Annotated in this window: 60 protein-coding genes and 1 pseudogene (1 of these 61 only partly in view); 33 read left to right on the top strand and 28 right to left on the bottom strand. The window is 73.1% G+C overall.

What is annotated here, in order from left to right:
- Positions 1-224: the 5' end (the start) of a beta-phosphoglucomutase family hydrolase gene (locus tag Aru02nite_RS17795; protein ID WP_203658908.1), read on the bottom strand. 550 nt of this gene lie to the left of the window's left edge; only the first 224 of its 774 coding nucleotides appear in the window; its start codon is at positions 222-224; its stop codon lies beyond the left edge, outside the window.
- 865 nt (positions 225-1,089) lie between these two features.
- On the opposite strand from Aru02nite_RS17795, the gene Aru02nite_RS17790 reads away from it, so the two are divergent.
- The 6 genes from Aru02nite_RS17790 to Aru02nite_RS17765 are packed head-to-tail and all read left to right on the top strand — an operon-like array spanning position 1,090 to position 5,455.
- Entirely contained in the window at positions 1,090-1,587 is a 498-nt protein-coding gene (locus tag Aru02nite_RS17790) for a cupin domain-containing protein (protein WP_203658906.1), read from the top strand.
- 42 nt (positions 1,588-1,629) lie between these two features.
- The gene (locus Aru02nite_RS17785) at positions 1,630-2,463 is read left to right on the top strand and encodes a helix-turn-helix transcriptional regulator (RefSeq protein WP_203658904.1); all 834 of its coding nucleotides are present in this window, start codon (positions 1,630-1,632) and stop codon (positions 2,461-2,463) included.
- Between the two features lie 51 nt (positions 2,464-2,514).
- Positions 2,515-3,828: an FAD-binding oxidoreductase gene (locus Aru02nite_RS17780; RefSeq protein ID WP_203658902.1), complete on the top strand. Its 1,314-nt coding sequence runs from the start codon at positions 2,515-2,517 to the stop codon at positions 3,826-3,828.
- Between the two features lie 21 nt (positions 3,829-3,849).
- Positions 3,850-4,743, top strand: coding sequence for an NAD-dependent epimerase/dehydratase family protein (locus Aru02nite_RS17775; protein ID WP_203658900.1), 894 nt, complete (start codon positions 3,850-3,852; stop codon positions 4,741-4,743).
- Between the two features lie 13 nt (positions 4,744-4,756).
- Positions 4,757-5,140: a TIGR03618 family F420-dependent PPOX class oxidoreductase gene (locus tag Aru02nite_RS17770; protein ID WP_203658898.1), complete on the top strand. Its 384-nt coding sequence runs from the start codon at positions 4,757-4,759 to the stop codon at positions 5,138-5,140.
- Positions 5,141-5,143: 3 nt separating this feature from the next.
- Positions 5,144-5,455 (top strand): putative quinol monooxygenase, encoded by a 312-nt coding sequence (locus Aru02nite_RS17765; protein WP_203658896.1) that lies wholly within the window; start codon positions 5,144-5,146, stop codon positions 5,453-5,455.
- A 9-nt stretch (positions 5,456-5,464) separates the two neighbouring features.
- On the opposite strand, the gene Aru02nite_RS17760 is transcribed toward Aru02nite_RS17765, so the two are convergent.
- The 3 genes from Aru02nite_RS17760 to Aru02nite_RS17750 are packed head-to-tail and all read right to left on the bottom strand — an operon-like array spanning position 5,465 to position 8,533.
- Entirely contained in the window at positions 5,465-6,643 is a 1,179-nt protein-coding gene (locus Aru02nite_RS17760) for an acyl-CoA dehydrogenase family protein (protein WP_203658894.1), read from the bottom strand.
- A 39-nt stretch (positions 6,644-6,682) separates the two neighbouring features.
- Complete coding sequence (locus Aru02nite_RS17755) at positions 6,683-7,582, bottom strand: 5'-3' exonuclease (RefSeq protein ID WP_203658892.1); 900 nt, start codon at positions 7,580-7,582, stop codon at positions 6,683-6,685.
- A gap of 30 nt (positions 7,583-7,612) precedes the next feature.
- Positions 7,613-8,533 (bottom strand): NADP-dependent oxidoreductase, encoded by a 921-nt coding sequence (locus tag Aru02nite_RS17750; protein WP_203658890.1) that lies wholly within the window; start codon positions 8,531-8,533, stop codon positions 7,613-7,615.
- 130 nt (positions 8,534-8,663) lie between these two features.
- Between Aru02nite_RS17750 and Aru02nite_RS17745 the strand changes: the two genes are divergently transcribed.
- On the top strand, positions 8,664-9,128 hold the full coding sequence (locus tag Aru02nite_RS17745; protein WP_203658888.1) for a MarR family winged helix-turn-helix transcriptional regulator: 465 nt from the start codon (positions 8,664-8,666) through the stop codon (positions 9,126-9,128).
- 1 nt (position 9,129) lies between these two features.
- On the opposite strand, the gene Aru02nite_RS17740 is transcribed toward Aru02nite_RS17745, so the two are convergent.
- Both Aru02nite_RS17740 and Aru02nite_RS17735 read right to left on the bottom strand, forming a co-directional pair.
- Positions 9,130-10,215, bottom strand: coding sequence for an NAD(P)/FAD-dependent oxidoreductase (locus tag Aru02nite_RS17740; RefSeq protein WP_203658886.1), 1,086 nt, complete (start codon positions 10,213-10,215; stop codon positions 9,130-9,132).
- Between the two features lie 71 nt (positions 10,216-10,286).
- The gene (locus Aru02nite_RS17735; protein ID WP_203658884.1) at positions 10,287-11,108 is read right to left on the bottom strand and encodes a putative RNA methyltransferase; all 822 of its coding nucleotides are present in this window, start codon (positions 11,106-11,108) and stop codon (positions 10,287-10,289) included.
- A 165-nt stretch (positions 11,109-11,273) separates the two neighbouring features.
- Here Aru02nite_RS17735 and Aru02nite_RS17730 point away from each other — a divergent pair, with 165 nt between their 5' ends.
- From Aru02nite_RS17730 to Aru02nite_RS17720, 3 genes are read left to right on the top strand one after another with little or no spacing between them, the layout of a single operon-like run.
- Positions 11,274-12,455 carry an acyl-CoA dehydrogenase family protein gene (locus Aru02nite_RS17730; RefSeq protein WP_203658882.1) on the top strand — a complete coding sequence of 394 codons (1,182 nt, stop codon included), beginning with the start codon at positions 11,274-11,276 and terminating at the stop codon, positions 12,453-12,455.
- A 9-nt stretch (positions 12,456-12,464) separates the two neighbouring features.
- Positions 12,465-12,920, top strand: a complete 456-nt coding sequence (locus tag Aru02nite_RS17725; protein ID WP_203658880.1) for an Lrp/AsnC family transcriptional regulator — start codon at positions 12,465-12,467, stop codon at positions 12,918-12,920.
- Complete coding sequence (locus tag Aru02nite_RS17720) at positions 12,913-13,380, top strand: group II truncated hemoglobin (RefSeq protein WP_203658878.1); 468 nt, start codon at positions 12,913-12,915, stop codon at positions 13,378-13,380. The genes Aru02nite_RS17725 and Aru02nite_RS17720 overlap by 8 nt, the downstream gene beginning before the upstream one ends.
- Before the next feature lie 467 nt (positions 13,381-13,847).
- Here the strand turns inward: Aru02nite_RS17720 and Aru02nite_RS17715 are convergent, their stop codons facing one another.
- A complete protein-coding gene (locus Aru02nite_RS17715) occupies positions 13,848-14,417 on the bottom strand; it encodes a histidine phosphatase family protein (protein WP_203658876.1) in 570 nt (189 codons plus the stop codon).
- 195 nt (positions 14,418-14,612) lie between these two features.
- Between Aru02nite_RS17715 and Aru02nite_RS17710 the strand changes: the two genes are divergently transcribed.
- The 3 genes from Aru02nite_RS17710 to Aru02nite_RS17700 all read left to right on the top strand — a co-directional run bounded on the left by Aru02nite_RS17710 (position 14,613) and on the right by Aru02nite_RS17700 (position 16,744).
- Positions 14,613-15,113, top strand: a complete 501-nt coding sequence (locus Aru02nite_RS17710) for a pyridoxamine 5'-phosphate oxidase family protein (RefSeq protein ID WP_203658874.1) — start codon at positions 14,613-14,615, stop codon at positions 15,111-15,113.
- A gap of 78 nt (positions 15,114-15,191) precedes the next feature.
- On the top strand, positions 15,192-15,602 hold the full coding sequence (locus Aru02nite_RS17705; RefSeq protein ID WP_203658872.1) for a YciI family protein: 411 nt from the start codon (positions 15,192-15,194) through the stop codon (positions 15,600-15,602).
- A complete protein-coding gene (locus tag Aru02nite_RS17700; RefSeq protein ID WP_203658870.1) occupies positions 15,599-16,744 on the top strand; it encodes an RNA polymerase sigma factor in 1,146 nt (381 codons plus the stop codon). The genes Aru02nite_RS17705 and Aru02nite_RS17700 overlap by 4 nt, the downstream gene beginning before the upstream one ends.
- Positions 16,745-16,750: 6 nt before the next feature.
- Here the strand turns inward: Aru02nite_RS17700 and Aru02nite_RS17695 are convergent, their stop codons facing one another.
- Together Aru02nite_RS17695 and Aru02nite_RS17690 are read right to left on the bottom strand one after the other, a co-directional pair.
- Complete coding sequence (locus tag Aru02nite_RS17695) at positions 16,751-17,164, bottom strand: DUF4267 domain-containing protein (RefSeq protein WP_239076757.1); 414 nt, start codon at positions 17,162-17,164, stop codon at positions 16,751-16,753.
- A 48-nt stretch (positions 17,165-17,212) separates the two neighbouring features.
- Positions 17,213-18,052: a Rossmann-fold NAD(P)-binding domain-containing protein gene (locus Aru02nite_RS17690; protein ID WP_239076756.1), complete on the bottom strand. Its 840-nt coding sequence runs from the start codon at positions 18,050-18,052 to the stop codon at positions 17,213-17,215.
- A 136-nt stretch (positions 18,053-18,188) separates the two neighbouring features.
- Here Aru02nite_RS17690 and Aru02nite_RS17685 point away from each other — a divergent pair, with 136 nt between their 5' ends.
- A complete protein-coding gene (locus tag Aru02nite_RS17685) occupies positions 18,189-19,157 on the top strand; it encodes an AraC family transcriptional regulator (RefSeq protein WP_203658866.1) in 969 nt (322 codons plus the stop codon).
- A gap of 322 nt (positions 19,158-19,479) precedes the next feature.
- Here Aru02nite_RS17685 and Aru02nite_RS17680 read toward each other — a convergent pair whose 3' ends face one another.
- Positions 19,480-20,052: a TetR/AcrR family transcriptional regulator gene (locus Aru02nite_RS17680; RefSeq protein ID WP_203658864.1), complete on the bottom strand. Its 573-nt coding sequence runs from the start codon at positions 20,050-20,052 to the stop codon at positions 19,480-19,482.
- A gap of 65 nt (positions 20,053-20,117) precedes the next feature.
- Here Aru02nite_RS17680 and Aru02nite_RS17675 point away from each other — a divergent pair, with 65 nt between their 5' ends.
- Positions 20,118-20,501, top strand: a complete 384-nt coding sequence (locus tag Aru02nite_RS17675) for a nuclear transport factor 2 family protein (RefSeq protein WP_203658862.1) — start codon at positions 20,118-20,120, stop codon at positions 20,499-20,501.
- 203 nt (positions 20,502-20,704) lie between these two features.
- Here the strand turns inward: Aru02nite_RS17675 and Aru02nite_RS17670 are convergent, their stop codons facing one another.
- On the bottom strand, positions 20,705-21,577 hold the full coding sequence (locus Aru02nite_RS17670; RefSeq protein WP_203658860.1) for an SAM-dependent methyltransferase: 873 nt from the start codon (positions 21,575-21,577) through the stop codon (positions 20,705-20,707).
- 114 nt (positions 21,578-21,691) lie between these two features.
- On the bottom strand, positions 21,692-22,978 hold the full coding sequence (locus Aru02nite_RS17665) for a styrene monooxygenase/indole monooxygenase family protein (RefSeq protein ID WP_203658858.1): 1,287 nt from the start codon (positions 22,976-22,978) through the stop codon (positions 21,692-21,694).
- A gap of 346 nt (positions 22,979-23,324) precedes the next feature.
- Here Aru02nite_RS17665 and Aru02nite_RS17660 point away from each other — a divergent pair, with 346 nt between their 5' ends.
- Positions 23,325-24,764 (top strand): amino acid permease, encoded by a 1,440-nt coding sequence (locus tag Aru02nite_RS17660; RefSeq protein WP_203658856.1) that lies wholly within the window; start codon positions 23,325-23,327, stop codon positions 24,762-24,764.
- A gap of 235 nt (positions 24,765-24,999) precedes the next feature.
- Here Aru02nite_RS17660 and Aru02nite_RS17655 read toward each other — a convergent pair whose 3' ends face one another.
- Both Aru02nite_RS17655 and Aru02nite_RS17650 read right to left on the bottom strand, forming a co-directional pair.
- Positions 25,000-25,629, bottom strand: a complete 630-nt coding sequence (locus Aru02nite_RS17655) for a cation efflux transmembrane domain-containing protein (RefSeq protein ID WP_203658854.1) — start codon at positions 25,627-25,629, stop codon at positions 25,000-25,002.
- 82 nt (positions 25,630-25,711) lie between these two features.
- Positions 25,712-25,885 (bottom strand): hypothetical protein, encoded by a 174-nt coding sequence (locus Aru02nite_RS17650; RefSeq protein WP_203658852.1) that lies wholly within the window; start codon positions 25,883-25,885, stop codon positions 25,712-25,714.
- A 183-nt stretch (positions 25,886-26,068) separates the two neighbouring features.
- Between Aru02nite_RS17650 and Aru02nite_RS37600 the strand changes: the two are divergent.
- Positions 26,069-26,149, top strand: a pseudogene (locus Aru02nite_RS37600) (SDR family oxidoreductase); the annotation flags it as partial.
- 13 nt (positions 26,150-26,162) lie between these two features.
- Complete coding sequence (locus Aru02nite_RS37595) at positions 26,163-26,342, top strand: SDR family oxidoreductase (RefSeq protein ID WP_373324898.1); 180 nt, start codon at positions 26,163-26,165, stop codon at positions 26,340-26,342.
- A gap of 100 nt (positions 26,343-26,442) precedes the next feature.
- Here Aru02nite_RS37595 and Aru02nite_RS17640 read toward each other — a convergent pair whose 3' ends face one another.
- The gene (locus Aru02nite_RS17640; RefSeq protein ID WP_203658848.1) at positions 26,443-27,399 is read right to left on the bottom strand and encodes a helix-turn-helix transcriptional regulator; all 957 of its coding nucleotides are present in this window, start codon (positions 27,397-27,399) and stop codon (positions 26,443-26,445) included.
- A 93-nt stretch (positions 27,400-27,492) separates the two neighbouring features.
- Here Aru02nite_RS17640 and Aru02nite_RS17635 point away from each other — a divergent pair, with 93 nt between their 5' ends.
- Both Aru02nite_RS17635 and Aru02nite_RS17630 read left to right on the top strand, forming a co-directional pair.
- Positions 27,493-28,533: an MDR family NADP-dependent oxidoreductase gene (locus Aru02nite_RS17635; RefSeq protein ID WP_203658846.1), complete on the top strand. Its 1,041-nt coding sequence runs from the start codon at positions 27,493-27,495 to the stop codon at positions 28,531-28,533.
- Positions 28,530-29,618 carry a winged helix DNA-binding domain-containing protein gene (locus Aru02nite_RS17630; RefSeq protein WP_203658844.1) on the top strand — a complete coding sequence of 363 codons (1,089 nt, stop codon included), beginning with the start codon at positions 28,530-28,532 and terminating at the stop codon, positions 29,616-29,618. Before Aru02nite_RS17635 ends, Aru02nite_RS17630 begins: the two co-directional genes overlap by 4 nt.
- Positions 29,619-29,627: 9 nt before the next feature.
- Here the strand turns inward: Aru02nite_RS17630 and Aru02nite_RS17625 are convergent, their stop codons facing one another.
- Positions 29,628-31,100 carry a KamA family radical SAM protein gene (locus Aru02nite_RS17625; protein WP_239076755.1) on the bottom strand — a complete coding sequence of 491 codons (1,473 nt, stop codon included), beginning with the start codon at positions 31,098-31,100 and terminating at the stop codon, positions 29,628-29,630.
- Positions 31,101-31,229: 129 nt separating this feature from the next.
- Here Aru02nite_RS17625 and kdd point away from each other — a divergent pair, with 129 nt between their 5' ends.
- From kdd to Aru02nite_RS17590, 7 genes are all read left to right on the top strand, one after another.
- Positions 31,230-32,252, top strand: coding sequence for an L-erythro-3,5-diaminohexanoate dehydrogenase (kdd, locus tag Aru02nite_RS17620; RefSeq protein WP_203658841.1), 1,023 nt, complete (start codon positions 31,230-31,232; stop codon positions 32,250-32,252).
- A 71-nt stretch (positions 32,253-32,323) separates the two neighbouring features.
- A complete protein-coding gene (locus Aru02nite_RS17615) occupies positions 32,324-33,850 on the top strand; it encodes an amidohydrolase (RefSeq protein ID WP_203658839.1) in 1,527 nt (508 codons plus the stop codon).
- A gap of 13 nt (positions 33,851-33,863) precedes the next feature.
- A complete protein-coding gene (gene kamD / locus Aru02nite_RS17610) occupies positions 33,864-35,459 on the top strand; it encodes a lysine 5,6-aminomutase subunit alpha (protein ID WP_203658837.1) in 1,596 nt (531 codons plus the stop codon).
- Entirely contained in the window at positions 35,459-36,262 is an 804-nt protein-coding gene (kamE, locus tag Aru02nite_RS17605; RefSeq protein ID WP_203658835.1) for a lysine 5,6-aminomutase subunit beta, read from the top strand. Before kamD ends, kamE begins: the two co-directional genes overlap by 1 nt.
- On the top strand, positions 36,255-36,638 hold the full coding sequence (gene kal, locus Aru02nite_RS17600) for a 3-aminobutyryl-CoA ammonia lyase (protein ID WP_203658833.1): 384 nt from the start codon (positions 36,255-36,257) through the stop codon (positions 36,636-36,638). Before kamE ends, kal begins: the two co-directional genes overlap by 8 nt.
- On the top strand, positions 36,635-37,984 hold the full coding sequence (locus Aru02nite_RS17595) for a glutamate mutase L (RefSeq protein WP_203658831.1): 1,350 nt from the start codon (positions 36,635-36,637) through the stop codon (positions 37,982-37,984). The genes kal and Aru02nite_RS17595 overlap by 4 nt, the downstream gene beginning before the upstream one ends.
- Positions 37,985-38,016: 32 nt before the next feature.
- On the top strand, positions 38,017-38,514 hold the full coding sequence (locus tag Aru02nite_RS17590; protein WP_203658829.1) for a DinB family protein: 498 nt from the start codon (positions 38,017-38,019) through the stop codon (positions 38,512-38,514).
- A gap of 7 nt (positions 38,515-38,521) precedes the next feature.
- Here Aru02nite_RS17590 and Aru02nite_RS17585 read toward each other — a convergent pair whose 3' ends face one another.
- Positions 38,522-38,890 (bottom strand): YrdB family protein, encoded by a 369-nt coding sequence (locus Aru02nite_RS17585; protein WP_203658827.1) that lies wholly within the window; start codon positions 38,888-38,890, stop codon positions 38,522-38,524.
- A gap of 523 nt (positions 38,891-39,413) precedes the next feature.
- Here Aru02nite_RS17585 and lnt point away from each other — a divergent pair.
- Together lnt and Aru02nite_RS17575 are read left to right on the top strand one after the other, a co-directional pair.
- A complete protein-coding gene (lnt, locus tag Aru02nite_RS17580) occupies positions 39,414-41,072 on the top strand; it encodes an apolipoprotein N-acyltransferase (protein ID WP_203658825.1) in 1,659 nt (552 codons plus the stop codon).
- Positions 41,069-41,557 (top strand): FxsA family protein, encoded by a 489-nt coding sequence (locus tag Aru02nite_RS17575; protein WP_203658823.1) that lies wholly within the window; start codon positions 41,069-41,071, stop codon positions 41,555-41,557. The genes lnt and Aru02nite_RS17575 overlap by 4 nt, the downstream gene beginning before the upstream one ends.
- A gap of 78 nt (positions 41,558-41,635) precedes the next feature.
- Here Aru02nite_RS17575 and Aru02nite_RS17570 read toward each other — a convergent pair whose 3' ends face one another.
- The 3 genes from Aru02nite_RS17570 to Aru02nite_RS17560 form a co-directional block, all read right to left on the bottom strand.
- On the bottom strand, positions 41,636-41,980 hold the full coding sequence (locus Aru02nite_RS17570; protein WP_203658821.1) for an RNA polymerase-binding protein RbpA: 345 nt from the start codon (positions 41,978-41,980) through the stop codon (positions 41,636-41,638).
- Positions 41,981-42,269: 289 nt separating this feature from the next.
- Positions 42,270-43,238 carry a tyrosine-type recombinase/integrase gene (locus Aru02nite_RS17565; RefSeq protein WP_203658819.1) on the bottom strand — a complete coding sequence of 323 codons (969 nt, stop codon included), beginning with the start codon at positions 43,236-43,238 and terminating at the stop codon, positions 42,270-42,272.
- Between the two features lie 13 nt (positions 43,239-43,251).
- Entirely contained in the window at positions 43,252-43,884 is a 633-nt protein-coding gene (locus Aru02nite_RS17560; protein ID WP_203658817.1) for a phosphatase PAP2 family protein, read from the bottom strand.
- 358 nt (positions 43,885-44,242) lie between these two features.
- Here Aru02nite_RS17560 and Aru02nite_RS17555 point away from each other — a divergent pair, with 358 nt between their 5' ends.
- The 4 genes from Aru02nite_RS17555 (at position 44,243) to Aru02nite_RS17540 (ending at position 46,509) form a co-directional block, all read left to right on the top strand.
- Positions 44,243-44,698: a MerR family transcriptional regulator gene (locus Aru02nite_RS17555; RefSeq protein WP_203658815.1), complete on the top strand. Its 456-nt coding sequence runs from the start codon at positions 44,243-44,245 to the stop codon at positions 44,696-44,698.
- A 67-nt stretch (positions 44,699-44,765) separates the two neighbouring features.
- Positions 44,766-45,281, top strand: a complete 516-nt coding sequence (locus Aru02nite_RS17550) for a GNAT family N-acetyltransferase (RefSeq protein WP_203658813.1) — start codon at positions 44,766-44,768, stop codon at positions 45,279-45,281.
- An 11-nt stretch (positions 45,282-45,292) separates the two neighbouring features.
- A complete protein-coding gene (locus Aru02nite_RS37255) occupies positions 45,293-46,048 on the top strand; it encodes a class I SAM-dependent methyltransferase (RefSeq protein ID WP_203658811.1) in 756 nt (251 codons plus the stop codon).
- Entirely contained in the window at positions 46,045-46,509 is a 465-nt protein-coding gene (locus Aru02nite_RS17540) for a P-loop nucleotide/nucleoside kinase family protein (RefSeq protein WP_275408660.1), read from the top strand. The genes Aru02nite_RS37255 and Aru02nite_RS17540 overlap by 4 nt, the downstream gene beginning before the upstream one ends.
- 41 nt (positions 46,510-46,550) lie before the next feature.
- On the opposite strand, the gene Aru02nite_RS17535 is transcribed toward Aru02nite_RS17540, so the two are convergent.
- The 8 genes from Aru02nite_RS17535 to Aru02nite_RS36710 all read right to left on the bottom strand — a co-directional run.
- Entirely contained in the window at positions 46,551-47,294 is a 744-nt protein-coding gene (locus Aru02nite_RS17535; RefSeq protein ID WP_203658807.1) for a DinB family protein, read from the bottom strand.
- Between the two features lie 87 nt (positions 47,295-47,381).
- On the bottom strand, positions 47,382-47,723 hold the full coding sequence (locus tag Aru02nite_RS17530) for a hypothetical protein (RefSeq protein WP_203658805.1): 342 nt from the start codon (positions 47,721-47,723) through the stop codon (positions 47,382-47,384).
- The gene (gene cydC, locus Aru02nite_RS17525) at positions 47,720-49,417 is read right to left on the bottom strand and encodes a thiol reductant ABC exporter subunit CydC (protein ID WP_203658803.1); all 1,698 of its coding nucleotides are present in this window, start codon (positions 49,415-49,417) and stop codon (positions 47,720-47,722) included. Before cydC ends, Aru02nite_RS17530 begins: the two co-directional genes overlap by 4 nt.
- Complete coding sequence (cydD, locus tag Aru02nite_RS17520) at positions 49,414-51,036, bottom strand: thiol reductant ABC exporter subunit CydD (protein WP_203658801.1); 1,623 nt, start codon at positions 51,034-51,036, stop codon at positions 49,414-49,416. The genes cydC and cydD overlap by 4 nt, the downstream gene beginning before the upstream one ends.
- A complete protein-coding gene (gene cydB / locus Aru02nite_RS17515) occupies positions 51,033-52,037 on the bottom strand; it encodes a cytochrome d ubiquinol oxidase subunit II (RefSeq protein WP_203658799.1) in 1,005 nt (334 codons plus the stop codon). The genes cydD and cydB overlap by 4 nt, the downstream gene beginning before the upstream one ends.
- A gap of 10 nt (positions 52,038-52,047) precedes the next feature.
- On the bottom strand, positions 52,048-53,451 hold the full coding sequence (locus Aru02nite_RS17510) for a cytochrome ubiquinol oxidase subunit I (protein ID WP_203658797.1): 1,404 nt from the start codon (positions 53,449-53,451) through the stop codon (positions 52,048-52,050).
- Positions 53,452-53,608: 157 nt separating this feature from the next.
- Positions 53,609-54,175: a LuxR family transcriptional regulator gene (locus Aru02nite_RS17505; RefSeq protein WP_203658795.1), complete on the bottom strand. Its 567-nt coding sequence runs from the start codon at positions 54,173-54,175 to the stop codon at positions 53,609-53,611.
- A partial coding sequence (locus Aru02nite_RS36710) for a helix-turn-helix transcriptional regulator (protein WP_239076754.1) occupies positions 54,172-54,915 on the bottom strand: 744 nt, incomplete at its 5' end. The genes Aru02nite_RS36710 and Aru02nite_RS17505, both read right to left, overlap by 4 nt.

The raw sequence follows: 54,915 nt of genomic DNA, 5'->3' as shown, positions 1-54,915 counted from the left end.
GCGAGGAACGAGCGCGTCCCGTCCTGGCGGGACTTGCCGTCCACGTACCGGTCGTAGTCGCTCTGCGTGAACGGCTCGGCGGTCGTGTGCTCCCGCCGCGCACGCTCCGCAAGGTACGCGTCGAACATCTCCCGCCAGGCCGCGGCGTGCACGACGGCGGTACGGGTGAGAACGCCGTCCAGATCGAACAGGCAGGCGCGTACGCCGTTCGGAAGCCCCAACACGGCACCGATAGTAGCGGTGGAGTGGGTGAATACCAGGCTTCACGGGGGTGCGTTTCGGCGCTGTTACCGAACCGGCCCGGGACCGCCCGCCGTACGACGCGGCCCGGAGAGGCCGCGGGACCGTTCCACCAGCGCAACGGCGATCTTGCAGCGCTCCGTAACTATGACCAGCTACCTAGGAAGCGTTGCGGTGCGTGGCGTACGTCACCGCCCATAATGGGACACCGACTCCGGAGGTACGCCGCCGATCACGTGGTTTGTCCGACTCTGCGGAAACGGACCCCGACGGCCCGGTGACCACCGCCTTGCAGGTACTCGTACGCCGAGGGTGTCGCGGCCGGCAGGTGGAGCCCCATCGGTGCGTCGCGGGGCGACCCGCGCTCAGCGGCGATTCGGCGGGGGAGAGCCGGCGATCACCACCTGCCTGCCGCGCCGGGGGACCGCTGGCGCGAGTGGCCGGTCGCCCGTCACGCCGGGGGAATCCTGGCGCCAGTGGCACCCGCCCGTCACGCCGGGGATCGCTGGCGCCGGTGGCCCCTCGCCGGAACTGGCGCGTCGGCACGCTCGTCCATCGCCTGCGAATGGACCTTCAGTCGTAGGTGTTCTCGGGTGCGTCGAGAGCGGGCTGCGAGGTCCTGACGGTGCCACGGACGTTCGGCCGCAGGCGTTCTTGGGAGCGGCGGGAGCGGGCGGCGACGTTCTCGTCGGTGCCTGAGGTGGCGGCGGACTCGTGGCCGCGTCCGCCGGCCCGGCCCGCATCGTGGCGCCGATGTTCGGGCCGACGGCTGGCCCACGCCGTTCACTGTCTGATAGTTTGGCTGCGTACTATCAAGTCGCGGAACTACCCGACCCGTGGAGGTACGTCATGTCTTTCCTGCCGCCGAGCGAGACCGGCGCCGTGCACGTCCGCGCCGCCGACGCCGAGGTGATCGGCGCGCCGCCCACGACGATCCGGCTGCTGGTGGACGCGCACAGTGCCGACGGGGCGATGAGTACCCAGCGGGTGACGCTCGGGCCGGGTGCCGACGGCGCCACGCCCCACCACCACGCCGGGTCGGCGGAACTGTTCTACGTCCTCTCCGGCACCGTGCAGGTGCTGGCGGGTGAGCAGGTGCTCACGGCGACCGAGGGCGACGTGCTCGTCGTACCGGCGGGGCAGGTGCACGCGTTCGCGGCGGCGCCGGGGGAGTCGGCGGACCTGTTGATCGTGATCGCGCCGGGCGTGGAGCGTTTCGAGTACTTCCGGCTGTTGGCGCGGGTGTTGAGCGGGCAGGCGTCGCGGCAGGAGCTGCTGGACACGCAGGAGCGGTTCGACACGTGGTTCACCGACAGCGAGGCGTGGCGCGCGGCCCGCGCCGGCTGAGGTGGGCGGCGCGGTGGCCGGTCGGTGCGATGATGACGCGCGATGGAGTCGTACGTGGAGCGGCGGCCGCTGCCGGGGTTGGCGCGCGCGGTGCGGACGGTGTGGATCCAGCGCACCGGACCGGCGGCGTACGTGCAGCGGCACCTGCCGACGGGAGGGGTGGAGATCCACTTCCCGATCGGCGGGGTGCCCGCGCTGGTGGGGCCGCTGACCGGGGCGGTCGTCGAGGTGGTCCCGCCGGACACGACGATCGTGGGGGTGCGGTTCTTTCCGGGGGCCGCGCCGGCGCTGCCGACGGTGCTCGACGACCTGGTGGACCAGCGGATCGGGCTGCCGGACCTGTGGGGGAGCGTGGCGGACCGGCTGGCGGGGGAGATGGCCGGGGCCGGTACGGCCGAGCGGGCGCTGCACCTGCTGCAACGCCACCTGCTGCGCGAGTACCGGACCTCGGTGCGGGTGGATCCGCTGGTGGGGGAGGCGGTCCGGACGCTGATGCCGTGGCGGCCGGTGGCCATCGACCGGCTGGCCGGTCATCTGGCGCTGTCGGCGAGCCAGTTGCGCCGGCGGTGCCTGCACGCGGTGGGGTTGAGCCCGAAGGTGTTGCAACGGACGCTGCGGTTCCAGGGGTTCCTGGCGCTGGCGCAGGCGGGTGCCACGGCGACCGGACGGCCGGGCGCGGACGGCATCGCGGGGTTGGCGGTCGACCTCGGGTACGCCGACCAGGCGCATCTGAGCCGGGAGTGCCTGCGGCTGACCGGGCTGACGCCGCGGCAGCTCCTCGGCGGTGACGTCGACCGGTGCCTGTGCGGGCACGACCATTCCGCCTCGTACGGGCCGTTCCTGGCGCTGCGGGGACGACCGGCGCCGCGGCTCTGACTGCGCGTTTTCTTCAAGAACCGGGGCCGTCGACGCCCGTACGGTGGGGCGGTGTCCGACCTTGCCGCGTTCCGCGACTCGCTCGACGGCGTCCTGCTCGACCCCGGCTCACCCGGGTACGAGCGGGCCCGCCGTCCGGTGAACCCCGCGTACCGGCAGGTGCGTCCCCGGTACGTGGTGCGGTGCGGCTCGGCGGCGGACGTGGCGCGGGCGGTGACGTACGCGAGGGTGAGTGGGTGTCGGCTGGTGGCGCGTGGCGGCGGGCACTGCTTCGCGGGGCGCTCGTCCACGGACGGGATGGTGCTCGACATGTCGGGCCTCGCCGGCGTGTCGGTAGCCGCCGACGGGGTCGCGACGATCGGTGCCGGCGCCCGCCTGGGGCAGGTGTACGCGGAGCTGCACGCGCACGGTCGTACGGTGCCGGGCGGGTGCGGGGCGACGGTCGGCATCGCCGGCCTGACGCTGGGCGGCGGGATCGGCCTGCTGGGCCGGGAGTACGGGTTGACGTGCGACCGGCTGGTCGGTGCCCGGGTGGTACTGGCGGACGGCAGTGTGGTCGACTGCGATGCCGAGCGGGAACCGGAGCTGTTCTGGGCGTTGCGTGGCGCGGGCGGTGGGCAGTTCGGTGTGGTGACGTCGCTGCGGTTCGACACCGTCGCGGAGCCGGTGACCACGCGGATCGAGGCGCACTGGCCGCTCGCCGACACGGTCGCGGCGTGGCAGGCGTGGGCGCCGTACGCGCCGGAGGCGCTCACCGCGAACCTCACCGTCGTCGCCGATCCCGGTGTGCCGCCGCGGGCGGTGCTGTTCGGCGCGGCCACCCTGGACGAGGCCGCGACCCGCGAGGCGCTGCGCGGGTTCACCGACCTGGTCGGTACGGCGCCGGCGGTGGAGCTGCGCGCCGGCCTGCCGTACCACCGGTTGAAGGCGACGCTGGCCGATCCGCGGGAGTCGCCGGAGCGCGCGGTACGGATCAGGTCGGAGTTCTTCACCCGTCCGATGGCCGGCCGTACGGTGGCCGCGCTGCTCGACGGGCTCGGTACACCGGGGGCCACGGCACCGCGGCGGCTGGCGTTCACCGCGATGGGCGGTGCGTACGACCGGGTCGCGCCGGATGCGACGGCGTTCGCGCACCGGGGCGTGCGGTACCTGCTCGAACAGGTCGGTGGGCCGGACGATCCGTGGGTCGACGCGGCGTGGGCGACCGCGCACGTCGACGGGTCGGGCCGGGTGTACCCGAACTTTCCCGATCCGGCGCTCGACGACGGGGCCGTGGCGTACCACGGGGAGAACCGGGCGCGGCTGGCGGCGGTCAAGCGCGCCTACGACCCGGACCGGTTCTTCGACTTTCCCCAGGCGATCTGATTCAACAACGAGAGGAACGACATGAGCATCCTGGTGACCGGCGGGTTGGGCATGATCGGCGCGCACACCGCGCGGGCCCTGCTCGACCTGGGGCGCGAGGTGGTGGTGACCGCGCACCGCCGGTCGGACGTGCCGTCGTTCCTGGTCGGGAAGGTGGCGGTGGAGTCCGTCGACGTCACCGACCGGGACGCGTTCCTGGAGCTGGGGGAGCGGCACACGATCACCGACGTCGTGCACCTGGCGGGCAGCGTTCCGGGCGACGATCCGGTGGGTTTCTTCCGTACCGAGATGGCGGGGTTGCTCAACGCGCTGGACGCCGCCCGCGCCTGGGAGGTACGCCGGTTCGCGGTGGCCAGCAGCCTCGGTGTCTACATCGGACAGTCCGAGATCCCGTGGTACGAGGGGCTCGCGCTGCCGAGCGCGGAGCTGCCGCACCTGATCGTCGCGTTCAAGAAGGCGGTGGAGCCGGTCACCACGCACGCGTTGCGGGGCAGCGGGGTGCGGCCGGTGGTGCTGCGGATCGGCAGCATCTGGGGGCCGCTGATGGACCCGGAGTCGCCGTTCAACCCCGTCCCCGGGTACGTCAGCGCGGAGCTGCGCGGTGAGACGCCGGCGCCGCTGCCCGACGGGCTCGGCGGCGACTGGTGCTACGCGCCCGACGCCGGCCGCGCGATCGCGTTGCTGACCACGGCGGACACCCTGGCGTACGACACGTACAACGTCTCCGGCGGGCGTCCGTACACCGGGCGCGAGCTGGCCGGTGCGCTCGGGGCCGCCGAACCGGGCGCCGACGCGGAACCGGCACCGTACATGGATGTCAGCCGGCTGGCGGCCGAGACCGGCTTCGCGCCGGAGTACGACCTGGCCGCCGCGGTCGCCCACTACCGCGCCTGGCGCGCCGACAACCCACGCTGAAAGGGAACCCACCATGCTCGACCCGGACGTACGCCGCGTGCTCGACGGCGCCGCCATCGCCCACTTGGCCACGGTGCTGCCGGACGGCTCGCCGCACTCGGTGCCCGTGTACGTGGGCACCCGCGGCGAGCACATCGTGTTCCTGACCGGTCCCGACTCGCGCAAGGCCCGCAACCTGCGGCGCGATCCGCGGCTGGCGCTGTCCGTGGCGCCCGCCGACGACCCGTTCCAGCCGGTACTCGTGCGCGGCCGGGTGGTGGAGTGGATCGAGGGTGACGAGGCGTGGGCGATCATCGACCGGCTGGTCGCCAAGTACGTGGACATGACGTATCCGCGGGACCAGGCGCGGGTGGTGGCCGTGGTCGAGCCGGTCCGCCAGTCGTACGGGATGGGCTGAGTCGTGTACGGCGGTCTGATCCGGTTCGTGTGCAAGCCGGGCAAGCGGTCGGAGTTCCTGGACATCGTGCGCTGGTCGGCGCGGGCGGCACGGGACGGCGAGCCCGGCACGCTGCGCCTCGACGCATACGTGGTGGACGGTGAGCCCGACGTCGTCTACGGCTACGAGGCGTACGTCGACGAGGACGCCTTCCGGGCGCACGTCACCAACCCGGCGGTGCAGAAGTTCGGGGAGGTGATGGACGACCTGGTGGAGGGCTGGACGATGGTCGTCCCGTTCACCGAGAGCGTCGTGTCCAATGTGGACGGTGCCTGACCCGGGGCGTCAGCGGAACGCGGGCAGCCCGGTCAGCGCCTGCCCGATCACGAGGGCGTGCACCTCGCTGGTCCCCTCGTACGTGAGGACGGACTCCAGGTTGTTCGCGTGCCGCAGCGGCGGGTACTCCAGGGTGATGCCGGAGGCGGCGAGGATGGTGCGGCACTCGCGGGCGATCGCGAGCGCCTCCCGCACGTTGTTGAGCTTGCCGAGGCTGACCTGCTCGGGGCGCAGCGTACCGGCGTCCTTGCGGCGGCCGAGGTGCACGGCGAGCAGCACCGCCTTGCCGAGTTCGAGGGTCATGTCGGCGAGTTTGGCCTGGGTGAGCTGGAACCCGCCGATCGGCCGGTCGAACGCCAGCCGGGTCCGCGCGTACTCCAGGGTGGTCTCCAGGCAGTCGCGGGCGGCGCCGGTCGCGCCGAACACGATGCCGAAGCGGGCCTCGTCGAGGCAGCCGAGCGGCCCGCGGAGGCCGCGGGCGCCGGGCAGCATCGCCTCGGCCGGCAGCCGTACGTCGTCGAGGACGAGCTCGGCGGTGACGGAGGCGCGCAGCGACAGCTTGCGGCTGATCTCGCGCGTCGTGAAGCCGGGCGTACCGGCGGGGACGAGGAAGCCGCGGACGCCGTCCTCGGCGCGGGCCCAGACGACGGCGACGTCGGCGATCGACCCGTTGGTGATCCACATCTTGGTACCGCGCAGGATCCAGTCCGTACCGTCGCGGCGGGCGGTGCTGCGCATCCCGGCCGGGTTGGAGCCGAAGTCCGGCTCGGTGAGGCCGAAGCAGCCGATCGCGCGGCCCGCGGCCATCTCCGGCAGCCACCGTGCCTTCTGCTCCGCCGACCCGTACGCGTGGATCGCGTACATGGCCAGCGAACCCTGCACGCTGACCAGGCTGCGCAGCCCCGAGTCGGCGGCCTCCAGCTCCGCGCACGCCAGCCCGTACGACACCGCGTTGGTGCCGGCGCAGCCGTACCCGGACAGGTGCATGCCGAGCACACCGAGATCGCCCAGCTCGCGGGCCAGCTCGCGCGCCGGCAGCTCACCCGCCTCGTACCACTCGGCGAGGTGCGGGCGCAGCCGGTCGTCGGCGAACCGGCGAACCGTGTCGCGGATGTCCCGCTCGGTGTCGGTCAGCAACTCGTCGGTACCGAACAGGGCCAGCGGGTGCTGTGGCGTCACGTCGGGCATGACGCCACCCTGCCACACCCGCCCGCGGTCGCGGATGGGTCAGGCGTTGTCGGTGAGGGCGTCGGTGAGCCGGGTCAGCGGACTGGCCAGGTTCCACTGCTCGGCGAGCTCCACCAGCCGGTCGGAGTCGACCGGGGCGGCCGGCAGCGCGGTGTCCACGGCAGGGACGGCGGCGTCGGTGGCCACCCGGACGACGGTCGGCGCGACCGTCAGGTAGTCGCGGGCGGAGGCGAGCTTGCGCGCCGGGGCGGTGGTCAGCGACCCGTCGTCGACGGCGGCGAGCATCGCGTCGAGGTCCCCGTACGTCCCGAGCAGGCCCGCGGCGGTCTTCTCGCCGACGCCGGCCACCCCGGGCAGCCCGTCGGACGGATCGCCGCGCAGCACCGCGAAGTCCACGTACTGCGCGGCGTGCACGCCGTAGCGCGCGTGCAGCACGGCGTCGTCGTACACCTCCAGCTTGGCGACGCCGCGCCCGCAGTACAGGACGCGGGTGGTGGGGGTGATGACCTGGAACAGGTCCCGGTCGCCGGTGGCGACCTCGACGGGCGCCGGCTCGCGGGCGGCGAGCGCGCCGATCACGTCGTCCGCCTCGTATCCGGTGGCGCCGGTGGCGGCGATGCCCGCGGCGGCCAGCACCTCCAGGATCAGCGGCACCTGCGGCACCAGCTCGTCGGGGACGGTCTCGCCGCCGGTGGGCGCCACCCGGTGCGCCTTGTACGACGAGATCAGCTCGACCCGCCAGGCGGGCCGCCAGTCCAGGTCGAGGCAGCACACCAGGCGATCGGGCCGGCGGGTGCGGATCAGGTGGGCGATCATGTCGACGAATCCGCGGACGGCGTTGACGGGGGTGCCGTCGGGCGCGGTGATCGACTTCGGGGTGCCGTGGAAGGCGCGGAAGTACAGGCTCGCGGCGTCGACGAGCAGCAGCGGTCGGCTCACCCTGCCCACCCTGCCATGCCGGTACGACAGCTACGGGGTGATGACGAGCTTGCCTCGGGTGTGTCCGGCGCGGCTGTGGTCGAACGCGGCGCCGACCTGGTCCAGCCCGTACGTGCCGGCGACCTCGACGGTCAGCTTGCCGGCGTCGGCGAGTTCGGTGAGTCGGGCGAGTCCGGCGCCGTCCGGGCGTACCCAGATCCAGTGGCCGCCGTGGCGCTCGACGGTCGGGTCGGCGATGGACACGTGCCGGCCGCCGGGCGCGAGGACCGCGAGCGTCGCGGCGAGCTGGCCGCCGATGAGGTCGGCCACCGCGGTCACGCCGCCGGGCGCGATCTCCCGGACCCGTTCGACGAGCCCGTCCCCGTACTCGACGGGTTCGGCGCCGAGCCCCCGCAGGTACTCGTGGTTGGCGGCCGACGCGGTGCCGATCACGCGGGTGCCGCGGGCGACGGCGAGCTGCACGGTGAGCCCGCCGACGCCGCCGGCCGCCCCGTGGACGAGCAGGATGTCGCGGGGGCCGACGTCGAGCCGGTCGAGGCTGCGCTGGCCGGTCAGCCCGGCCAGCGGCAGGCCACCGGCCTGCGCCCAGGACAGGCCGGCGGGCCGGCGGGCGACGTGGTCGGCCGCGACCGTCACGTACTGCGCGAACGTGCCGGCGCGCACGACGTCCTTGCGGGCGTACGCGATGACCTCGTCGCCGGGGGCGAACTCGGGCGTGTCGGGGCCGCGGTCGGTGACCACGCCGGCGACGTCCCAGCCCGGGATGATCGGGAACAGCCCCTCCATCATCGGGTCGAGCCCGCCGGACATGACCTTCCAGTCGACCGGGTTCACGCCGGCGGCGCGGACCTCGACGAGGACCTGGCCGGGGCCGACGCGCGGATCGGGCAGGTCACCGACCCGCAGGCGCGAGTTGTCGGCGGCGTACGAGTCGTAGCTGGCGGCGCGCACCGGCTGGTCCCTTCGACGGCGGTGGTTGTCCCGGCCCGACGGTACGCCGGGTGCGGTGGCGGCGCGCCCGTTCACCCGTACGTGATTCGTGGTTCGCGGCGCGAACCGTGCTGGACGTATTCTCGGGCGCATGGGGAAACGGGGCCCGCATATGGGTGTGGTGACCGCGCTGGTGCGGTCGTCGTTCCTGGTCAATGCGGTGTATGCGGAGTCGGCGCGGGAGTACGGGTTGACGCCGCAGCAGGGGCAGCTGCTGTGCGTGCTGATGGCCAAGCCGTACGGGATGGGTGAGCTGGGTGCGGTGCTCGGGCTGGCCAAGTCGAGCCTGACCGGCCTGGTGGACCGCACCGCGCAGCGCGGTCTGGTGCACCGCGAGCCGGACCCGGACGACCGCCGTGCCGTACGGGTGGCGTTGACGGCGGCCGGCTCCACCCTGGCCGAGGACTTCTACGCGGAGACCTGCCGGCGGGTGGAGCGGCTGCCGGCGGGCCTGTCCGGCGACGAGCGCGACCGGCTGGCGGGGCTGCTGGGCCGGGTCGTCGCCGACAACGAGGTGCCGGTGGTGTTCCTGGAGCTGGCGGGCGAGACCCGCTGACTCAGTCCCGCCCGAACATCTCGCGGAACCGCCCGATCATCAACCCGGCCCCCTTGTACTCGGTGACCGTGGACGTCGGTACGGCGACCGGGCCGTCCGGGGTGGCCATCTGTCCGACGCCGCCGTCCGGGCCGAGCGGCAGCAGCATCGTCGGCGGGCCCGGCCGGTACGCGGCGGTCGGCGTCTCGCCGCGGGCCTGCGCGCCGATGTTCTCTACCACGACGGCGGCGTGCCGGCTCGCCGCCCCGGCCCGTTTCTCCCCGGGCGCGTCGGTGACGTCGCCGACGGCGTACACGTGGTCGTGGCCGACGACCGAGAGCCGTTCGGTGACCCGGACCTCGCCGCGCTCGTTGCGTGCCCCGGCGAGGTCACCGGCCAGGACGTCGGCGGTGGGTCGTACGCCGTGGCACCGGAACCAGATGTCGGCGGTCAGCTCGACGCCGGTACTGGCGACGGTGAACGTCTTCGCCACGCCGGGGTCGGCGGGCGGGTCCTCGGCGAGCCGGGTGCCCAGCAGCAGCCGTACGCCGAGCGCGTCGAGCTGCCGGTGCAGCTCGTCGCGTACCGCCGGCAGGTAGCCGGGGACGAGCCGGTCGGCGGGGTCGACGACGGTGATCTGCTTGTCGGGCCACACGGCGAGGATCTCGCCGGCGAGTTCGAGTCCGACGGGGCCGGCGCCGGTGATGAGGACGCGGCCGGCGTCGGCGAGCGCGGCGTGGGTGTCGCGGAGCCGGTCGAGCGCCTCGCGGGTGTCGTCGGTGTCGGGCTTCGCCGGGTACGGGTAGCCGGAGCCGGTGGCGATGACGAGGTGGTCGGCGGGCACGTACCGGCCGGAGGCGAGGGTGACGCCCGCGGAGGTCACCGCGGTGGCCCGCTCGCGGATCACGGTGCCGCGCGCCAGCAGCCGCTCGTACGGGAAGAACATGGATTCGGCCCAGTCGGGTCGCACCAGCGCGCGCAACGCGGCGGCGGCGTGCACGAAGGCGTCCTTGGGTTCGACGAGGACCACGTCGTGGTCGGTGTCGAGTGCCTTCGCGACGGCGGCGCCGCCGTACCCGCCGCCGATCACCGCGATGGTGCGCGCCATCGGTGTTCTCCTCACGTGGGGTGTCCCTCTCCGCGAGAAACAATAATGGTTCGTGGTACGAACGACAAATGTCAGGGCCGGTACGCCGCGACGGTGACCGACGCGGTGACCTCCACCGGGTCGGGCAGCGCCGCGATCCGGTCGGCGAGCGCGTCGGCGGACAGGTGCCGGGCGCTCGGCCCCATGCCGACCACCGTCGCGGCGGCCGCGTGCCCGAGCCGCATCGTGAACTCCACCCGCCGCGCGGCCCCCGGCTCGAAACCGGCCAGCCCGTCGGCGAGCCGCCGCGGCTTGTCCGCGTCCACCCCGACCAGGCCGAGCGCGTCGACGAGTTCGCGCAGGTGGTCGGGGGTGGGGGTGACGACCAGCAGCTGCCCGTCGGCGGCCAGTACGCGGTGGATCTCGGCGGCGTTGCGGGGCGCGAACACGTTCAACACCAACCCCACCGATCCGGTACGCACCGGAAGTGGTCGCCAGGTGTCCGCGCCGACGGCGGCGATCCTCGGGTGGGCGCGGGCGGCGCGACGCAGCGCGTACCGGGAGAGGTCGAGGGCGAGGCCGACCCGGTGGGGGAGCGCGTCGAGTACACCGGCGAGGTAGTGGCCGGTGCCGGCGCCGAGGTCGAGTACCGCGCCGGGGCCCGGGTCGGCGGCCGCGGCGAGCGCGGCGACGACGGGGGAGTAGTGGCCGGCGGCGAGGAACTCCGCGCGGGCGGCCACCATCGCCGCGCTGTCGCCCGTACCGGGGCCGGCGAAGCCGGTGAGCAGCGTGACGTACCCCTGGCGCGCGACGTCGAAGCTGTGCCCGGCGGGGCAGCGGAGGCTGCGGTCGGACAGGGTGAGATCAGCGGCGCAGATCGGGCAGCACAGGTATGGCAGGGCGTCGGCGAGCACGCCCCGATCATGCCGCCCCCGTACTGATACCAGCTTCCTAGGAAGCCTACGCGCGGTGCGACCCACACCGCTTGGTAACAACCCAAGATCGCACCGGCGACACGGACCCGAACGAGCGTTAAGCTCACCGCTATCTGGCGGTGCACGTGTCGACTGGGAGGACCGATGAGCGCACCGGGCGCAGCGCGACCCGTAGCGGTGGAGCGGATGCTGCCGACCGAGGAGGCCACCGAGCTGCTCGGCCTGGCAGCGGAGATCGCCGACGGCGAGCTGGCACCACGGGCGGCGGACTTCGAGGCGCGCGGCGAGTTCCCGCGCGAGGTGTTCCGCACGCTGGGGCGCGCCGGGCTGCTGAGCCTGCCGTACCCGGAGGAGTACGGCGGCGCCGACCAGCCGTACGAGGTGTACCTGCAGGTGGTGGAGGAGCTGGCGCGGCGCTGGCTGTCGGTGGCGCTGGGCGTCAGCGTGCACACCCTGTCGTGCTTCCCGGTGGCGGAGTTCGGCACCGACGAGCAGCGCAAGCGGTTCCTGCCGGACATGCTGGGCGGCGAGCAGCTCGGCGCGTACTGCCTGTCCGAGCCTGCGGGCGGCTCGGACGCGGCGGCGCTGACCACGAGGGCGGTGGCCGACGGCGACGAGTACCGGGTGACGGGGACGAAGGCGTGGGTGTCGCACGGCGGATGCGCCGACTTCTACAACCTGTTCGCGCGTACCGGCGGGCCCGGCCCGGAAGGGATCTCGTGCCTGCTGGTGGATCCGGCGTCGCCGGGGCTGGTGCCGCAGGCGCCGGAGCGCAAGATGGGGCTGAGCGCGGAGCGTACGTCGCAGCTCGCGTTCGACGACGTACGGGTGCCGGCGGACCGGTTGCTGGGCGGCGAGGGCGTCGGGTTCCGGATCGCGATGCGCGCGTTGGACGGTGGCCGGCTGGGGATCGCGGCGTGCGCGGTGGGGTTGGCGCAGTCGGCGCTGGACTACGCGTGTGCGTACGCGGCGGAGCGGGAGCAGTTCGGGCGGCCGATCGCGGCGTTCCAGGGGGTCGGGTTCCTGTTGGCGGACGCGGCGACGCAGATCGCGGCGGCGCGGTCGCTGGTGTTGTCGGCGGCGCGGTTGAAGGACGCGGGCCGGCCGTTCTCGGTGGAGGCGGCGAAGGCGAAGCTGTTCGCGACGGACACGGCGATGCGGGTGACGACCGACATGGTGCAGGTGCTCGGCGGGTACGGCTACGTGGCGGACCACCCGGTGGAGCGGTACTTCCGGGAGGCCAAGGTGCTGCAGATCGTGGAGGGCACCAACCAGATCCAGCGTGTGGTGATCGCGCGGGCGTTGACGGGCGGAGGCCCGGTGTAGCTTTTGGGCGTGGAAGAGATCGACCGAGCGATCGTGTCCGCGCTGTCCGCGGACGGGCGGCTGTCGTACACGGATCTGGCCGAGCGGGTGGGGTTGTCGGTGTCGGCGGTGCACCAGCGGGTGCGGCGGCTGGAGCAGCGTGGCGTGATCCGTGGGTACTCGGCGGTGGTGGACTATGCGGCGCTCGGGTTGCCGTTGACGGCGTTCGTGGCGATCCGGCCGACGGATCCGGCGGCGCCGGACGATGCGCCGGAGCGGTTGGCGCATCTGCCGGAGATCGAGTCGTGCTATTCGGTGGCGGGTGAGGACTTTTACCTGTTGAAGGTGCGGGTGGCCTCGCCGGTGGATCTGGAGGGTCTGTTGCAGCGGATCCGGTCGATCGCGGGGGTGACGCACCGGACGACGATCGTGCTGTCGACGCCGTACGAGGGGCGTCCGTTGGCGGGGGAGGTGTCCGGTGGGTGAGCAGGTGACGCCGTCGATCGTGGCGTGGGCGGGTGGCCCGGAGGCGTTGGAGCGGTTGACGGAGGCGTTCTACGGGCACGTGGCCGCGGACGAGGTGTTGGCGCCGTTGTTCGCGCAGATGGATGCGCGGCATCCGCGGTTCGTGGCGATGTGGTTGGCGGAGGTGTTCGGCGGGCCGGCGGAGTACACGGCGCGGCGGGGTGGGCATCCGCACATGGCGCGGCAGCATCTGGGTCGGGGGATCACGGAGCGGCAGCGACGTCGGTGGGTGGAGTTGTTGATGGACTCGGCGGACGAGGTGGGGTTGCCGTCGGATCCGGAGTTCCGTGCGGTGTTCGCGTACTACGTCGAGTGGGGTACGCGGATGGCGTTGGTGTATTCGGGTGAGGATCCGCCGGAGATCGGTCCGGCGGAGGTGCCGCGGTGGGGTTGGAACCAGACGCCGCCCTGGCAGGGCTGAGCGGGGTTCATCCGGTGGCCCGGCTGGTGCCGAACAGGGTGTCGAGGGTGGCGGGCACGAGTCGGCGTTGGCTGATGAGGTGCTGGCTCTGTTCGTACAGGTGGGTGACGGTGGGGTGGTTGGTGTGGCCGAGGACGATGCGGCCCGCCGCGGATCCAGCGTCGGGCGTTGGCCATGAGTCCGTGCGGGGTGAGTGGTTGTGAGTCGCCGAGGGTGCCGTCCCACATGAGGATGCGGATGTAGCCGAGGTCGGCGGCGATGCCGTCGGTGTCGGGGTTGCGTGCGCCGAACGGTGGCCGCATGTAGGGCCGTGCCGTGGTGTCGCAGCCGGCGGTGGCGAGCAGGCCGAGTGCCATGACGGTGAGGAAGTGGCGGCGGTTCTGGGCGAGGTGGTGGAGGTGCACGCCAGAACGGTAGGAATCGCCCGCTGAGCGTACGTACAGCGGACGGTTAGTGGCGCGTGAAGCTCAGGCGGGGGCGTTCCAGCGGTCGATGACGGGTCGGGCGTGTTCGAAGCCGAGGCTGGACAGGGTGGCGGTGTCGAGGCGCAGGAGTCCGCCGCCGGTGGCGGACAGGCCGATCCAGCGGGCGCCGGCGACGCGCAGGGCGTGGCCGTGGCCGACGAGGGCGACGTCGCCGTCGCAGAGCAGGGCGCGGGCGCGTTCGAGTACGCGGTCGAGGCGGGCGCCGACCTGGGTGGGGGTTTCGCCGCCGGGGCAGCCGTCGGTCCACAGGTTCCAGTCGGGGGCGTCGGTGTGGATGTCGGCGGTGGTGCGTCCTTCGTAGTTGCCGTAGTCCCATTCGGCGAGGTCGTCGTCGGTGTCGGTGACGGTGAGGCCGGCGAGCGCGGCGGTGTGTTGGGCGCGTTTGCGGGGTGAGCAGAGGACGGCGGCGAACCGGTGGGCGGCGAGGGCGGGGGCGAGGGCGCGGGCCTGGGCTTCGCCGTTGTCGGTGAGCGGGATGTCGGTGGTGGAGGTGTGCCGTCCGGTGGCGCTCCATTCGGTTTCGCCGTGCCGGATGAGGACGATGTCGGCCATGTGCTCAGTCTCGCCGATGGGTACGTAGCGCGGGTCGGGTTCGGGGCCGGGGTGTGGCGTCGTACACGTGGGTCCGGGGTGGCTGGGTGTTTTCGGGTGCGGAATTTTTCTGGGATTCGGCGGGTCGGGTGTCGAGGTGGTGGGGTTGGCTCCGTCCCGGGTGTGACAGTGGCCCACGCGACGGAGGAGGCGGCGATGCGACCGGACGAGGTCAGCGAGGTTCTGAACCGGCCGGGCAGCCGGGAGTTGTTGGCGCGGGACGTGACGCGCCTGGCGTACGTGGCGGCGGACGGGGCGCCGCGGGTGGTGCCGATCGCGTTCGCGTGGAACGGCGCGCAGGTGGTGATGTGTACGACGCCGAACGCGCCGAAGGTGGCGTCGTTGGCGGCGAATCCGGCGGTGGCGTTGACGATCGACACGGAGGTGCATCCGCCGCGGATCCTGCTGGTACGGGGGCGCGCGGAGTTGGATCACGTGGCCGGGATTCCGGCGGAGTACCTGAAGCAGACGAGTTCGTACGAGATGTCGGCGGAGCAGCGGGTGGAGTGGGAGGCGGAGGTGCGGTCGCTGTACGTCGACGGGATGGTGCGGATCGTGGTGACGCCGACGTGGGCGAAGTTGATCGATTTCGAGACGACGTTGCCGAGTGCGGTGGCGGAGTTGGCGCGGCGGCGGGCGGAGCGTGCGGGTGCCTGACCGGTGTCGAGTTCGTGCCGGTGGCTCCGTCCCGGGTGTGAGCGTGGTGACATTGGCCGTACGGGTGAGGGGTGTGTGATGGCGAAGTACCTGTTGTTGAAGCATTACCGGGGTGGGCCGGCGCCGACGGTGGAGTATCCGCCGATGGAAGAGTGGACGCCGGCGGAGGTGGATGCGCATCTGCAGTTCATGCGGGACTTCATGGCGCGGCTGGAGGAGTCGGGCGAGTTCGTGGACGAGCAGGCGCTGGCGCCGGGTGGCGCGTTCGTCCGGTACGACGGGGCGGGGCGGCCGCCGGTGACCGACGGGCCGTTCGCCGAGACGAAGGATCTGATCGCCGGCTGGTGCGTGGTGGATGTGGAGTCGTGGGACCGGGCGGTGGAGTTGGCGGGGGAGTTGTCGGCGGCGCCGGGCCCGGGTGGGAGGCCGTTGCACGAGTGGCTGGAGGTGCGGCCGTTCTGGGGTGTGGCGCCGACGGTGACGGAGTGAACGGGTCGCTGCTGCGGGAGCTGGTTCCGGCGGTGCTGGGAGTGCTGGTGCGGCGCGGGGCGGATTTCGCGACGGCCGAGGACGCCGTACAGGACGCGCTGGTGGAGGCGGTGCGCCGGTGGCCGGTGGAGGAGCCGCGTGATCCGAAGGGGTGGCTGGTCACGGTCGCGTGGCGCAAGTTTCTGGATGCGGCGCGGGCGGACGGTTCCCGCCGGCGCCGGGAGGAACGTGTCGAGGTGGAGCCGGCGCCGGGGCCGGCGGGGGAGGTCGACGACACCCTGCAGCTGTACTTCCTGTGTGCGCATCCGTCGTTGAGTCCGGCGTCGGCGGTGGCGTTGACGTTGCGTGCGGTGGGCGGGTTGACGACGCGGCAGATCGCGCGGGCGTACCTGGTGCCGGAGGCGACGATGGCGCAGCGGATCAGCCGCGCGAAACGTACGGTGTCGGATGTTCGGTTCAGCCGGCCCGGTGACGTGGCGACTGTCGTACGGGTGCTGTATCTGGTGTTCAACGAGGGCTACTCGGGTGATGTGGATCTTGCCGCGGAGGCGATCCGGTTGACCCGCCAGCTGGCGGCCGTCACCCGGCACGAGGAGGTGTCGGGGCTGCTGGCGTTGATGCTGCTGCACCATGCGCGGCGCCCGGCGCGTACTCGTGCGGACGGGTCGCTCGTACCGTTGGCGGAGCAGGACCGCAGCCGGTGGGACACCCGGCTGATCGCCGAGGGCGTCGAGGTACTGCAGGCGGCGCTGGCCCGGGACCGGCTCGGCGAGTTCCAGGCGCAGGCGGCGATCGCGGCGTTGCATGCCGACGCGCGCACCGTGGCGGAGACGGACTGGGTGCAGATCGTCGAGTGGTACGACGAGCTGTTGCGGTTCACCGACAGTCCGGTGGCGCGGCTGAACCGTGCGGTGGCGCTCGGCGAGGCGGACGGCCCCCGCGCCGGGCTGGCCGCGCTCGCCGAGCTCGACCCGGCGCTGCCCCGGTACGCCGCGGCCGCGGCGTACCTGCACGAGCGTGACGGTGAGCTGGCCACCGCGGCGCGCCTGTACGCGGAGGCCGCGGCGTCGGCGTCGAATCTCGCCGAGCGTGACCATCTGACCCGGCAGGCGGCCCGCCTCAACACCCGGCTGCGTACCTGAGCCGACTCAGGCGGCCGTGACCGCGGTGGCCGTGACCTTGCGGGTCTCGCGCAGCAGTAGCAGGCCGTTGACCACCATCAGTGTCGCGGTCAGGCAGTGCACGACGAACGCGGTGAGCACGGAGCCGTGGTGGGCGAGCACGGTGGACATGTCGCCGTACGCGGCGAGCGCCTCCACGAGCAGTACCCAGCCGAGCGCCCGGCGGTGGCCCGTCACCAGCAGAATGCCCAGGACCAGCGCCAGGACGACGTCGCGGATCCCCTTGACGACAAGGAAGCCGCCGCCGTCGCCGGACGGCCAGGTCGGCAGTCCGAAGGTCGGCGCCGTCGCTGCGGGGGTCAGGATGAACTCGCTGCCGAACCAGAGGATGAACAGGATGAAGGCGGCGGTCACGACGGTGTTGATCGTCTTCAGGGACACGGTTGTACTCCTTGTGCGTGGTGGTCCGGGCGGGTCGGGTCGTGGTGGTCAGTGGGATGTGACGGGGGTCCAGGCGCCGCGGGCGGCGGCGTCGAGGATGTAGTCGCCGATGTCGCGGGGTTCGCGGCCGATGGCCTGGCGTACGCCGTCGGTGACGTGGGCGTTGCGGCCGTCGAGTACCTCGGCGAACATGGCGGTCAGCTGGGCGGCGAAGTCGGCCGGCGCGCCCTGCGCGACCAGCCCGGACGCGAACTGCTCCGCGGTGATCGGCAGGTGGGTGACGGCACGCCCGGTCGCGGCGGCGATCTCGTGGGCGGCGTCGGCGAAGGTGAGCAGTCGGGGGCCGGTGAGTTCGTAGCGGCGGCCGGCGTGGCCGTCCTCGGTCAGCGCGGCGGTGGCGACGTCGGCGACGTCGGCGAGGTCGACGAACGGTTCGGCGACCTGCCCCCAGGGGAAGGGCAGCGTGCCGTTGCGCACGCTGTCGGCGAAGGCTTCGTCCTCGCTGAAGTCCTGGGCGAAGAAGCTGGACCGCAGGATCGTCCAGTCGGCCCCGGCCTGTTGGACGGCGTGCTCGCTGCGCAGGGCGCCGCTCTCGCCGCGGCCGGTGAGCAGGACGAGCCGCTGCACGCCGTGGGCCACCGCCGTCTCGGCGAAGGAGCCGATCGTCTCGGCCGCGCCGGGCAGCCCCGCATCGGGGGCGTAGGCCAGGTACGCCGCGGTCACGTCGGCCAGTACCGGCGCCCAGGTGTGCTCGTCCTGCCAGTCGAAGCGCGGCTGCCCGGTGCGGGAACCGATCCGTACCGTGTGGCCGCGGCTGCGCAGGCGGGCGGCGACCCGGCGGCCGGTCTTGCCCGTGCCGCCGAGTACCAGGATCGTGTCTGTCGTCATGGCGTCCTCCACTGGTTGTGCCGTACGTCCAGTGTTGGATGCCGTTCCCGGACTGGCCATGACTGTTCGTCGCTGTGTCATGCTCGTTCGTCCAGGGCGACTGGACTATCGAGTGCCGCTGGCGGATGCTGGACCGGTGACCGCGACCGACTCCGTACTCTCGGCCGAGCCGCTCGGGCAGGCGCTGCACTTCCTGCGACTGTCGGGCACCTTCTACTGTCACGCGGAGCTCACCGAGCCCTGGGGGGTCACGGTGCCCGCCACACCCGACTACCTGTGGTTCCACATCGTGACCGCTGGGCAGGGCCTGCTGGAGGTCGACGGCGCCGGGGTGCAGACCCTGCGTCCCGGCGAGCTTGCGCTCGTTCCGCACGGGCGGGGCCACCGGCTGCGCAGCGAGCCGGGCGTCGCCGCACCCAACGTCGTCGAGCTCCCACACGAGTACTTCGGCGACCGGTACGCCGTACTGCGGCACGGTGGCGGTGACGCTCCCGGAACCCTGGTCTGCGGCGGCGTACGGTTCGACCACCCGGCGGCGCGGGAACTCGTCGCGCTGCTGCCCCGGCTGCTGCACCTGGACGCCTCCCGCGGTACCGAGGCCGAATGGCTGCAGGCCACGCTGCGGCTGATCGCCGCCGAGGCCACCACCCTGCGGCCCGGCGGCGAAACCGTCATCACCCGGCTGTCCGACATCCTTGTCGTACAAGCGATCCGGTCCTGGATCGAGAACGACCCCGCGGCGCAGACCGGCTGGCTCGGCGCGCTGCGCGACCCGCAGATCGGCCAGGCCATCTCGCTGATCCACCGGCACCCGGCACGCCCCTGGACCCTGGCGTCACTCGCCGCCGAGGTCACCATGTCCCGCTCGGCCTTCGCCGCCCGCTTCACCCAGACCGCCGGCGAACCCGTCATGGCCTACCTCACCCGCTGGCGCATGCATCTCGCGCGTCAGCAGCTCCTCGACGGTGCCGCGGTCGGCGAGCTCGCCGGCCGCCTCGGCTACCACTCCATCGCCGCGTTCAGCCGCGCCTTCAAACGCGTGCACGGCACGCCGCCCAGCACCGTCCGGCAGCACACCGAGCCGGCCGGGATCCCCTCGCCCTGACCGCCGGTCACGGAGCCCAGCAGGCCCCGAGCACCCCGTCGGTGTCGGGTACGACGGCGGCCAGCAACGGCCGCGGATCGTCCAGCCGCGACAGCTCAGAATCGCGCACCGTGGGACAGGTCGTCACGCGTCGGAGACGTACCCGGGGCCGGTCACGGGCGCATGGTCGCAGCTGCCGCCGACAGTCCGGCGATACCGTTCATGGCGTCGGGGTTCCCTTGCGCAGCACCGTTTCAGATGGGTTCCCACCACTCGACGTGCCGCCGTCGTTCCACCGTTCCCGCAGGGCCCGCGGCGAACGTGCGCCGAGGCCGCCGACCGGTCAGGCCCGGTACAGGGCGAGCAGGGTGCGGTGCAGCGTGTCGACGGCGCGTGCGCGCGCGAGCCCCCCGGTACGGGCGGAGTCGCTGGCGGCGTGGCCGAGGGCGAGGGTGGCGGTGACGAGCCAGTCGGTGTCCAGGTCGGTGGTGAACTCGCCGGTGTCGCGGCCGCGCCGGATGAGGCGCCGCAGGCGGTCGACGACGGGCTCGTGTGCGTGGTCGGACTGCTCGGCGGTGAGTCCGGTGGCGGTCGTGAGCAGCAGGGGGGTGTGGTCGAACGCGGCCCAGGCGGTGTCGAGGAGCCGGCGCAGGGCGTCGGTGGCGGGCCCGTCGTCGAGGTTGGCGCGGTCGAGGTCGGCGACGACCTGGCCGCTGACGTACTCGACGAGGGCGGCGAGCAGCGCGTCGCGGTTGGTGTAGTGCGCGTACACGGTCTGGCGGCTGACGCCGGCTTCGGTGGCGATCTCGTCGATGCTGGCGTGTGGCCGGTCGGCGAGGACGGATGCGGCGGCCGTGAGGATGGCGGCGGTGTTCCGGTCGGCGTCGGCGCGCCGCCTGCGCTTGTTCTCTGACACGCTTGTCAAGCTTACCGGTTCGCCTTAACCTTGACAGTGTTGTCAGATTTTCAGGGGAGGGCGGCATGGCGGGGATCAGGGCCGAGACGGCCGAGGACGACATCCGGCAGTACCTGACGGCGTACGTGGCGGAGATGACCTTCTCCGCGGAGGACCCCGGCACGGTCGTGGACCGCTACCACACGCCCGACCTGGAGTGGGTCAACGACGGCACCATGCTCGACCGGGCGAAGCTCGTCGCGCACGCCCGGCCCAGCCGCCGGAACGTCACGTCCTGCCGGGTCGAGGTACACGAGGCGTTCGGTGCCGGTGACCGGGTCGCCGCCCGGTACACGCTGGTGGCCACGACCCGCAAGGGCGTCGAGATCACCACCGACGTGCACTGGTTCGCCGACCTGGCGGCGGACGGGCGGATACGGCGCGTGCACACCATCACCCGCACCCGCTGACCCCCGGCCGGCTCGCGCGGATGCGCTGTACGCCAACCGATCCAGGCACCCGCGGGCCGCCGCCGTACCGGGTGGACCGGTCGGCGGCGGCGGGCCTGATCGGGGTCGTGCCCGGTCCGGAACCGCCCACCCGGTACGGCCGGCCCGCCACCCCGCCGGTTCCCCGGCGCTCGGGCTGGACGCGTCGGGCAGGACGCCGGCCGTTACGCGGGCTTGCGGGCGATCCAGTAGCCGACGCTGAACACGCCGGTACCGCGGGCGTTGTCGAGGGCGTTCTTGCCGAGCGCGAACAGGTTGTACTCGGTGTCGGCGTGGTTGAGCCAGTTCTCCCGGTCGGCCTCGGGGGTGCTGCCCCAGCACTGCTGCCCGGCGAACAGGTCCTCGGCGTGCGTGACCGTGAACCCGGCGTCGCGCATCTGCTCGGCGTAACTGTCGACGGTGCCGAGCCCGGCGAGCCGGATGTGTTCGCACACCGGGTCGATGTACTCGGCGATCTGCTCCGGGGTCTGCAGGTCACCGTACGGGCGCTGCACCCAGTCGACGCCGACGAGCGCGGCGCCGGGCTTGAGCTTGCGGTACACGGCCTGGAAGAACTTGTCCTTGTCGCTGAGGTGGCAGACCGACTCGAAGAACGTCGCGCCGTCGAGGACACCGTCGGGCCAGAACGCGAAGTCCCGGTACGCGGCGGAGTCGATGGTCAGGAACGACGCGCGGCTGCCGCCGTCCTCGGCGGCGAGTTCGCGGGCGCGGCGGTTGAGGGCGTCGGCGTTGGACACGCCGACGAAGTGGGCGCCGGAGGTGCGGGCCATGTGCAGGGTGCTGCCGCCGGGGCCGGACCCGAAGTCCAGGACGAGGTCGCCGGCGCCGACGCCCAGTGCCGTCACCACCTCCTCGGCCATCTTCCGTGCCACCTGCTCGGGGGAGAGCCCCGCCGCCTCGTGCTCGGGGCGGCCGTGGTGCCAGAAGTCGCCCATGTGGTCGAGGTAGGTGGTGGTGGCGCCGTCGCCGCCCTCGGCGATGTCGGCGTAGAAGGTGGCCGGGGTGTCGTCACGGAAGTCGCGGGTCGGGGTGGTCATCGAGGTATCCCCCTGGTTGTCGGGAAGCTGCCACGGACGCGAGGAATCGCGTCCAGCGCCGCAATCTACAGGCCCGGTCCGGCGCGTCGAGCCCACGCGAGGCCCGCCGCCGGGTCAGGCGTTCACCGGCGCCTCCGCCCCCACCCGCCGCAGGTACTCGCGTGCCCGGTCGGGGTCGGCGAACCAGCCGAGCGTCGCCGGGTCGTCGAAGCCCGCGACGAGCCGGTCGGCGACCTGCGGGAACCGGGCGCCGGCGGCGAGCAGCGCGGGCACGTGCGGCGGTACCTGGTCGGGTGGGGCGATCATCGACAGGCTCCACCGTGCCGCGGGGGCCAGGGTCGCGGCGAACAGTTGCGCGGTGAACCGGCGCGCCCAGGCCGCGTCCAGCGCCCGGCCGTCGGCGATCCGGCCGAGGATGGCGTCCAGCAGCGCGCCGTAGGTGACGGTGGCGGTGTTGGATCCCTGTGCCGCCACCGGATCCTGCGTCACCCAGGTGTCGCCGGCGGCCAGCGCGGTCACCCCGTTCGGCAGTTCGAGTACCGGTTCGCGGACGGTGGGCAGGACCGCGCCGGTCGCCGTGGACCACTGGTCGGCCGGAGTCGCCGTCCGGATCCGGTCGTGGTCGGCGGGCGCGAACTCCCGGTACACCTCGCGCGCGGTGTCGAGCGCCTCGGCCGGGCCCAGGTTCGCATCGCCGAACCGGTCCAGCGGCCCACCCGGTACGGCCTCGACCAGCAGCATCCCGACCTGCCGGGTGCCGGCGTCGTCGCCGCTGAGCGCGGGGATCGTGAACAGTTCCCCGGCACCGGGCAGCATCGTCATCGTCACGCCCGGGCCGGGCAGCCGGGGATCGGCGACGCCGCGCATGCCGTCGACGTACGCGAGGAACAGGTGCCGCTGCGGCCGGTCGTAGCGCTGCCATCGCCGGTCGACCGGGAACCGCTCGGCCAGCGGCCCGCGGCCCGCCGTCACCACCACCAGGTCGTACCCGTCGGCGAGGACGGCGAGGTCGGTGACCTGCTCGTACCGTGTCCGGCCGCCGGCGCGTTCGACGGCCTCCAGCAGCGCGGGCATGACCAGGCGCTGGTCGACGCTGCGGGCCGGGGTGTCGGCCAGCGGGCCGCGGCCGACGAGGTCCAGCGGCTGCAGGCCCGGCACGCGTACCTGCAGGCCGGTGATCGGCGGCGCCTGGTCGTCGTACAGGTCGTTGCCCCAGCGGCGGTCGACGGCCAGCGCGCGCGGGAACTTCACCTGCGTACTCCTCGGCCGCTGGCGCCGCATCTGCTGCGGGGTCTGCGCCGAGACGACGGTGACCTCGACACCGTGGGCGAGCAGGCCGCGGGCCAGGCCGAGCCCTGCCTGCCCGGCGCCGACGACGAGGATGCGCGGACTGTCGTGCATGGGCGGTCCTTCCACGAGGGGGTACGGGTGCCGCCGCGTTGGCGGCCGGTCACGGGGCGTCGGCCAGGGGTGGGGACGCCGGGCGCGTCGTGGGCGGGCGGTCCGGCCGGGGTCCTCAAGCCCGGCTGGCCCCGGGCGAACCGGAGGCCACGGTACTGATCGGGCGGAAAGTACGGTCCCCGTTACTTACACCACCGAACCGGTCGGGCCCAAGAAGGTGTGACCCAGGACGTGACGCGACAACCCGGTACGGTCCTGCATCGCCGGCACGGCCCGGGATCGGTAGGATCCGCCCGACGAGGACGGCCGGTACCCCACGGGCCGGCAACCGGCACGGAGGTGCGTGATGGACACCGGCGACGGGCAGGCCGACACCGGCGGTCTACGCCGCGCATTGCGTACCCGGCAGATCCGGATGATCTCGGTCGGCGGCGCGCTCGGCACGGCGCTGTTCCTCGGGTCGGCGCAGGCCATCTCGATGGCCGGCCCGTCGGTGGTGGTGCTGTTCGCGGTCGGTGCCGCGTTCGCCGCGGCGCTGGCGTTCGCGCTGGCGGAGATGGTGTCGGTGCATCCGGAGGCGGGCGGGTTCGGCGCCCTCGCCGACCGCTACCTCGGCCCGCTGGCCGGCTATGTGCAGCGCTGGGCGTACTGGGTGAGCATGGTGGTCGTGATCGGCGCCGAGATCGTCGCCGCCGCCCTCTACACGCAGTACTGGCTGCCCGGACTGCCGGCGTGGATCCCGGTGCTGGTGTTCGCGGCGCTGGTCGTCGGCGTGAACTGCGCCTCGGTCGGCCTGTTCGGCGAGTTCGAGTACTGGCTGGCGATGGTGAAGGTCGCCGCGGTCGTACTGTTCATCGTGTTCGGCGTGGTGTTCGTACTGGTCGGGCTGCGCGGCCACGGCGCCGTCGGCTTCCACAACTGGACCGGCCACGGCGGGTTCGTCCCCAACGGGCCGGGGCCGGCGCTGATGGCCCTCGCCGTGGTGACCCTCGCGTACGCGGGGACCGAGACGGTGGCGATGACCGCGGCCGAGTCGACCGACCCGGCCCGGGAGATGCCGCGGGCCGCGCGCGGCACCGTCCTGCGGCTGCTGCTGTTCTACGTGCTGGCCATGGCCGTCGTCGTGTCGATCGTCCCGTGGCGGCAGGCCGGCAGCGCCGAACACATCTGGCAGAGCCCGTTCGTACGGCTGTTCACGCAGGTCGGCATCCCGGCCGCGGCCGGCGTCATGAACGCCGTCATCCTCACCGCCGCCCTGTCCACCGCCAACACCAACCTGTACGTGGCGACCCGGATGCTGCACTCGCTCGCCCTCGACGGGTACGCGCCGAAGCGGCTGCGGCGGCTCGGCCGGCGCCGTACCCCGGTCGCGGCGGTGCTGGCGTCGGCGATCGGACTGCTCGCCGCGCTGGTCGCCTCGGTCGCCTCGCCGGGCCTGGCGTTCCCGATGCTGCTCGGCGCGGCACTGTTCACCGGCCTGGTCGTCTGGATGATCATCTTCGTCACGCACCTGGCGTTCCGGCGCCGCCGCGCCGCCGACGGTGCACCACCCGCCCCGGTACGGCTGCCCGGCGGGCCGGTCATCCCCGTCGTGGCGCTGGCGTACGCGGTGTTCGTCGTGGTCCTGACCGCCTTCGTCCCCGGGTACTCGATCGCCTGGCAGGTCGGCATCCCCGCGATGGTGCTGATCCTGGCGTCGTACCTGCTGGTCCGGCGGCGCCGCGCCACCCGCGCGGCCCCCGTACCCGACGCCGAACCGGCACCGGTCGCCTCCGACCCCGCCTGACCCACCCGGCAACGTCCACAATGGACACCTGCCCGCTCAGCCCCCGCCCGGCCGCTGAGCGGGCCGCGCGCAGGACGACCGGCGACCTCGTGGCTCTCGCGATGGCGGGACCGGCGTGGGCACCGGCACTGCACCCTGCAAAGGCCGACAGGTCGGTCCGCGCCGGAGTGCCCGCGGCCGGGGCCGCCTGTAGCGAGCCGGACGCCGAAGCCTGCCGGCCGCAGCCAGCAGCACCTCAGCCCCCATCGGCCGCTGACTCGCCGGGGCCGCTGGTGTCGCGCCAGATGGCACGCACCTCGCGCGCGGCGTAGAACACCAACACGTACCCGGCGAGCGGGTCGGCCCACCACCAGCCTGCCGCCGCGTTGAGCATCAGCCCCGCCAACACCGCGGCAGCAAGGATGCCGTCGACCAGAGTGACCCGCCCCTCAGTAGCAAGTACCGGATTGCCCAGCGCCACGCCGGTGCGGGCCTTCCCGAACGCCAGCGCGAACATCACCACCGCAGTGACGGCGGTCCAGACGATCCCGGCGGGTGAATGGTGTGGATGAAAACCGGTGGCCAGTACCACCGTGGACTGCACCGCCAGGTAGAGCGCCAGCGCGGCGAACGCGGCACCGATCAGCCGCAGCGCCCGCCGCTGCCGGGCGGCTCCCACGCCGGACAGCTCCCAGACCACCACTACCGAGGCGCCGATCTCAATGAGCGAGTCCAGCCCGAACCCGGCCAGCGCCACCGACCGGGCGCGGATCGCGGCGACGGCCAACACGACGATGCCGATGACGTTCCAGCCCAGCGTTGCCCATTCCAGCGCGTACCCGCGGCGCAGCAGGCGCCGCCCGGTCTGTTCGTCGGTCACGGTCACCGGCCCATACTGCCGTCTGGGTCGCCGGTCCCGGTGGCTGGACGGTGCCTTGCCTCCAGGAGTACACGTCGCCGACGCCTGATCATCCGGCCGGGCTAGCACTCGACGGCAGGCTACGAGCCACGGCGCGCGGACCCGACCGCACCGGTACCGGCACCACGTCCGCGGCGGGGCGTCGGGCGCGTACGGCGGCGAGACCCTGGTCGTACAGGCCGAGGATGTCGCCGTTGCCGTCGGCCTCCAGCCAGGTCGCCACGGCGGCGTCGAAGCACGCGAACGCGGTCGCGACGACGGCCCGCGCCTGCCCGGTCCGCCAGCAGGGCTTCGAGCAGCGGCAGGACCTCCTCCTGGCAGCGCACCCGTTTCCCCAGGTACGCGGCGCGCAGCGAGTCGGCGCGGTGCCCGAGCGGAACCGTTCGAGGGCGTCTTCGGGGGTGGCGTGCAGTGGTCCCTGGCCCTCGAACTCGCGCCGCGCCGGATCCGCGTCAACGCGGTCAGCCCCGGCGTGATCGACACCCCCGCCTACGGCAAGGCTGGGTGTTCCGGCGGAGACCGTCGCCGCCTGGGGCGCGGACGTACCGCTTGGCCGGGTCGGGACACCGGCCGACGTCGCCGAGGCCGTCGCGTTCCTCGCCTCCGACGCCGCCAGCTACGTCACCGGCGACAACCTGGTCGTCTCCGCCGACCTCGGCATCCACGCCCGCCCAACGTAGCCGCCCGTCGCGGCGCTGACCCCCGCCGCCGATCTGTCCACTGTGGAGTGATGCCGGGGGCGGCGCGTTCTCGTCAATGCCCGGTGGCCAGCGCGGAGGGTCAGGGGTGATCGGCGGTGGCGCGGAGGAAACGGGCACCCCACTCGCGTACGTGCGCGGCGAACTCCGGCGGGCCGAGTACCTCGAACTCGGCGCCCACGTTGCCGAGCGCCTGGGTGGGCCAGTCCAGCGAGGTCGAGGTCATGGTGACCCGGCAGGTGTCGTCGTCGACGGGGTCGACGGTGGCCCACTGGCCGGCGATCCGACATACCCGGGCCGCGGGGGCGTGGACGAGCGCCTCGACCGTGTACGGGTCGGGCGCCCCGCCGGCCGCCCGGACGAACTCGGCGGCGTCGCCGGCGGGCAGTGGCCGCGGCCGGAACCGTGCGCCGGTCGGGGCGGGGCCGGTCAGCCGGTCGAGGCGGAAGCTGCGCCAGTCGTGGCGGGTCAGGTCGTAGGCGACCAGGTACCAGCGTCCGCCGGCGGCGACCAGGCGGTGCGGTTCGACCTCGCGTTCGGTACGGGCGGCGCCCCGGGCGGTGTAGCGGAACCGGAGCCGTTCCTGGTCGCGGCAGGTCTGGGCGACCGTGGTGAGGATGTCGGCGGCGACGACCGGCCCGGCCGCGGCGACCGAGTACGTCGTCGCGCGCAGCGTGTCGACCCTGGTACGCAGCCGCGACGGCAGGACCTGGACCAGCTTGGTGAGCGCGCGCAGCGACGCCTCCCGCATCCCGTCGATGCCGCTCTGCGCCGCGTCGCCGATGCCCACGGCGAGCGCGACGGCCTCCTCGTCGTCCAGCAGCAGCGGCGGCAGTACGGCGCCGGGCGCGAGCTGGTACCCGCCGTCGGTGCCGCGGGACGCGCGGACCGGGTAGCCGAGTTCGCGCAGCCGGTCGACGTCGCGGCGCAGGGTCCGCTCGGACACCGCGAGCCGCTCGGCGAGTACGCCTCCGGGCCAGTGCCGGTGGGTCTGCAGCAGCGAGAGCAGCCGGAGCGCCCGGGAGCTGGTGTTGGCCATGCCGACCATCCTCGCGCACCTTCCGGTCAGAAAGTGGCCGGTGAGATCCCTAGGGTCGGTGCCGACAGCCGCAGCAACCGTCAGGAGCAGCACATGCACAGCCGCGAGATCCGACTGGCCGCCCCGATCACCGGCGCGCCGACACCCGAGCACTTCACGCTCGCCACGACCGAGGTGGACGGCGAGGTACTGGTCCGGACCGACCAGATCGGGCTCGCCGCCACCTACCTGGAACTGATGCGCGCCGACTGCACCCTCCCGGTACCGGCCTGGCGGCCAGGACAACGGGTCGGCGTCGCCGCCGTCGGTACCGTCGTCCGGTCCGACAGCCCGGACCTCGCCGCCGGTGACCGGGTCTTCTCGACGACCGGCTGGAGCGAGTACTCGGCCGGCGCCGCCGGCCAGTACACCCGCCTCGGCCCCGACGCCGATGCCGGCCACCACCTCGGCCAGGGGCCGACCGCCTTCCACGGCATGGTCGACGTCGCCGGCGTCCGGGAAGGCGACGTGGTGTTCGTGTCCGGGGCGGCCGGCGGGGTCGGTTCCCTCGCCGGGCAGATCGCCCGATGCCGCGGCGCCGCACGCGTCATCGGCTCCGCCGGCAGCCCCGCGAAAGTCGACTACCTGATCCACGAACTCGGCTTCGACGCCGCGTTCGACTACCACGACGGGCCGGCCGAGCAGCTCGCCGAACTCGCCCCCGACGGCATCACACTGTTCTTCGACACCGTCGGCGGCGAACAGCTCGCCGAACTCGCCCCCGACGGCATCACACTGTTCTTCGACACCGTCGGCGGCGAACAGTACGAGGCCGCGCTGCAGGCTGCCCGGCCCGGCGCCAGGTTCGCGTTGTGCGGGTCGCTGTCCACCCAACTCGGCGACGCCACCGACCGCTTCCCGGTACCCGACCGCGCCGCGGCCGACGCACGCGGCGTGACGCTGCTGCCGTTCTCCTGCCACCACACCCCCGAACAGGTCGCCGCCTGGCGCGAACACGTCACGACCTGGCTGACCGAAGGCCGGTTCGTCTTCCCACAGACCGTCGTCACCGGCGGGATCGACGACGTGCCGGTGGCGTTCCTGTCGCTGCTGGCCGGCTCCTACCGGGGCACCGTCTCGGTACGGCTGACATGACGACACTGTCGACGGCGGTACTGAACCGGGCCCTGCTGGACCGGCAACACCTGCTGGCCCGTACCGGTCGCGGCCCGCTGGAGGTGATCGGGCGGCTGGTCGCGGTGCAGGCGCAGGAACCCAACTGGCCGTACGTGGGGCTGTGGAGCCGGATCGACGGCTTCACCCACGCCCAGCTCACGGCGCTGCTGGCGGACCGGAGGGTGGTGCGCTCGGGTCTGCTGCGCAGCACGCAGCATCTGGCGGTGGCCGACGACTTCCGCCGGCTGCGTCCGGTACTCCAGCCCGTCCTGGACCGCACCGCCCGCTCGGCGTACTTCACCCGTGCGAGCGCCGGGCTGGACACCGCCGCGCTGCTCGCCACCGGCCTGCAGGTGCTCGCGGCCGGTACGACACCGCGCCGGGAGCTGGCGCGGCGGCTGGCCGAGGCGTACCCGGGCCGGGACGGGCGCGTCCTCGCCGGTGAGGTCGAACTCCGCGCGCCGCTGGTGCACGGCCCGGCCACCGGTTCCTGGGGCGGCTGGGGTACCCGGTCGGCGGTGTCGGTCACGCCCGCCGAGGTCTGGCTGGGCCGGCCGATGGAGCCGGCGGGCGTGGCCGATCTCGTCCGCCGTTACCTGGCGGCGTTCGGCCCGGCCAGCGTCCGGGACGTGCAGGCGTGGTCCGGGCTGACCCGGCTCGGCGAGATCGTCGCCGACATGCGTGCCGAGCTGCGCCACCACCGCGGCCCCGACGGTACGGAGCTGGTCGACCTGGGCGACGCCGTACTGCCCGCCGCGGACACGCCCGCCCCCGTACGGCTGCTGCCCGCGTACGACAACGCCCTGCTCGGGCACGCCGACCGGACCCGCATCATCGGCGACGAGGACCGCGCCCGCGTGATGCCCGGTCAGGCCCGCGTACTGCCCACGTTCCTGGTGGACGGCCGGGTCCGCGGCAGCTGGCGGTTGACCGACGGCACCATCGAACTCACCGCGTTCGGCCCGCTGCCCGCGTACGACCGGGACGCGGTGCAGCAGGAGGCGCACCGGCTGCTGCCGTTCGTGGGCGGCACGGACGTGTCCTACCGCGCCGCCACACCGTGAGCCTCCAGGTCAGGGGGTGAGCGCCGCTTCCCGGGCCGCCGCCGCACGGGACGCCTCGGCGGCGGCGTGCGCGGCGGCGGTGTCGGCGGGGTAGTTGTCGCGCCACCACTGCTGTCCGGACTCGGGCAGCGTGTGGATCGGGTCGTAGTACGGGTAGGTGCGGGTCAGCGCGTCCGGGTCGGCGGTCTCGATGCCGGTGCGGTAGTTCTTCGTCCAGTACGAGACGCCGCGCTCGCGGTCGTAGTCGCCGAGCATGTGCACCCAGCGCTTGCCGACGAACGGCACGTCGCACACGATCCGCGGGGTGGCGTACCCGGGCAGGTAGCCCATGATGGCGTGCTGCAGGTGCTGCGCCTCGGCGACCGACACCCGCCAGTGCTCGGCGTTGGGGATCATGTCGCACATGTAGAAGTAGTACGGCAGGATGTTCGCCTCGCCCTGCAGCGCGAAGCACAGGTCGAGCAGGTCGGTGGCCGTGGCGTTCACGCCGTGCATGAGTACGCCCTGGTTGCGCACGTCGCGTACGCCGACGTCGAGGGCGGTGCGGGCGGCCTCGGCGACCAGCGGCGTCACCGAGTTCACGTGGTTGACGTGGGTGTGGATGGCGAGGTTGACGCCGCGCCGGTGGGCGGTGCGCGCGACGCGTTCCAGGCCCTCGACGACGTCGGCCTGCAGCCAGTGCTGCGGCATGCCCATCAGCGCCTTGGTGGCGAGCCGGATGTCGCGGATCGTGTCGATCGCCAGCAGCCGCATCAGGAACGCTTCGAGGTTCTTCCACGGCACGTTGGCCACGTCGCCGCCGGAGACGACCACGTCGCGTACCTCGGGGTGCTTGCCCAGGTAGTCGATCATCGCGTCGTACCGGTCGACGGGCTTGAGGGTGAGTTTCAGCTTGTCGATGGTGGGGGTGGAGTTGCCGACGAGGTCCATCCGGGTGCAGTGCCCGCAGTACTGCGGGCAGGTGGACAGCAGCTCGGCGAGCACCTTCGTCGGGTACCGGTGGGTGAGGCCCTCGGCGACCCACATGTCGTGCTCGTGCAGCGAGTCGCGGGTCGCGTGCGGGTGGCTCGGCCAGTCCGTACGCCGGTCGGAGGCGACCGGCAGCATGTAGTTGCGGACCGGGTCGGCGTAGAACGCGTCGGTGTCGGGCACCGCGGCCGGCACGATCGTGTTGAGCATCTGCGGCGGCAGCAGCATCGACATGGTGGCGCGGTGCTTCTGGTCGTCGGCCAGGTCGTCGTAGAACCGGTCGTCGAGCAGGTCGCCCATGACGCCGCGCAGCTGCTTGACGTTCTTGACGCAGTGCGCGCGCTGCCACTGCGCGGAGCGCCACTGGGCGGCGGTGACGTCGCGCCAGCCGGGCAGGCGGGTCCAGTCCGGTTCGACGAGCTCGGCGCGCCGGTACTCGTACGGCTGGTCGGTCAGGTCCTGCCCCGCCGTGTCGGGTGCCCCCGCGGTCGCCCGCGTCCCGTCTCCGCTCACCGTGTCCTCCCTCGTCGCGTCGCCTGCTGCCGGAACCATAACGCAAGCCTAGTGGAATTCTTCTTGACGAGTCACTATCCTGCCGGAGGATTTCCTGGCACGGTACGTTGGGTACGGAGGGGGCGTCGCATGGTCGTGGACTCGCCGGTGGGGCTGCACCGGGTACTGGAACCGGTGGGTGTGTTGCCGCAGGCCGCGCAGCGGCTCGACGACCGCCCCGAGATCAGTGCCAGCGAGGTGCGGATCCGGCTGGAACGGCTCAATCTCGACGCCGCCAGCTACCGGCAGCTCGCCACCAAGCACGACGGTGACGGCGCGGCCATCCGCGACGAGGTGTGCGAGATCATCGCCAAGCGCGGCAAGATGCACAATCCGGTCACCGGCTCCGGCGGCATGCTCATCGGTACGGTCGAGGAGGTCGGCGCGGACTCGCCGCTCGGCCTGGCGGTGGGGCAGCGGGTCGCCACCCTGGTGTCGCTGACGCTCACGCCGCTGCGCGTCACCGACGGGCTCGCCGGCTGGGACGGCCTCGGCGAGCAGGTCCCCGCCGAGGGCCACGCCATCCTGTTCGGCCGCTCCATCGCCGCCGTACTGCCCGACGACGAGGACCCGGAACTGTCGCTCGCCGTGTACGACGTGTGCGGCGCGCCGGCGCTCACCGCCCGGGTCGTCGGGCAGCGCACCGCGCCGACGGTGTGCGTGATCGGCGCCGCCGGCAAGAGCGGCGCGCTGTCGCTCGCGGCAGCCCGCCGCGCCGGCGCCGCCCGTACCGTCGGGGTGGTGCCGAACGAGGCGGAGGCGGCGCGGCTGCGGGACTCCGGGCTGGCCGACGTCGTCGCGGTCGCCGACGCCCGCGACCCGGTGGCCCTGTCCGCCGCCGTCGGTACGCCCGCCGACGTGACGGTCGTGTGCGTGGACGTACCGGGCTGCGAGCACGGGGCGATCCTCGCCACGGCGAGCGGCGGCACGGTGGTGTTCTTCTCCATGGCCACCTCGTTCGCCGCGGCCGCCCTGGGCGCCGAAGGGCTCGCCGCCGACGTCACCATGCTCGTCGGCAACGGCTACGTGCCCGGCCACGCCGCGTACGCGCTGGAACTGCTGCGCGCCGAGCCCGGGGTGCGGCGACTGTTCGCGGCGCGGCTGGCCGGCTGACCCGGGCGGCGGGGGAGACCGGGCGGCGGCCCGGGTGGGACACGGACCGACGGCGGGGAAGACTGGAGCACATGGCAGCGACCCTGTACCGCGGGGGCCGGGTGTACAGCCCGGCCGACCCGCACGCCACCGCCCTGCTCACCGACGACGACCGCATCGTGTGGGTCGGCGCCGACGACGACTGTCCGCGTACCCCCGACGAGACCGTGGAGCTGGCCGGCGCGCTGGTGACGCCGGCGTTCGTGGACGCGCACGCGCACGTGACCGACACCGGCCTGGCGCTGGTGGCCCTGGACCTCACCGCAGTACGGTCGGCCGGCGAGCTGCTCGACGCGGTCTCGGCGTACGCGGCGGGCCTGCCGGCCGGGGCGCTGATCTTCGGGCAGGGCTGGGACGAGTCGACCTGGCCGGACCCCGCGAAGCCGACCCTGCCGCAGCTGGAACGCGCCGCCGGCGGCCGGCCGGCGTTCCTGTCGCAGATCAGCGGGCACTCGGCGCTGTGCACCGGCGCCCTGACCGCGCTGGTACCCGACCTGGCGCAGGTCCCCGGTTACGACCCGGGCGGCTGGCACACCATCGACGCGCAGGACGTCCTGCGGGCCGCGGCGCTGGGCGCGCTGGACGACACGACCCGGCACGCCGCGCAGCACGCCGCGCTGGCCCGGGCCGCGGCGCTGGGCATCGCCTGCCTGCACGAGTGCGGCGGCCCCGCCACCTCCTCGGAGACCGACTTCACCGAGCTGCTGGCCCTCGACGGGTCGTACCCGGAGATCGTCGGCTACTGGGGCGAGGTGGGCGCGGCGGCGAAGGTCCGGGAGTGGGGCGCGGCCGGCGCCGCCGGCGACCTGTACGCCGACGGGGCACTCGGCTCGCAGGACGCGCACCTCACCGAGCCGTACGCCGACGCCGGCGGCTGCGGGCACGCGTACCTGTCGGCCGAGCAGGTCGCCGCGCACATCGTCGACTGCACCTCCCACGGCGTACAGGGCGGCATGCACGCGATCGGCGACGCCGCGATCGGCACCGTACTGGCCGGGTTCGCCGCTGCCGCCGAAGTACTCGGCATCGACCGGATCCGCGACGCCCGGCACCGCGTCGAGCACGTCGAGATCCTCGACAAGCGGCTCATCGCCGGGCTCGTCGAGTACGGGCTGACCGCCAGCGTGCAGCCGGCGTTCGACCGGCTGTGGGGCGGCGCCGGCCAGATGTACCAGACGCGCCTGGGCCTGGAGCGGTCGCTGGCGTCGAACCCGTTCGGGTCGCTGGCCGGGGTGGGGGTGCCGCTGGCGTTCGGCTCCGACAGCCCGGTCACGCCGCTGGACCCGTGGGGTACGGTGCGCGCCGCGGTCGCGCACCACAACCCGGCGCAGCGCCTCACCGTACGGACCGCGTTCGCCGCGCACACCCGCGGCGGCTGGCGGGCGGCGCGCCGCGACGACGCCGGGCTGCTGGCGCCGGGCGCGCCCGCCACCCTCGCGGTGTTCGACGTGGCCGACCGCCTGGTCGGCGGGTTGCCGGAGCTGGCCGACGACGCGCCGCTGCCACGCTGCGTGCGGACCGTACGCGACGGTGTGACGATCTTCCGTGACGACACGTAGGAGGTAGGAGAAGGTGGCTACGACCGCCCGCGGCCGGCGGGGCAAGCTCGACCTCGACCCGGCGTTGGTGCGCCGGGCCCGGTCGCTGGCCCGCAAGGCCGGGCGCCCGGTGGTGAAACTGGCCCGCGAGCACACCACCGTGTCGGTGGAACGTGCCGTGCTGCGGCTGGCCGGCATCAGCGGCGCCGACCCCGACGGCATCCCGTGGGTCAACCGGCTCGTCGACGCGGTCGCCGCGGACGTGGGCCTGACCGCCGGGGTGGCGCTGCCGGTGTTCCACGCCCTGCGTACCGAGGGGCTGGCCGCCGGTACGCCCGCGGAGGCGTTGACGCTGCTGGCGCAGAAGTCGGCGGCCGGGTCGGTCACCTTCACCGTGCCCGAGGGCAAGGACGCCACCGCGGCGGGCCGCGCCGCCCGCCGCGCCGTGGCCGGCGGCATCCGCCGCATGGACCGGGCCCGCGCCGCCCGCGACAAGCTGATCACCCGGCTCGGCGACCCGCCGCAACGGCCCTGGATCTACCTGATCGTCGCCACCGGCGACATCTACGAGGACATCCCGCAGGCGCAGGCCGCCGCCCGGGAGGGCGCCGACATCATCGCCGTGATCCGCTCCACCGGCCAGTCCCTGCTGGACTACGTACCGGAGGGCGCGACCCGCGAGGGCTTCGCCGGCACGTACGCCACGCAGGAGAACTTCCGGCTGATGCGCGCGGCCCTCGACGACACGTCGAAGGAGCTGGGCCGCTACATCCGGCTGACCAACTACGCCTCCGGGCTGTGCATGCCGGAGATCGCGGCGCTGGCCGGCATGGAACGCCTCGACATGATGCTCAACGACTCCATGTACGGGATCCTGTTCCGCGACATCAACCCGATCCGCACGTTCGTCGACCAGCGGTTCTCCCGGCAGGTGCACGCCCGCGCCGGCATCATCATCAACACCGGCGAGGACAACTACCTGACCACCGCCGACGCCGTCGACGAGGCGCACACCGTCACCGTCTCCCAGCTGCTCAACGAGTACTTCGGTAAGGAGGCGGGGCTCGCCGACTGGCAGCTCGGGCTCGGCCACGCGTTCGAGATCAACCCGGCGCTGCCGGACTCGTTCCGGCTGGAGCTGGCGCACGCGCTGCTGGCCCGCGAACTGTTCCCGCACGCGCCGCTGAAGTGGATGCCGCCGACCAAGCACATGACCGGCGACGTGTTCCGCGGCAACCTGCTCGACGGGTTCTTCAACCTGGCCGGCACCATGACCGGCCAGTCGATCCTGCTGGTCGGCATGATGACCGAGGCCGTCGTCACCCCCTGGATCTCCGACCGCGACATCGCCCTGCAGAACGTCCGGTACGTGCTCGGCGCCGCCGGCAACCTGTCCGAGGACTTCGTACCGGCGCCCGGCGGGTTCATCCAGTCCCGCGCGCACCAGGTGCTGGAAGAGGCCATCACGCTGCTGGAACGCATCGACGAACAGGGACTGCTGGACGCGATCGGCGCCGGCACGTTCGGCATCATGAAACGCCCACCGACCGGCGGGAAGGGCCTGTCCGGCGTCGCCGCCAAGGACGCCGCCTACTACAACCCGGCCACCGAACTGCTGGAGGAGGGCTGATGGCACGCGCCGACCGCACGCAGCCCGAGGCCACGGCACCCGCCGCAAGCCAGCCGACGATCGTCCGCCCGTACGGCGACACCACCGGCGACGGCATGGTGCAGGTGTCGTTCACGCTGCCGATCCCGCACGACAAGAAGGCCGAGGGCGCCGCCGCGCAGCTCGCCGCGAAGATGGGTATCGACCCGGCGATGGTCGTGCACGCCAAGCCGATGGGCCCCGACTTCACGTTCTTCGTCGTGTACGGCACGGTCAACCACCTCGTCGACGTGTCGAAGGTACGGGTCGTCGAGCGTGACTTCCCCGAGCTGACCTCCGCGCAGGTCAACCAGACCATCCGGAAACGGCTGCGGCGCAAGATGTCGGTGGTCGGCGCCTGCATCGGCACCGACGCGCACACCGTCGGCATCGACGCCATCCTCAACGTCAAGGGCACCGCCGGCCACAAGGGCCTGGAGTACTACCGGGAGATGAAGGTGGTGAACCTCGGCGCCCAGGTGCCCGTGCCCGACCTGGTCGAGCACGCCCGTACCGAACGCGCCGACGCCGTCCTGGTCTCCCAGGTCGTCACCCAACGCGACGCGCACCTGACGAACGTACGGGAGCTGTCCGCGGCGTTCCGGGAGGCGTTCCCCGCCGAGAAGCGGCCACTGCTGATCGCCGGCGGCCCCCGCTTCGACGAACTGATGGCCGCAGAACTCGGCGTCGACCGCATCTTCGGCCGCGGCACCACCCCCGGCGAGGTCGCCAGCTACCTCGTCGACGCCCTCATCGTCCGCCGCCGGGAGCGCACCCATGCCTGAGCCGATCACCGTCACCCACCGCCGGTACGTGCCGGCCTCGCACGCCCACTACGCCGGCAACCTCGTCGACGGCGCGTACTCGCTGGGCCTGTTCGGCGACGTCGCCACCGAACTGTGCATCCGCACCGACGGCGACGAGGGCCTGTTCGCCTCGTACGACGACGTGCAGTTCACCGCCCCGGTCCGCGCCGGCGACGTACTGGAGGTGACCGCCACGCTGGTCGCCTCCGGCCGCCGGTCGCGGCGCATCGAGTTCGTGTCCCGGGTGGTGTGCCGGGGCCGGCCGGACAAGGGGGAGAGCGCGGCCGAGGCGCTCGACGAGCCGATCGTGGCGGTCACCGCCGTCGGCACCGTCGTCGTCCCGCCCCGGCCGTGACCCGGCTCGCGGTCTGCGGCGACGTCGGCTCCACGTACACCAAGCTGCTCGCCGTCGACGTCGACGCCGGCACGCTGGTGGCCACCGCCGAGCACCGCACCACCGTCGACACCGACGTCCTGCACGGCTACGACGCGTGCCTGTCCCGGCTCGCCGACGCGCTGCCCGGCGCCGACCTGACCTGCCAGTACGTGTGCTCGTCGGCCGGCGGCGGGCTGCGCCTGGCGGTCGTCGGGTACGAGCCGCTGGTCACCGCCGACGCCGGGCACCGGGTCGGCCTGTCGGCCGGCGCCCGCGTCGTGCACGTCGCCGCCGGCCGCCTCGACCGGGCCGCCGTGTCCGCCCTGCGCGCCGCCCACCCCGACGTCGTCCTACTGGTCGGCGGCACCGACGGCGGCGACGCCGACGTACTGCTGCACAACGCGGCGCGGCTGGCAGGCACCCGGCTACGGATCCCGGTGGTCGCCGCCGGCAACGCCGACGCCACCGACGAGGTGCTGGCGGTACTCGCCGCCGGTGGCGTACCGGCCATCGCCGCGCCGAACGTACTGCCCCGCATCGGGCAGCTCAACCCGGCCGGCGCCCGCGCCGCGATCCGCGAGGTGTTCCTCGCCCACGTCATCGGCGGCAAGAAACTCTCCCGCGGCCCGCGCTTCCCGTCCCTGGTCCGCGCCGCCACCCCCGACGCCGTACTCGCCGGCGTGGAACTGCTCGCCGACGGCGCCGGCGACGTACCGGGCCGCGGCGACGTCATCGTGGTCGACATCGGCGGCGCCACCACCGACGTGTACTCGGTGCTCACCCCCGACGCGGAACTGTCCGGCCCGCGCCGCGAGGTCGCCGGCACCCTGTGGCGCTCCCGTACCGTCGAGGGCGATCTCGGCATGCGGTGGAACGCACCGGGCATCGTCGCCGCCGCCGACGCCGAGAAACTCGACCGCGAACCCGGACTGGCCGCCGCGGCCGACGCCCGCGCCGCCGACGTCGGGCTGCTGCCCGCCGACGACACCGACCGCGCCGCCGACCGGCACCTCGCCGAGCTCGCCCTCACCGTCGCGCTGCGCCGCCACGCCCGCGGGGAACGCCGCGCCGACGGCAGCCGCCGCCCCGGCCGCGACCTGCGCCAGGTACGCCTGGTCGTCGGCTCCGGCGGCGTCCTGCGCCACGACCCGCACGCCCCGGCCGTACTGGCCGCCGCCCTCACCGACCACGCCGGCGGCTACCCGCTGCCCACCCGCGCCGCCACCGTCGTCGACCACCGGTACGTGCTCGCCGCGATGGGCCTGCTCGCCGCCGACCACCCGGAGGCCGCGGCCCGGCTCGGCGAGGCCCATCTGGGCGGCTGAAACCGTCACAGGCATCTGCGAGGCTGCCGGCCATGACCTCCCACTCCGCGGCCGACGCGCTGCTGATCCGGTTCCTCGACGACCAGCGCAGCCGGGTCCTCGCCGTCGTCGACGGCCTCGACCACGCCCAGCTCACCACCCCGGCCCTGCCGTCCGGCTGGACCCCGCTCGGCCTGATCGAACACCTCGGCCACGCCGAACGACACTGGTTCGGTGAGGTACTGCTCGGCCACGCCGACCCGCTGCCCTGGGAAGACGAGGACGACGGCCCGTTCACCAGCGGCAGGTCCGCCGACAAGGTGTTCGGCTTCTACCGCGACCAGGTCGACCGCGCCAACGCCACGCTCGCCACGACGCCGCTGTCCACCCCGCCGCGCGGCCGGCACAACCAGGGCAACGCCGACACCGTCACCGACCTGCGGTTCATCGTGCTGCACATGATCGAGGAGACCGCCCGGCACCTCGGCCACCTCGACGCCGCCCGCGAACTGATCGACGGCCGCGTCGAACTCGGCCAGGACGAGCTGTAGACCGCCCTCAGCCGCGCCGTACCGGGCTCGGATGCTGCCGCAGCCCGTAGGTGACCCCCAGGCTCGCCGCGGCCACCACGGCCAGCACCACACCCGCCACCGGCTGCCCGGCCGCGGCCAACGCCACCGCCGCACCACCGAACAGGCCCACCTCGCACACCGCTCGCCCCGGTACGGTCAGCCACCGGCCCCGCGGCGAGGCGAACATCCCCCAGCACACCGCCGCCGCCACCGGCAGCAGCACCCCGGCGAGCAGCCGCACCGGCAGTCCCGCCGGCAGCCGCCACCCCCAGTACACCAGCGCCGCCAGGCACACGAGTTCCAGGAGGAACCGGAGACCCAGGTTCACCGCACCCCACCGCCGCGCATCCGCCACCCGGGCAGCATGCCCGACGCGCCGAGCAGGCCCAATCCGCCGAACGGTCCGACACACCCGAGGGCACGACACGCCGGCGCAAGGTGGACTTCCCGGCCGCGTCCGGGCGGATTCGGGGGTACCGGTTGACAGCGCCGGGGGGAGGGTGCGTACCGTGCCTTCTGTCCTACCTCGGGGGGCGGCTTGGCTTCACTTCGTCCCTCCGCCCGCGGGCAAGTGGTGACAGGTCGCGTCACCACGGCGGCCAGGTTACGTGGGCGGGGGTCGGCGGGGCGAGCGAACCGGTCGCCGTACCGGTACGGGCCAGGGGGGTACAAACGGCCAGTAGACAACGGCCACGGATGGGCATCCAGTCCACACCGGGTCGGTCCGAAGGTCGTCTGGAACGTTCTGCGAACGTACCGGCCGGGAAGGGCCTGGGAGCGCGGGGCGCGGCAGTAGCCGCGCCCCTCTTCCGTCCCCGGGCATCCCGGCACCGGCACCCCGCCGCGCACACCGGGCCCCACAGCCCACCGCGCCGAGCATGCGACCTGCGGCCCGACCCGCCCGGTGCGGCACAATCGATGCCGTGACCACCTCCGAGACGGCCACCACCCCCAGCGACAACGCCGCGCCGCCCGACGACGCCGGCCCGGCGCCGGCCGCACCCCGCCGCCTGCCGCTGCCGCTCGCGCTGGTCGCCGCCGCGCTCGCCGGCCTCGCCCAACTCCTCGCCTTCCCCCCGTACGACCAGTGGTGGCTCGCGCCGGTCGGAGTGGCCCTGCTCGCCGCCGCCTGCCACCGGCAGCGGGCCCGCACCGGTGCGCTGCTCGGATTCGTCACCGGCCTCGCCCTGTTCATCCCGCTGCTCGGCTGGACCAGCATCGTCATCGGCCACTGGCCCTGGCCCATCGTCCTCGCCGCCTTCGAGGCCCTCTACGTCGCGCTGCTCGGCGCCGCCGCCGCCGCGACCAGCACACTCGTCGACACGTACCGGTGGGTGTGGGCGCCACTCGTCGGAACCCTGTGGGTCGCGCAGGAGGCGCTGCGCGACCGGCTGCCGTGGGGCGGATTCCCGTGGGGGCGCATCGCGTTCAGCCAGCAGGACGGGCCGCTCGCCGGCGTCGCCGCACTCGGCGGCGCGCCACTGGTCACGTTCACCGTCGCGCTCGTCGGGGGACTGCTGGTCACCGCCGCCTGGCGCCGCACCTGGCCCACCCGTACCGGTGCGCTGCGCGGCGCGGCCCTGCTCGCCGCCGCCGTGATCGTCGCGCTCGCCGGCCTCGCCGTCCCCGACGCGACCCCCGCCGGCCACAAGGTCGTCGTCGCCGTCGTCCAGGGCAACGTGCCGCGCCTCGGGCTGGAGTTCAACGCCCAGCGCCGCGCCGTCCTCGACAACCACGTCAACGCCACCATCCGGCTCGCCAACCGGGTCGTCGGCACCCCGCAACAGCCCGACCTGGTCATCTGGCCGGAGAACTCCTCCGACATCGACCCGCTGCAGAACCCCGACGCGTACGACCGGATCTCCGCCGCCGCCGACGCCATCGGCGCCCCCATCCTCGTCGGCGCCGTCCTCGCCGGGCCCGGCGACCACGCCCGCAACGCCGGCATCGTATGGCTGCCCGGCAAAGGCCCCCAACAGCCCATGTACCTCAAGCAGCACCCCGTGCCGTTCGCCGAGTACATCCCGATGCGGTCACTGGCCCGCAAGGTCACCGACAAGGTCGACCTCGTCCGCTCCGACTTCCTGCCCGGCCACCGCACCGGCAACCTCACCGTCGGGCCCGCCACCGTCGGCGACGTCATCTGCTTCGAGGTCGGCTACGACAACCTCGTCCGCGACACCGTCACCCACGGCGCGAACCTGATCACCGTGCAGACCAACAACGCCGACTTCAACACCGCCGAATCCAAACAACAGCTCGCCATGGTACGGCTGCGCGCCGTCGAACACGGCCGGCCCGCGCTGATGGCCTCCACGGTCGGGGTCTCGGCGTTCGTCGGCGCCGACGGCAGCGTCCACCACGAAACCCGGTTCAACACCCCCGCCGTCATCGAGCAGACCCTCCGCCTCGGCACCGGTACGACCCTGGCCACCCGCCTCGGGGTCATCCCTGAAATCGTGCTCGCCGCCGCTGCCGGGGCGGCCCTGCTCGCCGCCGCCGGGCTACGGTGGAAGCACCGAACCACCCGGAGGTGACCGTGCGACCCGTCGCCCTCGCCCTGCTGCTGCCCGTCGCCACCGCCCTCGTCGAGCTGGGCGTACTGTTCGCCGTCGCGCAGCTCATCGGCATCGGCTGGGCGCTGCTCATCCTGCTCGCCACCACCCTCATCGGCGCCACCCTGCTGCGCAAGGTCGGCCCCCGGGCATGGCGACGGTTCCGCGACGCCGTCGACTCCGGCCGCGCCCCCGGCGCCGAAGCCACCGACGGCGTCCTCACCCTCACCGGCGCGCTGCTGATCACGTTCCCCGGCTACCTCACCGACCTCGCCGGCGCCGCCTTGTTCATCCCACCCGTCCGCGCCGCCGCCGGCCGCCTCGCCGAACGCGTCATCACCCGCCGCGTCTCACCCGAACTCGCCGGCCAGATGTTCGGCCCCCGCAAAGTACGCGTCCGGCACACCAGCGGCAGCACCGCCGGCGACGACGTACCCCTCGAAGGGGAGATCATCGAACCCCGCTGACCCGAACACGACGAAGCGGCGCCGCCCCAGAAAAGATCCGGGACGGCGCCGCTTCGTACCAACGCCCGTCGTGCCGCGTCAGGCGCTACGACCCCGCCGGGCCCGCAACTCCTGCAACCGCTCCGCCAGAATGTCCTCCAGCTCGCCCACACTGCGCCGCTCCAGCAGCATGTCCCAGTGCGTGCGCGGAGGCTTCGCCTTCTTCTGCTCCGGCTCCTCGCCGTCGAGCAGCTTCGCCACCGTCCCGTCGAACTTGCACTCCCAGGTCATCGGGATCTCGGCGTCCACCGCGAACGGCACCGTGAACCGGTGGCCCCTGGCGCAGACGTAGTCACGGTTCTGCCGTGGTGCCAGCTCCGTGTTGCGGTCAGACTCGTAGCTGACGGCTCCCAGGCGGCTGCCGCGCAACATCCGCTCGCCCATGGTCGCTTCTTCCCCTCCGCGTCGTGACAATCGTCCGGTCCAACGACCGGGATCGTCGAATGATTCCCTGCCCGCCGCGAAGCGGCCACAGCGGGGCCGGCCCCGCAGACACGGACCCCCTCCAGAGTGACACCTCAACGGCGCCCACGGCCACACCGGACCAGCCGATCGACACCCACCCGGTACGACGGACCCACCCGGCGCCACCCACACGACACCGAACCGGACACCACACCCCGCGAACACCGACCGGCGCTAACAGTACGTGATGATCACCACGGGCGCCCGGTCAACCGGCCTGCTCCGACCCCAACTCCGACAACACCCGGTACGTCCGGTTCGCGCCCGCCGCCGCCCGCTGCGCCGCACCCGTCGACTCGATGTACCACTCACTGGTCACCACCGAACTGTGCCCCAGCAGCCGCGCGATCTCCGTGATCGACGCACCGTCCTCCGCCAACCGCGTCGCGAACGTGTGCCGCAACGCGTGCACCAACGCACCCCGCTGCACCCGGTCCCGGACCCCCGCATGCCGGTAACACTGCTCCACCAGGTACCGCAACTGCGAACGCGTCAACCCCGACCCCGCCGTATCCACGAACAACGGCTGCGACCCCGCCACCGACCGCGCACCGAACCGACCCCGCCGCGACGACAGGTACGCCTCCACCACCGCGAACAGCGACTCCTCCACCGGCACCGACCGGAACCGGTCACCCTTGCCCCGCACCGACAACCGCCGCTCACCCGGCCGCCCCACCACCGACGACACCCGCAACGCCAACAACTCCGCCGACCGCAGACCCGTCAACAACAACACCGCCAACACGGCCAGATCCCGCTCCGGCCACGGATCCCGCGCCCGCCGCACACCCGCCGCCACCGCCCGCAACAACTCCTCCGGCGTACGGTCACCCTGCAACGGCTTCGGCACCCGGTCCGGCCGACGCGGCCGCGCCACCCCCGACATCGGATTACCCGGCAGCACATCCTCCGCCACCAGAAACTCACAGAACGTGTGCCACACCGACCACGCCCGCGACACCGACGCCGCCGACCGGTCCGCCGCGAACACCGCGAACGCCTCCCGCAACACCACCGCCCGCAGATCCGCCACCACCGGATCCCGACCCACCCGCTCCGCCACGAGCCGCGACACCGCCACCAGATCCCGCCGGTACGCCGCCGTCGTGTGCGGCGAATCCTTCCGCGGCGCCCGCGCCACGAAGAACGACTCCACCGCCGACCCGATGCTCATCACCCCGACATGATCACCCGCGGGTACGACAACACCACAGCGCGCCCGCCACCAGCGCACACCCCGCCACCCCACACACCGCACCCACCACGTCCGTCGGCCAGTGCACCCCCAGATACACCCGGTCAACACACGTCACCGCCGTCGCCACCACACCCACCGCTACCACCGGCCACCGCCACCGCCGCCACCGGACCGCGAGCAGTACCGCCAGCGCACACACCGACGCCACCGCCGCCACATGCCCCGACGGATAACTGAACCCCGACACCCGGTCCAGGAACCCCGACGACACCGGACGCGGCCGCCCCACCAGTACCTTCACCTCGGTCACGCCCCGCCACACGGCCACGAAACCCAACGCCACCAACGCAACGAAACCCGCCCGCCGCCACGCCCGCCGCGCCAACCACCACACCGCCACCAGCAGCAGTACGCCCAGCGCCACCCACCCCAACACCGGCGCCAACACCAGGTTCACGCCGCGTACGACACCCGTCAGGCCGGGGGAGCGCCAACCCGTCACCGACCACGCCACCAGGACATCCACACGCAACGGGCCACGCCTGCCCCACACCCCCAACCCCGCGAACGCCGCCAGCAACACCACACCCGTACCGCCACCCAGCCACCGGCACCGCACCACCCGCCAACCTCCCGTACTCCCGCCCGATCGCCGCACGGTACGCGCCGGACGGTTCGCCGTCGGACCCGCATGCGAGTCGGCGCCCCGCGTAGGTCACCTCCGGGCTGGCGGGGGAGGGCGGCGCAGCGCCAGACGACCCGTCCGACCAGAACGCCCTCCGCACGTACTCAGGGACGGCCGTGGCGGCGCCGCGGTTGGACAGCTACAGAACCCGGAGGACGTGATCGCAGAGATGTACCCGACCGGAACGCTGACCACGACGGGCCGGTCGTCCGCGACGCCAACCCCCGTGTACGCGACGAGGTCAGCGGCGGGCCGGGCCCGGAGACGGCGGCGCGACGCGGCTAGCATCCGGGGCATGACGGGGATGAGCATCGGCCAGGTCGCGGAACGTACCGGGCTGAGCGTGCACGCGCTGCGCTTCTACGAGCGGGAGGGCATCCTCGCCGCCCCCGTACGGCGCGGCAGCGACGGCCGCCGGGTGTACGACGAGCACGACGTCGACTGGCTCGCCCTGTGCGTCAGCTTCCGTGAGTCGGGGATGCCGCTGGCCGAGATCCGCCGGTACACCGAGCTGGTACGGCAGGGGAGTGGCAACGAGTCGGAGCGGCTCGCGCTGCTGCGGGCGCACGAGGAGCGCATCGGGCAGCGGATGGGGGAGCTGGCGCGCAGCCTGGACATGATCCGCCACAAGGTGCGGGTGTACGAGGAGCATCTGGCGGAGGGTACGGCGGGGCGGTTGTGGAGCGGGGCGACGACCGGTGGCGAGGTGTGCCGGATGCGGGGGACCGAGCCGGAATCAGCCAGCTCCTGATTCGCACATAAGCGTTATTATGCGCACAAAACGGGCACAGGGCGGCCCGTCCCACCCAGGGGAGAGCATGCACATCAGGCCCGCCACCAGCGCCGACCTGCCCATCCTGCGCGACATCGAACGCGCCGCCGGACGCCACTTCGCCGCCATCGGCATGACCGACATCGCCGACGACGAACCGCCGAGCATCGAGACACTCGACACGTACCGGCGGGCCGGGCACGCCTGGGTCGCCGCCGACCCGGCACCCGTCGCGTACCTGATCGCCGAGCCCGTCGACGGGAACCTGCACATCGAACAGGTGTCCGTCCATCCCGACCACGCCCACCAGCGGCTCGGCGCGCGGCTGATCGACACCGCCGGCGCCGCCGGGTACCCGGCGCTGACGCTCACCACGTTCCGCGACGTGCCTTTCAACGCCCCGTACTACCAGCGGCTCGGGTTCCGGATCCTCGACCCCGCCGACCTGACGCCCGGACTACGCCGCATCCGGCTCAGCGAAGCCGATCGCGGCCTCGACCCCGACCTGCGGGTGTGCATGCGCCGGGACAATCCGCTCGCACCCGGAACGGGGCGCGGTTAGCCTCCCGACCCATGGACACCGCGCGGGCGTACACGGCCGGTAACCGGGTGGCGTGGGACGAGATCGCGCCGCACCGTCCACCCGAGCCGGCCGAGTTCTTCCGTACCGGTGGGTCGACGCTGGACGGGCCGGAGGCGGCGGCGCTGGGCGACGTGACGGGCCGGCGGATGCTGCATCTGCAGTGCGCGTCGGGCAACGAGTCGCTGTCGTGGGCGGCGCGGGGAGCGACCGTGGTCGGGGTGGACATCAGCGCGGTGGCGGTGGGTCTGGCGGCCGAGCGTGCGGCGCAGACGGGTCTGCCGGCCACGTTCGTCGCCGCCGACGTGTACGACCTGCCGCCGGAGCTGACCGGCTTCGACGTGGTGTACGCGAGTTCGGGGGTGGTGTGTTGGCTGCCGGACCTGGACCGGTGGGCGCGGGTGGTGGCGGGGCGGCTGCGGCCGGGTGGGGTGTTCCTGTTGTGGGAGCACCATCCGGTGTGGGAGGCGACGGCGGGCGGGCCGGACGGCTTGCGGGCGGTGACCGACTACTTCGGCCGGGGTACTCCGGTGGCGACGCTGGACGGGTCACGGCGGCCGGGGGCGGCGTCGGCGGAGACGCGGTTCGTGTCGTTCCTGTGGCCGGTGGGTGATGTGGTGACAGCTCTGGTACGGGCGGGTCTGCGGTTGGTGGAGCTGGCCGAGTACCCGGTGCCGGGCCTGTACGGCGGGGGCGGGTCGGCGGGGTGGCTGCCGGGGGCGTATCTGGTGCGGGCGGTGCGGGTGTGAGTGGTCGGCTGGTGGCGTTGTGCGGGTTGCCGGGGTCGGGGAAGACGACGTTGGCGCGGCGGCTGGCGGAGTCGGGCGCGGTGCGGTTGTGTCCGGACGAGTGGCTGGCCGAGTTGGGTGTGGACGTGTTCGACGAGCCGTTCCGGGCGCGGTTGGAGGGTCGGCTGCGGTCGTTGGCGGGTGAGTTGGCGGTTGCGGGTGTGACGGTGGTGCTGGAGTTCGGGTTCTGGGCGCGGGTGGAGCGTGACGAGCTGCGCGGGTTGGGTGCGTCGCTGGGTGTTCCGGTGGAGCTGCGTTTCCTGGATGCTCCGTTGGCGGTGTTGCGGCGGCGGTTGGCGGCGCGGGTGGATGGCGTACGGATCGGGCCGGAGTTGTTGGCGGAGTACGCGGGGTGGTTCGTGGCGCCGGATGCGGCGGAGCTGGCCCTGTTCGCGCCGGGGGTGCGGCACGGCGTTCGCTAGTTGACATAATGTCGATTATCGGCGCACGGCGCGTGCCGCGGTCACCGGTGGGATTCGAGCGTTGCGAGGTCGCGTTCGGCGATGAGCCGGTGTTCCCATTCCTCGTTGAGTACGGCGCGCAGGCAGCGGCGGACGTGGTAGGTGCCGGCCGGCGGGTACCCCGGTGCCGGCAGTGCCGCGGTGGTGCCGGCGAGCCGCTCGTCGGTGAGCTCGGCCAGGACGCGGCGTACGACGGCGGTCCGGTCGGCGCGCAGGGTGAGCATGGTGTCGAGGCTGGGCCGGGCGTCCGGGTCGTCGGGTACGGCGGGGTCGGGTGCCATCTCGGTGTGCGGCAGGTCGAGCGGGTCGTACGGGTCCGGGTCGTCGAGCAGGGCGCGTTTGATCCAGGCGTCGACGACGAACACGAGGTGGCGGAGCGTTTCGATGAAGGACCATTCGTCGTCGACGCGGACGTGCAGGGCGTCGGGTGGTAACCGGCGGGCGCGGTCGACGGTGGCTGGCCAGGAGCGTTCGATGACGTCCCAGGCGGTACGGAAGCCGTCGGCGTCGGTGGGTCGCAGGAGTCGGCGTTCCGGGTACCGGCGGTCGAGTTCGGCGTCGACGAGTGGGCCGATCTCGATGCCGTTGACGCGGACGTTGTCGAGGTCGCCGGTGATGTCGGCGTCGGTGAGGATGGCTCCGCGGATGTGTGCGCCGGTCAGGTCGATGTTGCGGAACCGTGCGCCGCTGAGGTCGACTTCGTGGAAGTGGGATCCGCGCAGGTCGCGTCCGGTGTACTCCACCATCGGGTCAGCCTGTCACGTGGGTCGGGGTGGTGCGTGCTGCTCCCCCGATTCGGGTGCCACCGGCAGCTTGTTTCGTCATATGACGTTTCAGTGGGTGCGCGGGGATACCCAGATCCGGTCGAGTGAGCCGACGCTGTCGGTGAGGTTGGCGACGGTGGTGGCCAGCTCGGCGCGCGGGGCGTCCTCGGCGAGGGCCGTCTGGACGTCCTCGACGGCGCAGCGCAGCTGGAACAGCCGGTCCTGGAGGTCGGCGAGTTCGCGGGCGCTGACGACGACGGCGTCGGCGTCGAGTCCGGCGCGGTCGGCGATGTGCCGGTGCTCGTAGGCGCGCTGGCGGCAGGGTTGGCCGCAGTACCGGCGGGGGCGGCCGAGTTTGCCGGCTGCGGGTAGCTCTCCCCCGCACCAGGTGCAGCGTTGTGGTTGCGTCACGGTACGAAAGTACGGTCCCGGTGGGTGTGGGGCGTGGTGGACACGCCGGGGACGAGCCGGCCGGAACGCAGGTCGTACACGGTGTCGAAGGCGTCGAGGTCGGCGCGCCGGTGCGTGAGCATCAGGACGGTACGTCCGGCGGTGGCGGCGAGCAGGTCGCGGGTGAGGGCGGCGGCGGTGGGTTCGTCGAGGTGTTCGGTGGGTTCGTCGAGGACGAGTACGGGCGGGTCGGCGAGCAGGGCGCGGGCGAGGGCGAGTCGTTGCACCTGTCCCCCGGACAGCCGGCTGCCGTGTTCGCCGACGAACGTGTCGAGTCCGTCGGGCAGGCCGGCGACGAACTCGTCGAGGCGGGCGCGGGTCAGGGCGTGGTGCAGGTCGTCGTCGGTGGCGTCGGGTCGGGCGAGGCGCAGGTTCTCGGCGATGGTGGTGTCGAACAGGTGGACGTCCTGGGCGCAGAGGCCGATGTGCCGGCGGACGGTGTCGCCGGTGAGGGTGGACAGTTCGGTGCCGGCGAGGGTGATGCTGCCGGTGTGGTCGCAGAAGCGCAGGAGTACGGCGGCGAGGGTGGACTTGCCGCTGCCGGAGGGTCCGGTGACGGCGATGCGGGCGCCGGCGGGTACGTCGAGGTCGAGGTCGTGCAGGACGTCGCCGCGGTCCCAGCCGGCGGTGACCCCCCGCAACCGCAGGTGGTACGGCGGGGTGGGGTCGTCGGCGGGGTCGGTGGGGTCGGTGACGGGGTCGGGTCGGCGCATGATGGCCAGTACGCGGCGGGTGGCGCCGCGCAGGCGGGGCAGCTGGGCGGCGGCGGGTGGGAGTGCGGCGAACGCCTCGTGGACGGCGAGCGGGGTGAGGACGAGGACGGCGAACAGGAGTCCGGTGAGGGTGCCGTGGCGTACGGCGGGGGTGCCGAGGGTGACGGCGGCCCAGACGGCGGCGCCGCCGGCGAGGGTGGCGAGGGCGGCGGCGAGGCCCTGTCCGGTGGCGGCGCGGCGTTCGGCGCGGGCCAGGTCGCGGTCGGTGTCGGCGTAGTCGGCGAGCGCGGCGGTGGTGGCGTTGTGTGCGGCGAGTTCGGCGGTGGCGTCGAGCAGGTCGACGGTACGGGTGGCGAGCCGGCCGCGTAGGGGTGCGATGCGGGCTTCGGCGTGTCGGCTGATCCGGCCGGCGAGAAGGGGGCTGGCGAGCGCGACGGTGAGCAGGGTGGCGGCCAGCGCGATCCCGGCGGTCGGCAGGAGCCAGGCGGTGAAGGCGACGGTGCCGGCGCCGACGAGTCCGGCGACGGTGTAGGGCAGCAGGAGTCGGAGCCACACGTCGGCGAGGCTGTCGATGTCGGTGACCAGCCGGGCGGTGAGGTCGCCGGAGCGTTCGGTGGACAGGCCGGCGGGGGCGAGTGCGGCGAGCCGTTGGTACACGGTGACGCGGAGGCGGCCGAGGACGCGCAGGGCGGTGTCGTGGCCGATGAGCCGTTCGGCGTAGCGGAAGACGCCGCGGGACAGGCCGAAGGCGCGGACGGCGACGATGGCGACCATCAGGTACAGCACGGGTGGGTGTTGGGCGGCGCGGGCGATGAGCCAGGCGGAGGTGCCGCCGAGGGCGACGGCGGCGCCGGTGGCGGCGGTGCCGCAGAGTACGGCGAGGGTGAACCGGCCGCGGGCGGTACGGCCGAGGCGTAGGACGTGCCGGATGTCGCCGCTCATCGTAGGGCCGGGGTGAGGTCGACGACGGTGTCTGCGGCGGCGAGGGCGGCGGGCCGGTGGCTGACGAGCAGGACGGCGCGGCCGGCGGCGAGCGTACGTAGGCGGGCGAGGACGCGGGCTTCGGTGTCGGGGTCGAGGCCGGCGGTGGGTTCGTCGAGCAGCAGCAGGTCGGCGTGGCGCAGGTACGCGCGGGCGAGGGCGACGCGGCGGCGTTGGCCGGCGGACAGCCCGGTGCCGCGTTCACCGACGGGGGTGTCGAGGGGTACGTCGAGGCAGGCGTCGCGGGCGGCGGCGGTCACGTCGGTGTCGGGTGCGGTGGGTGCGCCGAGGCGGATGTTGTCGGCGACGGTGCCGGTGAACAGGTACGGCTGTTGGGCGGCCCAGCCGACGTGTCGGCGCCACCGGTCGGGGTCGAGGGTGGCGAGGTCGTGTCCGTTGACGAGGACGCGGCCGGAGTCGGGCGGGGTGAAGCCGAGCAGTACCGACAGGAGGGTGGACTTGCCGGCGCCGGAGGGGCCGGTGACGGCGACGATGTGGCCGCGGGTGAGGTGCAGGCTGGCGGCGTCGGGTGCGGGTTCGGGCCGGTCGGGGTGGGTGACGGTGACGGCGTCGACGGTCAGGTCGGTGACGTCGGCGGGTGGTGCGGCGCGTCCGGTGTCGGGCCGGGGGGTGTCGAGCACGGTGAAGACCTCCTCCGCTGCGGTGAGCCCGTCGGCGCTGGCGTGGTAGTGGGTGCCGACCGCCCGCAGCGGCAGGTACGCCTCGGGGGCGAGGATCAGCACGAGCAGCGCGGTACGCAGGTCGAGGTGTCCGCCGACGAGGCGCAGTCCGATGCCGACGGCGACGAGCGCGACGGACAGGGTTGCGATCAGTTCGAGAACGAGCGCGGACAGGAACGCGATACGCAGGGTGGCCAGGGTGCTCTTTCGGTACCGGTCGGTGATGCGGCGGATGGTGTCGGCCTGGTGGGTGGCGCGGCCGAAGACCTTGAGGGTGGGCAGGCCGGCGACGACGTCGAGGAAATGGTGGGCGAGGCGGGTGAGGGCGTCGTACCGGTTTCGGGTGGCGGCGCGGGTGGCGAGGCCGATGAGGATCATGAAGACGGGGATCAGGGGCAGGGTGGCGGCGATGGTGATGGCGGCGATCGGGTCGGCGGGCAGGACGCGGGCGAGGATGGCGGCGGGGACGACGACGGCGAGGACCAGCTGCGGCAGGTACTTGGCGAAGTAGCCGTCGAGGGCGTCGATGCCGGTGGTGGCGAGGGTGACGAGCCGGCCGGTACGTCGGTCGGTGAGGTGGGCGGGGCCGAGGTCGACGACGTGGGCGAGCAGTCGGCGGCGCAGGGTGGACTTGACGCGGGCGGAGGCGCGGTGTCCTTCGGCTTCGGTGGCCCAGGCGATGACGGCGCGGGCGGCGATGACGGCGGCGAGCAGGACGAGCGGGGTACCGAGCGCGGCGAGGGTGGTGCCGTGCTCGATGACGCCGGCGATGGTGTCGGCGAGCAGCCCGGCCTGGGTGATGACCAGTGCTGCGGTGGCGGCGCCGAAGGCGACCAGGACGGCGAGGTGGCCGGCGGTGGCGCGGGCGTACCGGAGCAGGCGCGGGTCGACGGGTGTCACGCCGCATCGCCGCCGGGGATGTCGGTACGGCCGAGGCGTCGGCGGAACACCCAGTACGTCCAGGTCTGGTAGGCGAGGACGAGGGGGGTGAACACGAGCGCCACCCAGGACATGACGCGCAGCGTGTACGGGGTGGAGGACGCGTTGTGGATGGTGAGGCTGTGTGCGGGGTCGGTGGCGGGCATGACGTTCGGGTAGAGGGCGGTGAACAGGCTGATCACGGCGAGTCCGATGGCGGCGGCGGTGCCGGTGAAGGCGATGCCGTCGCGGCCTGCGCGGGTGGCGGCGAGCCCGGTGAGCAGGGCGAGTGCCGCGGCGGCGGCGATCAGGGAGCTGGCGAGGTTGCCGCGCAGGACGGCGGTCCAGACGAGGAACCCGACGGCGGCGACGGCGGCGACGATGCCGAGGGGCAGGGCGGCGCGGCGGGCGGTGTCGCGGACCTCGCCGTGGGTCTTGAGGGCGAGGAAGACGGCGCCGTGCGTGGCGAACAGGGTCAGCGTGGTGAGCCCGGCGAGCAGCGCGTACGGGTTGAGCAGGGTGAGCACGGTGCCGGCGTACTCGTGTCGGGCGTCGAGCGGTACGCCGCGCACGATGTTGCCGAACGCGACGCCCCACAACAGTGCGGGCAGCAGGGAGCCGAAGAAGATGGCCTTGTCCCAGCGGGCCCGCCAGCGCGGGTCGTCGCGGGTGCCGCGGAACTCGAAGGCGACGCCGCGGCAGATGAGGGCGGCGAGGATGACCAGCAGCGGCAGGTAGAAGCCGGAGAACAGGGTGGCGTACCACTCGGGGAACGCGGCGAACGTGGCGCCGCCGGCGACGATCACCCACACTTCGTTGCCGTCCCAGACGGGGCCGATGGTGTTGATGGCGACGCGGCGGGCGGTCTCGTCGCGCCCCACGTACGGCAGGAGCATGCCGACGCCAAAGTCGAACCCTTCGAGGACGAAGTAGCCGACCCACAGGAACGCGATGATCAGGAACCACAGGGTGGTCAGGGTCACGTCTCCCCCTCTAGTACGCGAAGGCCATGGGCTTGTCGGTGCCGGAGTCGGTGGGTGGGCTGGTGTCGGGCAGCCCGCGGCGGATGAACTTCAGCAGCAGGCCGACCTCGATGACGGCGAGCACCCCGTACAGGACGGTGAACACGATCAGGGAGGTGAGGACCTCGCCGCTGCTGGTGCCGGGTGAGACGCCGTTGGCGGTGCGCAGTTGCCCGAACACCAGCCACGGTTGGCGGCCCATCTCGGTGAAGATCCAGCCGAACGAGTTCGCGGCGAGCGGCAGCAGCGGGATGGCGAGGATCAGCCCGTAGAGGATGCGGGAGCGGGGTGTACGGCCGCGGCGCAGTGCCCACAGGGCGAGCAGTGCGAGCAGGGCGGCGAGCATGCCCAGGCCGATCATCAGCCGGAAGCTCCAGTACGTGACGGGGATGATCGGGGTGTAGGAGCCGGGCCCGTAGAGCTTCTGGTACTCGGCCTGGATGTTGTTGATGCCCTGGACCTTGCCGTCGAAGTGGCCGGTGGCCAGGAAGGACAGCAGGCGCGGCAGTTTGACCGCGTACACCTCGTGTTTGCCGTCGAGGCTGCCGATGGTGACGATCGAGAACGAGGCGGGTTGTTCGGTGTCGTAGAGGGCTTCGGCGGCGGCCATCTTCATGGGCTGCTGCTCGGTCATGATCTTGCCCTGGATGTCGCCGGTGACCGCGAGCGCGATGGCGGAGATCAGTACGGTGACGGTCCCGACCCGGGCGGCGGACCGGAACGCGACGTGCTGGTCGTCGTCGCGGCCCCGCTTGCGCAGGTGCCAGAACGCGACGGCCGCGACCAGTCCCCCGCCGGTGAGGAACGACGCGGCGAGGGTGTGCGGGAACGTGACCAGGTTGGTGGAGTTGGTCATGACCGCCCAGAAGTCGGTCAGTTCGGCGCGGTGCGTGGCCGGGTTGATGCGGTACCCGACGGGGTGCTGCATGAACGAGTTCGCGGCGAGGATGAAGTAGGCGGACAGGGCGGTGCCGAACGCGGCGATCCAGATGCAGGCCAGGTGGATGCGCTTGGGCAGGCGGTCCCAGCCGAAGATCCACAGGCCGAGGAACGTGGATTCGAGGAAGAACGCGAGCAGGCCCTCGATGGCCAGCGGTGCGCCGAAGATGTCGCCGACGAAGCGGGAGTAGTCGCTCCAGTTCATGCCGAACTGGAACTCCTGCACGATGCCGGTGACCACGCCCATCGCGAAGTTGATCAGGAACAGCTTGCTGTAGAACTTGGTGAGTTTGAGCCACCGTTCGTGCCCGGTGCGTACCCAGGCGGTCTGCAGTCCGGCGACCAGGAACGACAGCCCGATGGTCAGGGGTACGAACAGGAAGTGGTAGACGGTGGTGATGCCGAACTGCCAGCGGGCGAGTTCCAAGTGGTCCACAGGTCCCCCCGGACGCTGATCCACGCAAGATCTTCTACGGTTCGTAGAAGATTCTACATGACGTAGAGACCGAGTGTCGGGGGATCACCCACATTGGGCCGCAGGGCCCCTCAGGTCCACAGTGGACGCACCGAAGCCCCAGCTCAGGGGTACAGGATCAGGCGTCGCCGCGGGTGGCCCGCAGGTACGTCAGGACCGCCTCCCGCGTGGTCCGCACCCCGAGCGCCTTACGCGCCTCGGCGATGCGCCGGTTCGCCGTACGCAACGACAGGAACTCCGCCTCCGCCGCCGCCGCGATCGTCTCCCCCGCGCCCAGCCGGTCCAGCAGCTGACGCTGCTCGTCGGTCAGCGGCAGATCGTCGCCACCGGACTCGGCGGCCTGCTCGGTCGCGGGGTCGGCGTTCGGATCGGTGAGCACCGCGCCGATCCGCGACAGGTCGGCCAGCACCGCGCGACCCGTCTCCGCCTGGTCGTCGCCGATCACCACCACGCCCGCGCCGCGCGCCGCGGCCAACACCGCCAGCGCCGCGGTGTCCATGTCCGGCACCCGGCCGAACAGCACCAGCCCCTGCTCGGCCACGTCCCAGCCGGCCTCCGGCAGCGCGAAACCCTCCCGGGTACGCCAGCCAGCCCGGGCCAGTCGCCGCAGCACCGTCGTGGCCTCCGCGGCGTTGGCCACCAGGTACCGCGGAGGGCGGGCGTGGTCCGGGCCCTGCGTACTCACGACAACAGCTCCAACGCCAACCCGGCCGCCTCCGTACGGGTCTTGGCGCCCAGCTTGCGCATACCGGCCCGGATGTGCGTCTCGACCGTCTCCCGGGAGATGCCCAGCAGCCCCGCGATCCGGCGGGTCGGCTCGCCCTGCGCGACCAGTTTCAGCACCTCGCGCTCCCGGTCGGTCAGATCGCTGCCGGCGCGCGGGCCGCGGATCTCCCTCCGTACCGCGTGCCGGCGCAGCGCCCGCCGCGTGCGGCCCAGCAGCACCACCAGGCCGGCCTGCTCGGCGAGCTGCTCGGCCCGCAGCAGCGGCGGCACCGCGTCGGCGGCGTCCGTCGCGTACAGGCCGTGGGCGAGCAGGCAACGGACCTCCTCGCGGCGCGCCACGTCGTGCCACGCCGAGGCCGCCGGATCGAACTGCGCCACCCGGCCCGGATCGGTACCCACCGCCCGCCACGCCGACAGGGTCGCCGCCACCGGCGCCGGTACGTCCCCGTCGGGCGCCTCGACGGGCGTGTTCGCCGACCGGTCGTACGCCACCCAGCGGCCGGTGATCTGACTCAGCCCGGACAGCAGCGGCAGCCGCGCCGCCGGCAGATCGCCCGCGTCCGGCGGCTCCGGCTGGCCGTCCAGCCACGCCGCCTCCGCCGCCACCCAGTCCAGCAGGCCCGCCACGCTCGCCGCGGCCCGCGCCGGACGCGCCGCCAGCCGGGCCCGCGCGGAGGCCAGCAGCCCGCCGTCCGCCTC

Source organism: Actinocatenispora rupis (assembly GCF_016861975.1).
GTDB lineage: Bacteria > Actinomycetota > Actinomycetes > Mycobacteriales > Micromonosporaceae > Actinocatenispora > Actinocatenispora rupis.
This window is presented reverse-complemented; position numbering and strand designations above follow the sequence as displayed.

Excerpts from the sequence above, each read along its gene's own strand:
- Aru02nite_RS17790 (WP_203658906.1), top strand. The coding sequence starts at position 1,090 with ATGTCTTTCCTGCCGCCGAGCGAGACCGGCGCCGTGCACGTCCGCGCC.
- Aru02nite_RS17785 (WP_203658904.1), top strand. The coding sequence starts at position 1,630 with ATGGAGTCGTACGTGGAGCGGCGGCCGCTGCCGGGGTTGGCGCGCGCG.
- Aru02nite_RS17775 (WP_203658900.1), top strand. The coding sequence starts at position 3,850 with ATGAGCATCCTGGTGACCGGCGGGTTGGGCATGATCGGCGCGCACACC.
- Aru02nite_RS17770 (WP_203658898.1), top strand. The coding sequence starts at position 4,757 with ATGCTCGACCCGGACGTACGCCGCGTGCTCGACGGCGCCGCCATCGCC.
- Aru02nite_RS17760 (WP_203658894.1), bottom strand. The coding sequence starts at position 6,643 with ATGCCCGACGTGACGCCACAGCACCCGCTGGCCCTGTTCGGTACCGAC.
- Aru02nite_RS17745 (WP_203658888.1), top strand. The coding sequence starts at position 8,664 with ATGGGGAAACGGGGCCCGCATATGGGTGTGGTGACCGCGCTGGTGCGG.
- Aru02nite_RS17740 (WP_203658886.1), bottom strand. The coding sequence starts at position 10,215 with ATGGCGCGCACCATCGCGGTGATCGGCGGCGGGTACGGCGGCGCCGCC.
- Aru02nite_RS17730 (WP_203658882.1), top strand. The coding sequence starts at position 11,274 with ATGAGCGCACCGGGCGCAGCGCGACCCGTAGCGGTGGAGCGGATGCTG.
- Aru02nite_RS17715 (WP_203658876.1), bottom strand. The coding sequence starts at position 14,417 with ATGGCCGACATCGTCCTCATCCGGCACGGCGAAACCGAATGGAGCGCC.
- Aru02nite_RS17710 (WP_203658874.1), top strand. The coding sequence starts at position 14,613 with ATGCGACCGGACGAGGTCAGCGAGGTTCTGAACCGGCCGGGCAGCCGG.
- Aru02nite_RS17705 (WP_203658872.1), top strand. The coding sequence starts at position 15,192 with ATGGCGAAGTACCTGTTGTTGAAGCATTACCGGGGTGGGCCGGCGCCG.
- Aru02nite_RS17690 (WP_239076756.1), bottom strand. The coding sequence starts at position 18,052 with ATGACGACAGACACGATCCTGGTACTCGGCGGCACGGGCAAGACCGGC.
- Aru02nite_RS17675 (WP_203658862.1), top strand. The coding sequence starts at position 20,118 with ATGGCGGGGATCAGGGCCGAGACGGCCGAGGACGACATCCGGCAGTAC.
- Aru02nite_RS17670 (WP_203658860.1), bottom strand. The coding sequence starts at position 21,577 with ATGACCACCCCGACCCGCGACTTCCGTGACGACACCCCGGCCACCTTC.
- Aru02nite_RS17665 (WP_203658858.1), bottom strand. The coding sequence starts at position 22,978 with ATGCACGACAGTCCGCGCATCCTCGTCGTCGGCGCCGGGCAGGCAGGG.
- Aru02nite_RS17660 (WP_203658856.1), top strand. The coding sequence starts at position 23,325 with ATGGACACCGGCGACGGGCAGGCCGACACCGGCGGTCTACGCCGCGCA.
- Aru02nite_RS17640 (WP_203658848.1), bottom strand. The coding sequence starts at position 27,399 with ATGGCCAACACCAGCTCCCGGGCGCTCCGGCTGCTCTCGCTGCTGCAG.
- Aru02nite_RS17635 (WP_203658846.1), top strand. The coding sequence starts at position 27,493 with ATGCACAGCCGCGAGATCCGACTGGCCGCCCCGATCACCGGCGCGCCG.
- Aru02nite_RS17630 (WP_203658844.1), top strand. The coding sequence starts at position 28,530 with ATGACGACACTGTCGACGGCGGTACTGAACCGGGCCCTGCTGGACCGG.
- kdd (WP_203658841.1), top strand. The coding sequence starts at position 31,230 with ATGGTCGTGGACTCGCCGGTGGGGCTGCACCGGGTACTGGAACCGGTG.
- Aru02nite_RS17615 (WP_203658839.1), top strand. The coding sequence starts at position 32,324 with ATGGCAGCGACCCTGTACCGCGGGGGCCGGGTGTACAGCCCGGCCGAC.
- kamE (WP_203658835.1), top strand. The coding sequence starts at position 35,459 with ATGGCACGCGCCGACCGCACGCAGCCCGAGGCCACGGCACCCGCCGCA.
- kal (WP_203658833.1), top strand. The coding sequence starts at position 36,255 with ATGCCTGAGCCGATCACCGTCACCCACCGCCGGTACGTGCCGGCCTCG.
- Aru02nite_RS17590 (WP_203658829.1), top strand. The coding sequence starts at position 38,017 with ATGACCTCCCACTCCGCGGCCGACGCGCTGCTGATCCGGTTCCTCGAC.
- lnt (WP_203658825.1), top strand. The coding sequence starts at position 39,414 with ATGCGACCTGCGGCCCGACCCGCCCGGTGCGGCACAATCGATGCCGTG.
- Aru02nite_RS17570 (WP_203658821.1), bottom strand. The coding sequence starts at position 41,980 with ATGGGCGAGCGGATGTTGCGCGGCAGCCGCCTGGGAGCCGTCAGCTAC.
- Aru02nite_RS17565 (WP_203658819.1), bottom strand. The coding sequence starts at position 43,238 with ATGAGCATCGGGTCGGCGGTGGAGTCGTTCTTCGTGGCGCGGGCGCCG.
- Aru02nite_RS17555 (WP_203658815.1), top strand. The coding sequence starts at position 44,243 with ATGACGGGGATGAGCATCGGCCAGGTCGCGGAACGTACCGGGCTGAGC.
- Aru02nite_RS17550 (WP_203658813.1), top strand. The coding sequence starts at position 44,766 with ATGCACATCAGGCCCGCCACCAGCGCCGACCTGCCCATCCTGCGCGAC.
- Aru02nite_RS37255 (WP_203658811.1), top strand. The coding sequence starts at position 45,293 with ATGGACACCGCGCGGGCGTACACGGCCGGTAACCGGGTGGCGTGGGAC.
- Aru02nite_RS17535 (WP_203658807.1), bottom strand. The coding sequence starts at position 47,294 with ATGGTGGAGTACACCGGACGCGACCTGCGCGGATCCCACTTCCACGAA.
- cydC (WP_203658803.1), bottom strand. The coding sequence starts at position 49,417 with ATGAGCGGCGACATCCGGCACGTCCTACGCCTCGGCCGTACCGCCCGC.